The sequence below is a fragment of the Aeromonas sp. 1HA1 genome, from assembly GCF_029237385.1.
Classification (GTDB): domain Bacteria; phylum Pseudomonadota; class Gammaproteobacteria; order Enterobacterales; family Aeromonadaceae; genus Aeromonas; species Aeromonas popoffii.
Genome location: NZ_JAACGC010000040.1, coordinates 1 through 40,672, shown reverse-complemented (window position 1 = coordinate 40,672; position 40,672 = coordinate 1). Strand labels below are relative to the sequence as shown.

Below are 40,672 nucleotides of genomic sequence, written 5' to 3'. Positions count from 1 at the left end.
CGGCCGCACGATGAAGAGCAAAAGTTAGCATGATCGTTACCATGTTCGGGAGTCACATAGGAGATCAGATCCTGGAAATCGGGAAAAGTGCCAATCAGTTCACAATATTTGTGTATAAGAGTCAGAGGGGGCACTTAACAGCCCGCTGAATAATAACAGAGCCAGCCGACACTTCATCAGCGCGAGGCCTTTAATTGTGCCTTGTGCTGTTCCAGCAGATTTTCCGGCGGCGGTGGCACCTGCAGATAGAAGCCCTGGCTTGTCAGCGCCGCCATCACCCGGCTGGTCGAAGCAATCCCCAAGGGCCTGGCTGGGTCCAGCTTGGTCATCAATACCAGCTCAGGGCGACCAAATGTCCTCATCAGCACCTCGGGTACACGGGAAAAATCCTCTCTTCTTTCAACAAAAAGATAGGTCTCGGCTTTTTTGCGACTTTTATAGACTGCACATAACATGGAAATTGATATAATCCGACGGGTTTATTGCCTCTGATGGTGGCAAACTATAACATCAGGAATTGAATAACAATAACGGATTACCGTCTCTGTCTCGGGGAAGATTCATGGTTGAGCGCGATAACGAATTGAAAGGGACCACCTTCACTATTTCTGTGTTGCATATCAGCGATGGCAAGCCTGAGCGGATCCGCCAGTTGCTGGCGGCAAAGGTCGCCCAGGCACCCCTGTTTTTTAATTGTGCTCCCCTCGTCATCAATGTGGAACGGCTTGCGGATATTCCCGACTTCGAACAGCTTAAGGAGCTGGTGGAGTCTGAGGATTGCGTGCTGGTCGGGATCACGGGGACACAAAATGAGGCGATGAAGACGGCCGCCAAGGCGGCGGGGCTGGCGGTGATGGCCTCTGGCAAGAGCCGCAAGGCCGAGCATCCGCCGGAAAAAACACCCATCCCGGCGCCCGTGGTCGAGGTAAACGCCACCCCGGCGCCTCTGGTGCCGAGCAAGGTACACGTGGGCCCGGTGCGATCCGGCCAGCAGCTCTATGCTGCCGGCACCTCGCTGGTGATACTGGGCTCGGTGAGCCCGGGAGCCGAAGTCATCGCCGATGACAGCATTCATATCTATGGCACCCTGCGCGGCAGGGCCATAGCCGGTGCCAAGGGCAACACCCAGGCACGGATCTATTGCCAGCAATTACAGGCCGAGCTGCTATCCATCGCAGGCACGTTTCAACTGAGCGATGCACTGCCGGCAGGCCTGATACAACAGCCGGTACATGTCCGACTGGATAACGAACAACTCCGAATAGACCATATCAAATAGAGTTACAAGGAAGCGAGAATGGCGCGAATCATAGTCGTTACATCGGGTAAAGGTGGCGTTGGCAAGACCACAACCAGCGCAGCCCTGAGCACAGGTTTGGCTCAGCGTGGCCACAAGACGGTGGTCATCGATTTTGACATTGGCCTGAGAAATCTGGATCTCATCATGGGCTGCGAGCGGCGCGTGGTGTATGACTTCGTCAATGTGATCAACGGTGAGGCCAACCTCAATCAGGCCCTCATCAAGGACAAGCGCTGCGAAAATCTGTTCATCCTGCCTGCCTCCCAGACCCGGGACAAGGACGCCCTGACCCGTGAAGGGGTCGAGAAGATCCTGGATCAGCTGGCGGAGATGAAGTTTGATTACATCGTCTGCGACTCGCCAGCCGGGATCGAAGCGGGTGCCTTGATGGCGCTCTACTTTGCCGACGAGGCGATCGTCACCACCAACCCGGAAGTCTCTTCCGTGCGTGACTCGGATCGCATCCTCGGCATCCTGGCCTCCAAGTCCCGTCGTGCCGAGCGCGGCGAAGACCCGATCAAGGAACACCTGCTGCTCACTCGCTACTGCCCGACCCGCGTCAGCCGTGGCGACATGCTGAGCGTGCAGGATGTACAAGAGATCCTGGCTATCAAGCTGCTTGGGGTGATCCCGGAGTCTCAGGCTGTACTGCGCGCCTCCAACTCGGGGGAGCCGGTCATCCTGGACAAGGAGTCCGATGCCGGTCAGGCCTATGAGGATGCCGTTGCCCGTCTGCTGGGCGACACCAAGGATTTTCGTTTTCTGGAAGAAGAAAAGAAGGGCTTCTTTAGCCGACTGTTCGGGAGTTAAACATGTCATTATTGGATTATTTTCGTTCCAACAAGAAACAAAACACCGCACAACTGGCCAAAGAGCGGTTGCAGATCATAGTCGCGCACGAGCGTTCATCCAGAGGGGGGCCGGATTACCTGCCCCAGCTCAAACAGGACCTGCTCGAGGTGATCCGCAAATATGTGCAGATAGACCCTGACAAGATCACGGTCCAGCTGGACAAGAAGAGTGATGAGCTGTCGGTGCTGGAGCTCAACATCACCTTCGCCGATGACAAGAAGGGATGAGCTGACGCCCCATGCGTAACCCCTTCCCTCAATGAAGACCGGATCCTGTACCAGGATCCGGTTTTTTATTGTCACAAATGGGGCCGGCTCGCGGAGCAGATCTCGCCAAGGGAGAAGGGGCCAGCTAGAATAACGCGCCACCGTCCGGCATCGCCGGCGGGGCTTCTTTTTTTATTATCTGGAACAGACCAATGTCTTTGAACGACGAAATGCACAGCATCGAGGAACTGCTCGACACCGCCCTCGAACTTTTCATGGAGCTGGCCTCCGACAACCTGCCGGAGCAGGAGATAGCCCTGTTCAACCAGGCGTTCAACGATCGGGGTCTGCTGGCGGAGACCGATCCGGCCGATGACTGGGAAGCGGACGTGGGTTTTGCGGTGAGCGATGCCGAGTACGCCGAGATCTGGGTCGGGCTTGGCAATGCCGAGCAAGAGTATGAGCATCTGTTTGCCCGCATGCTGCTCTCCCGCCGTGTTGACGAGAAGTTCTGCCACATCGAATGGCTGCCCCAATAATTCCGGATCCCGATGATCCGCGCCACTACATCTGGGAGAACGAGCCCGTGCGACCCGCACTGGGGCGACGCCTGCTGAGCTGGCTCGGCAGGCTGCTGCTGGCAGCGCTGGTCAGCTCCATCGTCTCGGTGGCACTGCTGCGCTTCATCGATCCCCTCATGTGGTCATGGCGCATCGAGCGGGCCCTGTTTCCGCCCGCCAAGGTGGCCGAGGTCAAGCACGACTGGGTGCCGCTCGAGCGCATTTCGCGGGAGCTGCAGCTGGCGGTGATCGCCGCCGAGGATCAGCGCTTCCCAGACCATAACGGCTTCGACATGAATGCCATCAGCTCGGCACTCAAGCACAACCAGCGCAGCGAGCGGGTGCGGGGCGCCAGCACCCTCAGCCAGCAGACGGCCAAGAATCTCTTCATGTGGAGCGATCGCAGCTTCTTGCGCAAGGGGATCGAGGCCTGGTTCACCCTGCTGATGGAGCTGGGCTGGGACAAGTCCCGCATCCTCGAGGTCTATCTCAATATCGTGGAGTTCGGTCCCGGCATCTATGGCGCCGAAGCCGCTGCCAGGCACTATTTTGGCAAACTGGCCGCCCGCCTGACCCGCTATGAAGCCTCCCTGCTGGCCGCCGCCCTGCCCAATCCCTGGCGCTATCGGGTCAAGCCGCCCTCCCCCTATGTGCAGCAGCGTTCGGCCTGGATCCGCCGCCAGATGGGGCAGCTGGGCCAAGTCACCCTCAACAGGGTGCATCAGGCCGACTAAGGCATTCGGGCCCGGTAGGCGCACCTCAAACCTATGGGCTCGACCCCCTCACGCTCCCCGGCCACAGAAGATCAGTCAGAGTTCGGCGGGGAAGTCTCGGCCGGCGGGCCCAAATGACCGCCAACCGTGCCCTGGTGCAGCGGTAGATAGTGCCACCACCAGGCCTCCCGCCGTCGCTTGATCTGCTGTCGCCGCACCCGTCGCTTCATGTTCTCACTCCTGTGAACACGGACCGGGCTCAGCCAGCCCGGGTTAACCACCTCATCAACCATACCTCCTGTCCGCTTCGTTGGATAGGCAACAAGCGGCCATCCGCACTGGTCTGGCCGCCACCGTCAATACTTGCTACAGTAGCGAACCTCGATGTATCTGGAGTGATTTCATGGAACAGCGTACCCCGGATCAGCTGGTCGAATGGGCCTATGATCAGTTTCTTGAGCAGGCCGCAGACATGCTGGCCCCCGAACAAATCGTCGACATCACTCTGGAGTTCGAACAGCGTGGCGCCGTCGAGGCGACTCTGCCCAACGGAGACTGGTCAACCGAACTCGGTGTACCGGTCGACATGGAGCGCTGGGTCGAAGTGTGGGTTGGCTTGCTGGACCATCAGGATGAGTTTGAGGTGATCTATGCCACCTTCCTGCTGCCCCGTTATCTGAACGAGCACCATGTTCATGTGCGCTGGCACCGCCAGCAACAGGCATAAAAAAGGCGCCATGGGCGCCTTTCTTGTTTTTGTTCTTCGCTAAGCCTGCGCCGCTATGGCCGTGGCCAGACAGCGTCGACACCAGCAGGTACTGGCCTGCTGCATCGGCAAGGCAGGCAGCTGGCTGCACCAGCACTGATCTATGGTCTGACCGGCCGAGACGGCGCAAAACGCCGGTTCGCCACAGCCAGGGCACACATGGGTGCTTTTTGACCCATCCAGCTCTGCCATCACCGCCAGCTGGGCGTCGCTCTCCATGGCCGACCAGTGCCCTATCTCGGTCAGGGTACGGCCACAGCCGAGACAGAGCCCATCTCTGGCCTGACACTGGCCGATACAGGGACTCGGCACTTATTCGCCGTCCGGCGACGCTGCGGTCTCTGCCTCGACCAGCGTGATGCAGTTGTCTTCGATGACAATCTTACCCTGCTTGTAGAGACCGCCAATGGCCTTCTTGAAGGTGCCCTTGCTCATGTTGAACATCTTGTAGATGAGCTCGGGTTCACTCTTGTCGCCCACGGCCAGGCTGCCACCCTGCTTCATCAGCCGGGTCAGGATCCGGCCACCAGCGTCGTCCATCCGATCCATTCCCGGCTTTTGCAGAGTCAAGTCCAGTTTGCCATCATCACGAACCTGCTTGACCCAGGCGGTCAGCGGTCGCCCCGTCATCACCCGGCCAAACACCTCGTTCTTGAACAACATGCCGGAGTATTCACCGTTGACGACAGCCTTGATGCCAAGCGGAGTGTGTTCGCCCGGCAGCGCCGTCACCTCGTCGCCAGCCTTGAAGGGAGGCTGATCAGTGCGCAGGAAACGTTCCAGCCGGCTGGTGCCCACCATGCGCCCCTCGTTGTCGAGCATCAGGTGCACCAGATAGACGTGGCCCACCTGCATGGGTTTGTTCTGCTCACGAGTCGGCACAAACAAATCCTTTTTCATGCCCCAGTCGAGGAAGGCCCCGATCTTGTTGGCATTGACCACCTTGAGGCCGACTATGTCGCCCACCATGGCAAAGGGCTTGTCGGTAGTGATCACCGGCTCGCAGTCGGCATCCAGATAGAGAAAGACTTCCACACCGTCATCCTCGGCCACGCCTTCCGGCAGCTGACGCTTGGGCAGCAGCAGCTCGCCATATTCGTCGGCCGCAAGCCAGGCGCCCCTGTCTTCTAGCTCGATTACGGTGAGGGTGTTCATCTTGCCAATCTGTAACATGGTGATCTCTTCTTTCATTATCCGGATGGCCAATATTTCATTGCCCGTATGGGCGCGCATGTTACCTCAAGAGCGGTAACCGGGCCTAGTCCCCTTGCCCTTCTCCCACACGATTTTCGGGGTAGCCAGCTCGGCTTGTGGCGATATCATCGCCAGTCAGCCAGGGCTTGGCTGCAAATAACCCCACTTTTTGGTAGACTGTGCCGCTGTTAAAATCCAGAGGAACTGTCGATGAATCCATCCACTCGTACCCGTCATCTCAATCAATGGATCCAGACCCACAGTGGGCAGGACATGACTTACCCGGCGCTGCATGGTTTTCTGTGTGCCCGCCTGGTGGGACCGGATGCCCCTGACTGGCAAGCCCCGCTGGCGGGACTGCTGGAACAGGATGCCGAGCTGGATGAGAAGAGTGCCGAGGCATTGCACCACCTGATCGCCGAGCTGGAAGCACAGGCTGACGTGGCACAGCTCGCCTTGCCAAGCCAGTGCCGCCTCCCTACCGACAGCCCGGAGCAGGTGTTTGCGCAGAGCCACCCCCTTGGCCAGTGGTGTTACGGTTTCAGCCAGGGGTTTGCCTGCTGGCCCAAGCCGAAGGATCTGAACGATCCTACCACCCAGTACCGCTTCAGTCTGGCCGCCGAACTCAGCCTGTTTCGCGACAAGTCCATGGCCCAGATGCTGCACGTGGCGGCTGGCAGCGAGCTGCCCTTCATGGAATTTTGCAAACGCCAGCGTCAGAACATGAAGACGGCGCTCAATCAGCTGCTGCAGTTGGATGAGTATCAGGCAGTGCCCGACGCTCAGGCTGCCCTCGACAGCAAGCAGGCCGAACAGTGGCAACAGTGGTTCGAACTGGCCGATGCCTGCCGCGATCCCCAGGCTCGCCTTGGCTGGTTTGACAAGGTGATTGTCGATGCCGAGCCCCTGTTCGACGACACCTTCTGGCAACAGATGGCTGGCCACAGCTGGCGTGCCTACGAGGCCCGCCCTCTGCTCGCCGCCAGGGCCGGCCGGGCCGATTGCCTGTTGCGCCTCGGCCAGCTGGAGCAGGCTCGCCAGGAGTATCTGGCGCTGCTCGACCTGTGCATCGCCGATGAGCTGGGCTGCCGTTATACCCTCTCCAGTCTCTATGCCCTGCAAGGGGATTGGAGCGCCCTGCGCGCCTTGCTGGTCCGCTTCGACGAGGCCTCCAGCTGGCTGCTCTACAACAGGGCGTTGATGGCGTTTGTCTGTGATGGCCCCGAGGCGGCGCTGCCACAGCTGGATGCGGCCATCAAGGCCAATGCCCACGTGCCGGCCTGTCTGCTGGGTCAGCGCAAGCTGCCCAAGCAAGAGCCCCAGAGCTGGCAGGCAGGCAGTCGCGATGAGGCGGCGCGCTACACGTTGCAGAGCCGCGAGGCTTGGCTCAAGCACAACGCCTTGATTTGGCTGCGTAAAGGCTGACCAGCCCGAGGCAAAACCAGCCTCGAACAGACCCGGTTGCGGCGGATGACGTGCGCAACCGCACATTTCTCTGGTGCTTGTTCAGACAAATGTCCTTGTGTTACGTATCATCAAGGTCAAAGTATCAAGAGAAACTGCACCCGATGCAGCCGTCACAGCAGGATGTCATATGTCAAAGATCATAGAGCTGCTTGCGCACTACCCCCCCTATCAGCTGGTTCACGCCGCCGAAATGGTGCGCGATACCTTTGAGCAGTTTTACCAGCAGCGCTATCAGCTGACGGTGCCCCAGTGGCGCCTGATGATGGTGCTCGGCCCCAACTACCCCATTAGCCAGAAAGAGCTGGTAGAGGCAAGCGGGATGGACAAGGTGCGGATCTCACGCGAAATCCACCGCCTGGTGGAGAAGGGGATCCTGTTTACCGAAAGCAGCGAACAGGACAAGCGGGTCAGCCTGGTGTCACTCACCCAGGCCGGGCTCACCTTGTTCCAGCAACTCAAGACCGAAGCGGGCAGCTGGCAGCATACCCTCACCGACTATCTGCCCACCGAGGCGCGCCAGACCATTCGCCTGCACCTGCAAAGCGTCAGCGACGCCATCGAACAGCTCCATCTGCTGGATAACGAGCACACGTCATGAACCTGAATAACGTCGCCACCATGGACATCAACATGCTGCTGAGCCTTGTCAACATGCAGCTGCGTGATCGTTTTGATGATCTGGATGATCTCTGCAAGGCACAGGAGATCGACCAGGAAGCCTTGGTCGCCAGGCTTGCCAGCGGCGATTTCCACTACCGGCCGGATCAAAAACAGTTCAGATAGGGATCCGGATCACAACCCGGCCAACGGCACTGGCTCTGGCGGTAAAAGCTGATATGTTGATGGTTGCCCCGTGCATTGACACCCAGCAACATGTATGGATACATCAAGCTGTCATACTCGGTGGTTAGCCTTTCACTCGCGACCGCTAGCCAAGGACGACCCATGATGCTCCTGACCCGACAGACCAGCCTGATCACCCTCTGTAGCCTGCTCATCATCAGCCTGTTTTACCCCCGCCTGCCCGACAGCGCCGAACAGTGGCTCAGCACCCTGTTACTGGGCTCCCTGGTCGCCGTGTGCCTGATGGTGGGCAGTGGCTGCCGCCGCTTCATTCGGGATTGACTCGCGCCCTCTGCCCCTGTTGAACCATGTCTCTTCGCCCGCACCAAACAAAACAACGCAGCCCAAGGGCTGCGTTGTTTTGTTTGACATGGCGGGTGCGCCATGGCCAGTCGTTTGATCAGAGTGCCAGAGTTTCCAGCTGCCCCTTGGCCTGCGCCATGCCTTTGGCTTGTGCATCCGGGCCCATCCCCATCCCCTCGGCGTAGATGAAATCCACCTCTTTGATGCCGATGAAACCGAGCACGGTACGCATGTAAGGGGTCACCAGATCGGTGGCGCTGCCGACGTGCATGCCGCCGCGGGGGCTTATCACCAGGGCGCGGGTGTTCTCTACCAGACCGACCGGACCGGTTTCGGTATAGCGGAAAGTAACGCCAGCGCGAGCCACCAGATCGATCCAGTTTTTCAGCTGGGTCGGGATATTGAAGTTGTACATGGGGGCCGCAATCACCACCAGATCGCTCGCTTTGAGTTCGGCGATCAGCTCGTCGGACTGGGCGATCACCGCCAGCTGGCGCGCATTGAGGTTGTCACCACCGCGCAGGCCGGAGGCCAGCTCGCCATCCAGCACCGGCAGGTTGAGGGCGGCCAGATCCCGCACGGTCACGGTATCGCTCTGATGCTGGGCGAGGAAGCCGTCGATCAGGGCGTTGGATTGGGAATATTGACCCAGGATGCTGGATTTGAGTACGAGGATATTGGCCATGGTGAAACTCCATTTGATTGTCGGTTGAACAGCTTGGCTGTCGATGGAGGTCACTCTAAACATTGTGCTTATTTGCTGATAGCGAAAATAGATGCTCAACTTATTCAAAATTTTTGATGCTAGGCCACTTCCTCGCCAGCCAGCCCCGCGGTCGCGCTTCAACCCTTGGCAGAACAAACGATTGCCGTTATGATCCGCCGCACTTTTTTCCAGCGACCCGGATCCCATGATACCCTCGCGCAGGCATTCTCCTCTGGCCGGTGCAGTCTGGATGATGGTGGCAGGACTCTGCTTCGCCGCCGTCAACAGCCTGAGCCAGTATGTCAGCTTCACACTCGGCCTTGCCTCTACCCAGGTCGCCTTCCATCAATACCTGATCGCCCTGATCTGCCTGTTACCCTGGCTGGTTCGTCACGGCCTGCGCCAATCCCTGATGACCAATCAGTTCCGGCTGCACCTGCTGCGGGTGTTGCTGGCGGTGATCGGCATCCAGCTCTGGCTGTGGGCACTGGCGGTGCCCGTTCCCATCTGGCAGGGGATCGCCCTGCTGATGACCTCACCGCTGTTTGCCACCTTGGGCTCCGCCCTGCTGCTCAAGGAGCAGGTGAGCCGGGCCCGTATTCTGGCCACTCTGGCGGGCTTTGCCGGCGCCATGCTGATCCTCGCCCCCTGGGCTGACGATTTCAGCTGGGCCTCCCTGCTGCCGGTGGCGGCGGCGCTGTTCTGGGCGGGCTACTCCCTGCTGGTACGCTATCAGGCGGCCAACGAATCATCCCACACTATCGTGGTCTACCTGCTTATCTTCAGTACCCCGTTCAACGCCATGCTGGCGCTGCCAGAGTGGCAGTGGCCCACCGAGCCACAATGGCTGCTGCTGGCGGCAGCGGGCATTCTGTCGGCACTCGCGCACATGTCCATCGCTCGCGCCTACAGCGTGGCGGAGGCATCCTTCGTGCAGCCTTTCGATTTTGCCAAGCTGCCGATGAACGTGCTGGCGGGCTGGCTGGTCTTTGGCTGGGCGCCTCCCGGTAGGCTGTGGCTGGGCGCCGCCATCATCATTGGCGCCATTACCTTGCTGACCCATCTGGAGCAGCGCGCTCACAAACCCGTTTCCTGAGGTACGCCATGCGTGCCTCTTTTTTTGCCCGCTATTCCCGCAATCAAGTGTGCAATAGCGGCCATCCACAGTGACCATCGACATCAGGAGAGATCGTATGTTTGGAACCGCAACCCGCCCCGGCGCCACCCGCGCCCTGCTGCTGGGCTCCGGCGAACTCGGCAAGGAGGTCGCCATCGAGTTGCAACGGTTCGGGATCGAAGTGATCGCCGCCGACCGCTACCCCAATGCCCCCGCCATGCAAGTAGCCCATGCCGCCCGGGTGCTGGATATGCTCGATGGCGCCGCCCTGCGCGAGCTGGTCGCCGAGATCAAACCCGACCTCATCATCCCCGAGATCGAGGCCATCGCCACCGATACCCTGGCCGCCCTTGAGCAAGAAGGGGTCAAGGTAGTGCCCAACGCCCGCGCCACCCAGCTCACCATGAACCGGGAAGGGATCCGCCGCCTCGCCGCCGAGACTCTGGGTCTGCCCACCTCCCCCTACCGCTTTGCCCAGAGCAAAGAGGAGTTTGTCGCAGCGGTCGAGGCCATCGGCCTGCCCTGCGTGGTGAAACCTGTGATGAGCTCATCCGGCAAGGGGCAGAGCGTGTTACGCGATCTCGCCAAGCTGGATGAGAGCTGGACTTACGCCCAGGAGGGTGGCCGCGCCGGTCGTGGCAAGGTGATCGTCGAAGGGTTCGTTCCTTTCGAGTATGAAATCACCCTGCTCACGGTACGCGCCGTCGATGGCATTCACTTCTGCGAGCCGATCGGCCACCGTCAGGAAGATGGCGACTATCGCGAATCCTGGCAGCCGCAGGCGATGAGCGAGCTGGCGCTGGCCCGCTCCAAAGAGGTGGCCGCCAAGGTGGTCGAGGCGCTGGGCGGCTATGGCCTGTTCGGAGTCGAGCTCTTTATCAGGGGCGATGAGGTGTGGTTCAGCGAAGTCTCCCCCCGCCCCCACGACACCGGCATGGTGACCCTGATTTCTCAGGATCTCTCCGAATTCGCCCTGCACGTACGCGCCATTCTGGGGCTGCCGGTCGGCACCATCACCCAGTACGGGCCGAGCGCCTCTGCCGTGGTGCTGCGCGACGGGCACAGCCAGAATATCCGCTATCAGGGGATTGGTGAGGCGTTGACGCTGGTACCGGGTGCCCAGCTGCGGCTGTTTGGCAAGCCGGAGATCGCCGGTCGCCGCCGTCTCGGCGTGGCGCTGGCCCGCGCAGAGGATTGCCCGGCTGCGGTGGAAAAAGCCAAAGCCGTGGCCGCCAAGGTCGAGGTGATGTTCTAAGGGCTTTTTTTGCCACCGTAAAACAAACGTTTGCCGATGTGATCGGGCGCAAGGGGCATGGCACTGCCCCTTTTGCATTTGCCGGTCAGGCTTATAATCCCCTCTTCAAATTTGTCAGGAGTACAAGATGCTAGCTGCGGTGATCTTCGATATGGATGGTGTTCTGATCGACTCGGAACCCTTTTGGCAACAGGCCCAGATGGCCGTTTTCTCCGAACTGGGTCACCCCCACACCGTCGAGGATTGTGAATCGACCATAGGCGTGCGCATCGATCAGCTGGTGGCACACTGGTATCGGCTCCGCCCCTGGGTGGGCCCCAGCCAGGAAGAGGTGGTGCAGCGCATCCTGGATCGGGTCAATGCCCTCATTCTGAGCGAAGGTCAGGCCAAGGCGGGTGTGCTGGACGCGCTCGACCTTATCGAGGCACGCGGGCTGAAAGTGGGTCTGGCCACCTCTTCCCCGTTTGCCATGGTAGAAGCGGTTCTCGGCAAGCTCGGCATCCGTGATCGCTTCCTGGCGGTGCACTCCGCCGAGGTGGAGCGATTCGGCAAGCCGCACCCGGATGTCTATATCCACGCGGCCGAGAAGCTCGGCGTCGAACCTGTGCACTGTCTGGCCATTGAAGACAGCTTTACCGGCCTGCTGGCGGCCAAGGCGGCCTCCATGAAAGCACTCATCGTACCGGATCCCGCCCTGGTGGGCGATCCACGTCTGGCCATCGCCAACTACCAGCTAAGCTCGCTGGCCGAACTGGATGCCGACATGCTGGCCAGCTGGGTCGCGTGAACGCGCGCGCGCGCCTGGGGCGCATAGGGCCAGAAAGCCTGAAGCACCCCACCTTGATCTTGGTCATAAACGTGCACTTGCTCGCGGTTAACCCCCTCCTGGCCGACTAGAATCAGGGAAGATAGGCGGCCAGTCGGCCCCAGGAGGTCACTATGATCGAGTACACCAGCAAGCGTATCGTCTGCCCCCACTGTGGCCACCACACCCGAGTCGAGCTGGATGCCAGCCAGGGGGATCAGGAGTTCTACGAAGATTGCATGGCCTGTTGCAACCCCATCCACCTGCGGCTGCACCGGGATGAGGCCCGCGACTGCCTGCAGCTGTTTGTGGATGCCGACGACGAGCAGCTGTTCTGACTGCGAATCACAAAAAACAGTCACGCGGTTTTGACTGCGAGCGAACGCGAACAAGGGATCACAAAGGGCCTACAGGATGCAGGCCCTTTTCTATGGCAAGTCGCCAGAAGCGAGCAAAACCTGGCAGATCACCCCGGCTGGCGCGCTGCCAGCACCCGCTCCACGGTATCGACGATGGCCTGGGTCTGGGGATCGATCTCGATATTGGTGTGCCAGCCCGCTTTGACCCAGCCCAGGTTGGTACGGGCCAGGGTCTCCGGGATCAGGTTGACGCAAAATGTGTTCTCACGCACCTCCCCCACGGTCAGGCTGATGCCGTCGATGCCGATGTAACCCTTGGTCAGCACATATTTCATCAACTCGGGGGCCAGGCGATACCACACCTGACGGTTGTTGGGGGTGTCGATGACGGAGATCACCTCAGCCGTGCCCATGATGTGGCCAGACATAGCATGGCCGCCAATCTCGTCACCAAAGCGGGCCGCCCGCTCCACGTTGACCTTGTCCCCCGTTTGCAACTGACCGAGGTTGGTCAAACGCAAGGTTTCCTGCATCAGATCGAAGCTGACCAGATCCCCTTCCACCCGGGTAACCGTCAGGCAACAGCCGTTATGGGCCACGGAGGCGCCGAGCGCCAATCCCTCGCCCCAAACCCGGCTTGGCATACGGATCACGTGGATGCGAAAGTTGGGCTGCTCTTCAATGGCCACCAGTTCGGCGGTCCCCTGCACTATGCCGGTGAACATGTCTCGTCTCCTGCTACGAAAAAAAGGCAGGTTAACCCCGCGTTGCGGCACTGACAAGCGCACCAGCTGACAAGCCAGCCCTCGATCGCTATAGTGGCGGCGTTTACATTCGGGTTAACGAGGAAAAGAAATGCAGGTATATCAATGTTGTGAGGCCATTCGCATCGCCTATAACCAGATCGGCTCAGGTGATCAGGGCTATGTGCCGCAGGCCATCGCCGCGACCATCAGGGCGCTCAACGCCGTGGCCTCTGACGAGCGGGTACCAGCCGACCTGCGCGAGCAAGCCGCCTATGCCGCCGCCAATCTGCTGATCAGCGATCACGAAGACGCCTGAACCCGCTACAAAGCCATGGCTCAACCGTTTCGCGATGGTTGATTTTCAGGCTAGAATGCCCCCCCGCATGTTGTCTCCCCGCAGTGGGGGGACAAAAGCCCATCCGTTACCCGCTCTTTCTCTTTTTATCTGATCCACTCGGAGGTGTCAGTGCAACGTTACTTGTCCGAGGCGAGGCAGCTCGTTCGTTTAGCCAGCCCCATTCTGGTGGCCCAGGTGGCCCAGATCGCCATGAACTTTGTCGATACCGTGATGGCAGGACAGGTCAGTGCCGTGGATCTGGCGGCTGTGTCGGTTGCCTCCAGCTTCTGGTTGCCGATCATCTTGCTGGTGCAGGGCATCATCATGGCGCTCACCCCCATCGTCTCCCAGCTCAACGGCGCCCGTAAACGGGACGAGATCCGCCCGGCCGTGCACCAGGGTTTCTGGCTGGCCCTGATGGTGACCCCCATCGCCATGGTGGCGCTCTATTTCAGTCCGCTGGCGCTGCACTTCATGGACGTGGATCCGGTCATGGCTGCCAAGACTGCCGGCTACCTGCACGCCATTTTGTGGGGCCTACCCGCCTTCGTGATGTTCCAGGTGCTGCGCAACTTCAGTGAGGGACTCTCCCACACCATGCCAACCATGGTGATCGGCTTTGTCGGGCTGGCGGTCAATATTCCCGCCAATTACATTTTCATTCACGGTCACTTCGGTATGCCCAAGCTCGGCGGCGTCGGCTGCGGTGTGGCCACCGCCATCGTACTGTGGGCCATGCTGCTGGCGATGATCGTCTACGTGAAGCTCTCCCCCCACTTCAAGAAGATCAACTTGTTTGCCCAGCTTGCACGCCCCAACGGCAGCCGGATCTGGCGCCTGTTTCGTCTCGGCTTCCCCATCGCCATGGCCATTTTCTGCGAAGTGACCCTGTTTACCGTGGTGGCCTTGATACTGGCCCCGTTCGGTGCAGAGACGGTGGCTAGCCACCAGATTGCGCTCAACTTCTCCAGCCTGGTGTTTATGCTGCCCCTCTCCATCGGGGTGGGTGTCACCATCCGGGTCGGCCACAGCATAGGGGAAGGCCAACCCCATCACGCCCGGGTGGCCGCCCGAACTGGTCTGATGCTGGGCATGGCCGTCGCCGTCTGCACCGCTGCCCTGACCGTGCTGCTGCGCGAACAGATAGCGACTATCTACACCGACGACCTGCAGGTGATCACGCTGGCCGCTACCCTGCTGTTCTTTGCCGCCATCTATCAGGTTTCCGATTCGGTGCAAGTGGTGGCGGCCGCTGCACTGCGCGGGTACAAGGATACCCAGGCGATCTTCTACGTCACCATCGTCGCCTACTGGGGGCTGGGGCTGCCGACCGGCATGATCCTGGGTCTGACCGACTGGCTGGTACCGCGGATGGGGCCGCAGGGCTTCTGGATCGGCTTTATCGTCGGCCTCACCAGTGCCGCCCTGATGCTGGGGGCGAGATTGCGCTACATCTACGGTCGTTTTGCTACCCCGGAGGCCTGCACTACCTTGTCGCGGGCCCAGTAACAGGGCGTTGGAAGCGACAACTCGCCTGCAAAATCAACAGGCTGCGCAAGAACTGGGCAAACAGTCTCCTTTGTGCGTGCGGCCTGTTGACAGCCTTGGGGGGCATGGGTAGTATGCCGACCACGTCAGCAGTGCTGGCGTAGTGAAGAAACAATAAAGTGGGTTTATAGCTCAGTTGGTTAGAGCACTACCTTGACATGGTAGGGGTCGTTGGTTCGAATCCAATTAAACCCACCACTTTTCTGTGATGCGTCCTTAGCTCAGCTGGGTAGAGCACCACCTTGACATGGTGGGGGTCGGTGGTTCGAATCCACTAGGACGCACCATCACAAAATACCGAGTATGCGTCCTTAGCTCAGCTGGTTAGAGCATCACCTTGACATGGTGGGGGTCGGTGGTTCGAATCCACTAGGACGCACCATATTCCCGTGAGTTGACCTCCTTCAGGTTCAACCTCATGCGAATAGAAAAAGTTGCCTGATGTGGGTTTATAGCTCAGTTGGTTAGAGCACTACCTTGACATGGTAGGGGTCGTTGGTTCGAATCCAATTAAACCCACCACTTCTCGCAAATGAAAAGCCGCATCGCGCACCCTGCGTCCTTAGCTCAGCTGGTTAGAGCATCACCTTGACATGGTGGGGGTCGGTGGTTCGAATCCACTAGGACGCACCAGATTAGAAAAGCCCGCTCATCGAGCGGGCTTTTTGCATTCTGCTTTACTGCCATCGCTTCCCCGCCATCCTGACACAGCCCCGCCCCTGGTTGCGGGTGCGACGTCGCTAGAAGAGATCCAGCTGCTGGCCGCAGATCCGGTCGAATGACTCGCCGATGAAGGGCAGTATGGCGTCGGCGATGGGCCTTAGCTGCTTGTCGATGTAGTGCTCGTAATCGATGGCGCTGCGTCTGTATTCCAGCGGTTCCGGGCCACCCAGCGTCATCAGATAGGCGATGGTGCCCCTGTGCTGATAACGCTGGGGCTGACCGCGGCGCAGGTTCTCCTCGTCGGCCAGCCGCGCCGCCCGCACATGGGGCGGCACATTCTTCTGATACTCTTCGAGCTTCTGGCGCAGCCGCTTGCGGTAGATAAGCAGATCATCGTGCAGGCCAGCCCGGGTCTGATCCACTATAGTGCGCACATAGCCGCTGGGGTCCTCATCGTGAAACACCAGCTCGTAGAGCCGCGTCTGGAATTGCTTGGCCAGCATGGTCCAGTCGGTGCGCACCGATTCCAACCCCTTGAACACCAGGTGCTCCTCCTCCCCTCGCCCCTCTTCCTGTTTTCCAACCAGGCCGGCGTAGCGCTTCTTGCTCCCCTTCTCCAACCCGCGAATGGTGGGCATCAAGAAGCGACGATAGTGGGTCTCGTACTGGATCTCCAAATGGCTCGGCAGGTCGAATTCACGCTTGATCAGCGCACTCCAGTTGTCGTTGATCATTCGGGCCAGCTCATGGCCAATTTCATCCGCCTGCTGCGGGCTTGTCTCCCTCCCCAGGTGGACGAAGGTGGAATCGGTGTCACCGTAGATCACCTCGAATCCCTGCGCCTCTATCCACTCCCGGGTCTGCTGCATGATGCTGTGGCCGCGCAAGGTGATGGAAGAGGCAAGCCTGGGGTCATAGAAACGACAGCCACCCGAGCCCAGCACGCCGTAAAAGGAGTTCATGATGATCTTGATAGCCTGGGAGAGCGCCTTGTTGCTGGCTGCCTTGGCCCTGTCCCGCGCCGCCCACAGGGTGGCGATAAGATCCGGCAGAAAGTGGCGAGTACGGGAAAACAGGGCGCCGCGAAAGCCGGGAATGGCCTCGTCCGGATGCTGCAACCCCTCTATCAACCCCATGGGATCGATGCAGAAGGTGCGGATGATGCTGGGATACAGGCTCTTGAAATCGAGCACCAGCACGTGACGATAGAGACCGGGTTTGGAGTCCATCACATAGCCACCGGGGCTCGCGAGCCCGCCATCGGCAGGCAGATTGGGCGCCACGTAGCCGCCGCGATGGAGCCGCGGCAGGTAGAGGTTGGTGAAGGCCGCCACCGATCCCCCCACCCTGTCCAGCTCAAGCCCGGTGAGAGAGGCCCGCTCGATGGCAAAGGGGATCAGGTGGCAGTAGTCGAAGATCTCCCACACCAGCCTGCAATCTTCCAGGTTGTAGCGGGCGAGCGCCTCCTTGTCGGAGTGGAACAGTTCGGTGATCTTCTCTCCCCGATTGGCCACATCCTCGATATCCTTGCCGCGACCGAGCAGCTCGCTTGCCACTGCATCCAGGCTGTAGCTGGCAAACTGCCAGGTGGCGCTTTTGAGGGTATCGATGCCGTCGAGCACCATGCGGCCCGGGATGATGACGTTGCCGGTCTGGGGATCGTTACGCGATGAGCGCCAGAAGCAGAGTTCGCGCCCCCGCCCGAGCCGCAGCCGCCGCTTGTTGAGCTCGGCGCGGCGCAGCAGCAGACGAAAATCGAAATTGACTACGTTCCAGCCGATCACCAGATCGGGGTCGTGCTGGCTGAACCAGGTTTCCAGCGCGCTCAGCAGGCCATTTTCATCCGCCACCCACTCGATGCGAGTCTCCCACGCCTCGGCACCGGCTTCGGGGGCGCCAATCATGATGACCCGCGCATCCTCATGGCTATAGAGCCCTACCGAGAAGAGGGCCCCGTCCATGGCACACTCCACGTCCAGCGACACCCAGGAGAGGCTCGGCGTCACCGCCTGCGGGGCGCAGCGCGCCTCGTTCACCTCCCAGTAGCCACGCTTGCCCCCCTTCTGCAGGGCATGGCCGCCAAAACGCACCCCGGCGGTGATGAAGCGCTCCATCAGGAAACGCTCCGGCAACCGGATATCCGCCTCGAAGTGCTCCAGCCCGCGAATGAGCAGCAGCTCGATGGCACGGTGAAAGGCGCTCAGGGTCGAAAAATAGCAGCCCACCACGGCACGCCCGTCGAAGGTGTGCATGGGCAAACGGCGAAATCGCCCGCTCACCCCAGCCCCCTTGAACAGCTCGGCCGCCTCCTGCATGTGGCTCTGCGGCAGGAAGAAGACGGGCTCTTGCCCCGGCACCACCAGCCGCACCGGCCCCTGCGCGCTCCAGAGCCACATCACTATCTCGGTGCGCCCCCCTTGCCCGGCACGGCCACGTACGTCCCGGCCATGACGGGTCAGGATGAAACCGTCGCGAGGAGGCGTGGCAGGAGAGGTGACAGTCACAGTGGGCTGGGTCGCAGTCATTCAGGATAAAGAGGTCGGCCTTGGGATGAGACTATTGTACGTTCATACAGTGCCTGGCCGCAATCGCCACGCCAGGCTGCGCGACAGGCGCCAAGCTGGTAAGCTCGACCCTCTGCCCATGCGCCGGGAGCCCAGTGATAACGGCCCGTTCCCTGCGCCTATTTGCCTACTACAAGGAGCCCTGGTGACACTCTATTCCCTGCTGGACCGGCTGACCATTTCCTACCAGCGCATCGACCATGCCCCCGTCTTCACCTGTGAGGAGGCGAGCACACTGCTGCCCGATCTGCCCGCCGCCAGGACCAAGAACCTGTTTTTGCGCGACCCGAAAAGTGAACGGCTGTTTTTGGTGGTGGCGCCGGAGGAGAGTCGGGTCGATCTCAAGGCGCTGGCCATGGCGCTCGGGGTCAAGCGGCTGAGCTTTGGCTCCCCCGAGCGGCTCAATGCGGTGCTCGGCCTCACCCCCGGCGCCGTCACCCTGCTCGCCATGGTGCGCGACACAGAACGGGCGGTGGCGCTGGTGGTGGACCAAACCATCTGGCATGCCGAACAGGTGCAGTGCCACCCGCTGGTCAACACCGCCACCCTCATCATCACGCTGGACGATGTGCGCCGCCTGCTGGCCCACCTGGGCCGGGAGGCCACCATCATGGCACTGCCGGTGCAGCCAACCTGACTCACTCAGATCAGTAGCGCGATCGACATCCTCGTCTCGAGTTCTTGATGAATCGAATCAGCTGCCGCCATCGTTCCGGTTGTGGTCGCTATCGGACTACAACAGCTCAAGCCATTGATAATGAGCGGGATGCATCTTGTCATCCAGCACTGTCATGGCGACCCTCAGGGTCGAGACACAGTGACCGGCAGGACAAAGCCCATAGAGACCCCTTGATGCAAAATCTGTTTTCCTCAGTACAGTTGTCGAGGCTGGTGCTGTTTGTCACGCTGTCGCACGTCGGTGACGCGGCCAAGCCCCGGCAGACGGCAGCGCTACGCGCATGACGGCCACCATAGTGTGCCGGGCCGCGCAACGTGCCGATGCGCCCGCCTATCGCCGTTATGTGGCCGAATGCGGTGAAGCAGGCCTGCCGCTCTATCAGGTGGCGCAGTTTGATCCCGATGGCTGGCTGCAAAGCCTGCTCCATCATGCCGAGGGACACCAGCTGCCCATGGGGTATCCGCCTACCACTACCTACTTTGCGCTTGAGAAAGGGGAGATCCTCGGGGCCCTGCGCCTGCGCCACGGCGACAATCCGGCCACCCGGGCGTGGCTTGGCCACATCGGCTACGAGACCCGCCCCTCCCGCCGTGGTGAAGGGGTCGCCCGTACTCTGCTGCTCTGGTTGCAGCAACATGTATTGACCAGCCCAGTGCTCATCAGCTGTGACGAAACGAATAGAGCCTCCCTCAAGATCATTGAATCTGCCAACGGACAATGGCTGGATCGCCGCTACCATGCCGGAGATAACTGCTGGGTGCGGTTTTACCGGATCTCTCCCTCTGGATGGCAGCCAGCCTGACTCAGTGCGGGCCCAATAAAAAGAGCGCCGCTAAGGCGCTCATGTTGTGACTGATGAGGTGATGATGGCGGGGATCAGTAGCTGTCTTCCTGCTCGGCGTTCATTCGGGCCAGACGGGCATGGGCTTCCTCTTCGGCGCTCTCGATTTCATGCAGCACGGCATCGATGTCGATGGCCTCGGTGCTCTCCTCGAACAGGCCGGTCAGCTCGCTCTCCGGGGTCAGCTTGCCATCTTCGAACAAGGCCCACATCTCCTTGGCGTAGCGGGTATTGAGCAGCTCGGGGGCATACATGCCGTAGTAGTTGCGCATGTTGTTGACGTCCCGCTCCAGCATGGCCTTGGCCTGGTTGTTGGCGGCGGCATCCACCACCTGGGGCAGATCTATGATGACGGGCCCCTGGCCATCCACCAGCACGTTGAATTCGGAAAGATCGCCGTGGATGAGGCCGGCACAGAGCATGCACACCACGTAGCGGATCACCTTGGCGTGATCGGCGATGGCCTGCTCGGACGAGAGCGCCACATCGTTGAGACGGGGGGCCACGTTGCCCTCCTCGTCGGTGATGAGCTCCATCAGGAGCACGCCGTCGAGGCAGACATAGGGCTGTGGCACCCGCACCCCGGCCGCCGCCAGCTTGAACAGGGCATCGACCTCGGTGTTCTGCCACACCTCTTCGTGTTGCTTGCGACCGTACTTGGAGCCCTTCTCCATGGCGCGGGCGCTGCGGCTGTTGCGTACCTTGCGCCCTTCCTGATAGACCACAGCCTGCTTGAAGCTGCGCTTGGACGCCTCTTTATAGACCTTGGCGCAGCGGATCTCGTCACCGCAGCGCACCACATAGACGTCGGCCTCTTTGCCGCTCATCAGCCGGCTGATGACGTCATCGACCAGGCCGTCATCAACCAGAGGTTGGATTCGATTTGGAATTTTCATGGCCGCCCTTTTACCCTATTTGCGCATCAGAAGATAGCCCCTGTGGGGCCTGCGTGCATATCCCTGTTATCTGGCGCCCCGCGGCGCCCTAATTGCCGACTTTTTGCCCACCACATTGCTTGCAGGACAAGCGCTTGTCGCCGCCCTGTGCCCAACACGCCAACCGATGTCTTTCCCTTCAGGGTTCGGGTGGCAGACCGCGGCGGATCCGCTTAATCCCCTCTTCATAGAGACCGTCCGGCCCCTCCTGATGCTCCTGGGTTTCGAAGATCTTGAGAAACCACATGTACTGCTCGGGATAACGGCGCAACTGTCGCTCCACCATGCAATTCATGGCGTTGACGTCGGCGGTCAAATCGTCCGTGGGGTAAGGATCAAACGGGGGGTCAATCTCAAGCCGGTAGCACTCTTCATCCTCGTCGTAGCAGGCGAAGATGGGCACAGCCCTGGCGCCGGTCAGCGCCACCAGCTTGGGCAGTGCTGGCAGGGTCGCCTTGGGGTGGCCGAAGAAGGGGATGAACAAGCTGGCCTCGCGGCCATGATCCTGATCCGGCAGATAGAAGAAACTGGCGCCGCTGCGAATGGCCTTGATGGCCGGCTTGATGCCGACACTGCGCTCATACACCTTGCCCCCCTTGGCCCGTTCGCGGTTGATGTACCAGTCAAATACCTGATCTTTCGGGCTCTTCATCATGGTGCACAGAACAAGCCCCTCGTCGCTCAGGTAGCGGCCAATCATGTCCACCGCCCAGGTGTGGGGCACCACCAGTATCATGGGACGCCCGGCGGCCTGTTCCGCCGCTATATGTTCCCAGCCCCGCACCTTGATGCGGCTTTTAAGATGCGCTGCGCTGCGCAGGGTCAGCTCGCCAAAGCCCATGAAGGTCTTGAGGCCGGTGCGGATCGCTTTGAGCAAGAGGGTGCGGCGTCCGGCCGCATCCAGCTCGGGAAAACAGATCTTGAGATTGGTCTCGGCAATGTAAGCCTGCTTTTTGGAAAGGCGCAGCAACGCCGGGGCCATGGCATTGGCAAACCACCCGCGCACGCCGTGAGGCACCAGTGCCAGCAGGCACAAAAAACCAAGCGCCAGCCAACTGCCCCACCAGCGCGGATGGAGCAGACGGACATGAAATGAGGAGTCAAAAACCGGATCGTGTGAAGACATGGCCACCATCAAGTCATAAAAAATAAACGGTTATTGTAATTATCCTGATATTTTTTTCCACTTTGGGGTGCCAGGGGCTGCGCAAGCCCAGGCGTGGCGCCCACAAAAATGGCCCCGAAGGGCCATGACAAACAGCGCTGACACCCGCTCAGGGACGAGGGGGAAGATCGCCCCGGATCCGCTTAATGCCCTCTTCGTAGAGGCCATCCGGCCCTTCCTGATCCTCACGGGTATCGAAGATCTTGAGGAACCACATGTACTGGCCGGGATGGCGGGTCAGCTGCTGCTGCACCATGTCATTCATGCGACAAGTATCCGCCATCAGATCGGCGCTGGGATAATCCGTAAACGGCGCCTCTATCTCCAGACGGTAGCAGTAGTGCGCCTCGTCATAGCAGGCCAGCAAGGGCACAGCCCGGGCACCGCTGAGCTGCACCAGACGTGGCAGGGCTGGCAGAGTTGCCTTGGGATAGCCGAAGAAGGGAGCGAAGATACTCGCCTCACGGCCATGATCCTGGTCCGGCAGATAGAAGAAGCTGTGTCCACGCTTGATGGTTCTGATCACCGACTTGATACCGGCACTGCGTTCATAGACACGGCAGCCATTCTTGTCCCGCTCCCGATTGATGTGCCAGTCAAAGACCGGATTGCGGGCACTCTTCATCATGGTGCACATGGGCACGCCGCGCTGAGTGAAGTAGTAGCCGGCAGCATCGACTGGCCAGCTATGGGGGACCACCAGGATCATGGGGCGACCGGCGGCCTGCTCCGCCTCGATATGCTCCCAGCCACTCACCTGGATGCGCTTCATCAGGTAGGCGGGACTGCGCACCGTGAACTCACCAAAGCCGAGCAGGGTCTTGAGACCGATGCGAATCGAGGTCATCAGGATGGCATCACGCTCGGCTTGGCTCTTGTTGGCAAAGCAGATATCCAGATTGGTTTTGGCGATGTAGATCTGTTTCTTGGAGACCTTGAGCACCAGCGGCGCCAACCATTCTGCCAGCTTGTCACGCCAACGCGGCGGCACGAAGGCGAGCAGACACAGCGCCCCCAGTGCCAACCAGCTTGGCCAGTAACGCGGTCGCAATAAACGGGTCTGAAAAGAGGTGTCAAACACAGGATCTAGGGAAGACATGAATGAGGTCAAACGAAGAAAATGGGGTTGCATTGTATTCATCCTGACAGGTAATACCAGTGAAATTCATCATGAGCACCTCAGGGTGAGCGCTGGTTCAAAAAATGGATTCCCCAGCGGCAAAAAAGTCTCCTTCGACACTTAACAGCAGACAAAAAAGCGCTCCGACTGGCGAAGCGCTGCCACTAGATCTGGCCAGTGGAGTATGTCATCACCCATGCTCTTCTCGTTGACTGACCCCTTATCCCCTTGCTCTCCCACAGGATCTTGGCCTAGCGGCGGGCTCCATACCGAGCCATGCCGGACACCCTGCCACTCTCACCCAGCGGCAGGAAGAACATCAGATAACGCAAGGCCACGTAGCCGACAATCAGGGTGGCGACGCCCAGTTCGAAGTGGGCAAGCAGATTGATCTGCGCCACATAGTGGGTCGCTTGCGGCCACTGCGCCAGCAGGTGTCCCACCTTGAACAGGGCGGTGGCACCTATCACCAGCGGGAAGGTGAAAGCGGCATACCCCGGCGAGAACGGCAGACGCAGCAGCTTGAAGAAGGCGAGGTAGATGATGCCGGTCATCAGGATGGCGATCCCCAGCAGCACGGCCACCAGCAGCAGGGAAGGATCCTCGGTCACCGTCAGGTAGCCCGCCAGTGACAGGCTGGCAGGGGCTGCCAGAATGGCGATGGTCGGCTTGGCGGCATCCGGCACTTCATGGCTGAAGATAAGGCGGTAGAGCATCAACGGCAACATCAGGCCGTAGCAGAGCAGGCCGAACCAGAGCAGAGCATCGGCCAGCACGGCAAACTGGCCGCCAGGAAAGGCGACGTCAGCCACGATAATGCCCACCGGCGGCACAAACCAGCTCGGCACCATGTGATGGATCTCGAACTGCTTGGCCCTGTGCCAGATGAAGGTCGCCAGGAAGAGAAGGTGCAGTACCACGGCAAACAACCAGAGCCCCTCGCCCATGCCCGGGCTCAACATGCCAACGGCTTTGGAGACCACCATGGTGGCCATGGCATAGGTCGGCACCACGCTGCCCACCACGGGGTGAGCCAGATCCTGCCACAGCAGGCGCGGATGGAGCAGAAACTTGAAGGTGAGGATCACCAGCAGCACGGCGGCGACGGCGGCGCCCAGCAACTGCAGGCGACCATCGAACTGACCGGCATTTTCCCAGCACCAACCTAGACTGGCGATCCCGAGTGCCAGGCCCGCCATGGGGGTCGGGGCTTTGCCCAAGGATTGACGGGTGCTTGCGATCATGTCTGAAACCTCTTGTGAGAGACGATGGGCATAGGATAAAGAGCAGCTATCGTTTACGATATCTAAATGAATCGAACCAATCGTTCAGGCTAACCAAACATGAAGCTGACCCTGCAACAACTCAAGGTATTCGCCACCATCGCCCGCTACGGCAATCTGGGGCTGGCCGCCAACGAGCTCTGCCTGAGCAAGGGCGCCGTCTCCCAGTCGTTGCAGGAGTTGGAGCGCCAGCTCGCCACCCCCTTGTTCGATCGCATCCATCCCAGATTGCAGCTCAACAACGAGGGGCGCTTGCTGCAACCGGCCGCCGAAGAGCTGCTGACCCGGATGCAGGATATCGAAACCCTGTTCAGCCCGGATGCCGAGCCGAGCGGCCAGCTGCGCCTCGGCGCCAGCCAGACCATAGGCAACTACCTGCTGCCCACCCTGCTGGCCAGCAGCCAGCAGGAGCTGGGCCTGCCCCCCAGGGTCACCATCACCAACACCCATCAGCTCTGCCATCTGCTGGCCAACTTCGAGCTGGATCTGGCCTTGATAGAGGGGCAGAACCACCACCCGGATCTCGTCAGCGAACCCTGGCTCAATGACGAGATGCTGATCGTGGCCCACCCCGACCACCCCCTCGCCCGGCGCAACCGCCTGTCGCTCACCCAGCTGAGCGGTGAGACCTGGGTACTGCGCGAACCCCGGTCCGGCAGTCGCGAACAGTTCGAGCAGCAGATCCTGCCCGAGCTGCCCCGCTGGCAGGCGGGGCTGGAGCTCAATACCCTGGAGGCGGTTATGCTGGCGGTTGAAAAAGGGCTGGGGATCTCTTTCATCTCCCGCCTGGCGGTATCGGACAGGTTGCAGGCCGGTCGGCTGGTCGCCTTCTCCCTTGCCCGGCGGTTTCCCCGCCAGCTCTCCCTCATCTGGCATCGGCAAAAATACCACTCGGCCACCCTGCGCCGCTTCCTGCAGTTTTGCCGCGCACAAGAGGGTGCCCTGCCTCAACCTCAGGCGGTCACCGCAGGGGCACCAACGAGCAGATAGGGTGCTTGACGCCCCTCGTGCGCCAGCCTGTCTCTCGCCACTTCCCGCTCAAGCCGACAAGCGATCAGATAAAAAGAGAGGGCGCTCCGGCGCCCTCTCTGCATAGCCATGATCACGAGCCGACTTGCAAGCCGCGCTCGACCCACCCCAGCACGTCTCTGGTCAGGGCCTGCGGCACCCAGGGGGAGTCGTTCAATCCCAACCTGACACAGGCGGCGAAATGATCCGCCTCATGCTGCATGCCACCGCCTGCCACCGGCTGTGCTATGTCTCCCGGCCAGGCAGGCAAGGGATCGCCCGTGAGCCAGCGTACCTGTTGTAGGTTCCACCACTTGCCGACCAGTTGCAGGGCCCAGCCCTCACCGCCCAGATACGCCGCCTTGTCGAGATCCTGGACGATGGAGGCATCCAGCTCGGCCGCAAGGGGGCCGGTAAAGGCAAAATGCACTGACTCATCCACCTCGCCCGTTTGGCGTACCAGACGCACCTCTGGCTCCCCCGCCGGGAGATCCCGCTGCAGGCAGATCGCGGCGTAGAGCCAGAGCGGATAGACACCCACATCCCAGGCGGCGCCCCCGGCCAGTGCGGGATCAAACAGCTTGCCGTCTCGCGCCTGTACCGAGCCGAAGGCCGCCCGCAGCCGGTTGGGTGCCGGCAAGGCACTGAGCCGCTGGAGCAACGTGCGCATGGCGGGGAAGCACATCACCTTCATCGCCTCCATCAGCAGCAGGCCACGGGCCTGGGCGAGCTGCACCAGCGCATCCCAATCAGCGACGTGAGTCACTGCTGGTTTTTCCACCAGCACGTGCTTGCCCGCCAGCAACATCTGCCTGATCAGGGCGGCATGCTCGGGATGGATCACCGCCACGTAGACAGCCTCCACCTCCGCACTTGCCGCCAGCGCCTGATAGCCATCATAGGCAAGGGGTAGCCCCTGCTCCTCGGCAAAGGCCCGGGCCCGCGTCTGATCACGGGCGGCGATCGCCACCACTTGCCCCAGGCGGGCATGTTCATTCACGTCATGGCAGAAGCGACGAGCAATGGCCCCTGCTCCGGCAATGCCCCAGCGCAGTGGCGCCCCGCTCAGTCCCTCTGTTTGCATCCGTTCTGTCTCCTGCACGGGTTATGCCTTGGCCAGACTGCGCAGCCAGCGGATCTCGTCGCCCCAGATCGTCTCGTCGATGGTCTCCAGGATCAGCGGAATGCCGTCGAAGCGGTCGTCATTCATGATGTGGTGGAATACCGCCTCCCCGAGATTGCCCTGCTGCAGGCTGTGATGACGATCGACCCGGCTGCCGAAGGTGCACTTGGCGCCGTTGATGTGCATCCCCTTGAGATACTGGAAGCCGACGATGCGATCGAAATCGGCGAACACCTGAGCACAGGACTCAGGGGTACGCAAGTCATAACCGGCGGCGAAGGCGTGGCAGGTATCGAAGCAGATACCGACCCGACTCTTGTCCTCCACCCCGTCGATGAGGGTGGCCAGGTGTTCAAACGACCAGCCGAGGTTGGTGCCCTGCCCGGCGGTATTTTCGATCACCGCTGTTACCCCTTGGCTGCGTTCCAGCGCCCAGTTAATGGATTCGCTCACCAGTGTCAGGCTGGCCGCTTCCGGGATCTGTTTGAGGTGGCTGCCGGGGTGGAAATTGAGGTAGCAAAGCCCGAGCTGCTCGCAGCGCTTTATCTCATCGAGAAACGCATCGCGAGACTTGGCGAGTCCGTCGGGATCGGGATGGCCCAGATTGATGAGGTAGCTGTCGTGGGGCAGGATCTGCTCCGGGCGAAAGCCGGCTTTCTCGCAGGCCAGCTTGAAGGCGCGAATGCTGGCCTCCGACAGCGGCGCGGCCTGCCACTGGCGCTGATTCTTGGTAAACAGGGCGAAGGCGTTTGCGCCGATAGCCTCTGCGCGGGCTATGGTGTTCTCCACCCCGCCGGCGGCACTGACGTGGGCTCCGATATATTTCATGAGATCTCCTCTGCTCTGTGAGAGCGCCATTATGCCGATCTCCCCCGCCAGCGCCAAACCGGGATCCTCGATGGCCGCCATAGACGATCTGAGGCGGCCGCCGTGGTGGCGCAAACCAAGACCCTCGGGGTGAAGGCCCACGCCTTGCCGACAGCGCGGCCGAGGTGCGCCAGTGGCTGCAACGGGAGTGACAACGCGAGCGGTTCGACTTTCTGATCAACAAGGCCGGCATCCACGCCTGCGTCGAGCAAACCATAGCGCTGCAGTTCGATACCCTCTTGAACATTCACGGAAATCCCCCCGCAAATCCGGGGGTGCTCATCAGTAGAATTTTCCCGCACCGTGATTGCAGGAGGTTTGACATGAAAACATCACGCTTTCATGGCATCAACACTGCCACCGTCTCAAGAAGAGGTACGCCGAGGAACGCCTCAAGGCCGAGATCATCGCCGAGGTCATGGCAAACAAGTGGTGACGCCATCTGCCAGCCAGCACAATTGGGGCTTCGAATTATGTTTTCGCTACGAGAACGGCCCGGAGTACACAAGGGAAGCGCTTTTGTGCAGGGCAAAACGGTGGGGGATGACGCTGAGTGATATGCAGCCGGGACAACCCGCAGCAGAGTGCTTATATCGAGCAATTTAACCGCACGGTGCGCTACGGCTGGCTGGGCCAGCATCTGTTTGAGTCACTCAATGAGTGACAGGCGTTTGCAATGAACTGGCTGTGGGTTGATAACCATGAGCAACCAACTATCCGCTGGGCGGCGACACGCCCAAGCAGCATTTAGCAAAGGCTGCATGACCTCAACTGTTGAATGCTCCTAAAAATGGGGGGATTACCGGCTGAGCAATGATGTCTCAGCTCTCTATTACCAGTGCACAGATGCAAAATGTGGCCACAACTGAGTGGCCACCTTGGGCTTAACTGACTGGCATTCAGGCAGATACCTCCCTTTGTTCTATCAGGTCGGCGGCAGGTTCGTGAACGGGTGACTCATGCTGAAACTCATCCCTGCGATCTCACACCAAGGACTTTTTCGCACCTCCCTAACCAGAACGGACATTCTCGTCTCAGGCGCCCTACGCTGCGCTCCAATATCGCGGGGTGAATTCGGCCGGTTCAGCCGAGTGGTATCACACCGGAAAGATCTCGCGGCAAGCCGGGCGCCCCCAGAAACCTACGCCCATTCTACCAGGGCTTGCTGGCTGGCACTGACGATCGGGGCCCGCCGCTGCAGCTCGGCAGAGAATTGAGCGCCAAACTGTTCCAGATACTGACGTTGCAGCAGGCATTCATGGGGCGCGTTCACCTCGTACTCTATCAACTTGCCGGAGATATAGGGCCGCCACAGCGACGGCTGCTGATCCTCGGGACGCAGGATGTCGGTGGTGGCACGGATGAAGATCAAGTCGCCGTCGTAGCGTTGATAGCAGCAGCGAGCGAGCAGCTCCAGCATCAGCTTTGAGTCATTCACCAACCGGGTTAGGAACTCCTCGCCAACCTGGCTGCCGCCCAGCACCTCCTCCATGGCACTCTTTAACCCTTTGATGCCGGCGCGCGGCGCGCCGACGATGGCGCGAGTCATCCGGGTGATGATGGTGGCGTCGTCCAGTTTCAACGAGGCCGGCCCGCCTTGCAGCGGATAGCTGTCGAACATGCACAGGAAGCTGACCTCGTGGCCGTCGGCCTGCAGCATGGCGGCCAGGCGCAGCGCCAGATTGCCGCCCACCGACCAGCCGGCCAGCTGGTACGGCCCACGCGGCTGCACCGCCTGGATACGCTGTCGGTATTCCTGTGCCAACTCGTCCAGCGATCCGATGACGCGGTCCGGATCGCGCAGTATCGGTGACTGGATGGCGTACAGCGGCTGATCCTCCGGCAGGAAGGGCAACAGGCCGGCATAGGGCCAGGCGATGCCGCCGCCCGGATGGATGCAGAACAGCGGTGGTCGGCCACCCTGGACGCGCAGCGGCAGCATGGCGTCGAAGGGGTCGCTGAAAGCGGCTGGCCGCTCCAGGCGCTGAACCAGCTGGCGCGGGGTCGGGGCGGCCAGGAAGTCGGCGATACCCAAGGAGACGCCGAAGGTTTCCCTGATGTTGTTAATCAGCTGCAGACCTAGCAGCGAATGCCCGCCCAGCGCGAAGAAATTCTGATTGGCGTAGACCTCGCCGCATTCCAGCACAGTCGCGAACAGCCGGCACATGATCTCTTCTTCCGGAGTGCGCGGCGGCGTTTGCTCGCCGTCGTCCTGCAGCGTCGGCGTGGGCAGTTCGCCAGTGGCCAGTTTGCCGTTGGGCGTGAGCGGGAAGACCGGGACCACCATGATGACACTGGGGATCATGTGATGGGGCAATTGACGGCTCAACGCCTGTTTAAGCCCCTCGCTGTCCAGCTCCAGCTGCTGGTTGGCCACATAGCCGACGATGGCCGGGCCTTGAGGCAGATCGCGCAGCAAGGCGACGGCGTCCTCTACACCGCTACAACCCAGCAGGGCGTTTTTGATCTCGTCCAACTCGATCCGCAGCCCGCGCAGCTTAATCTGGTTGTCCTGGCGGCCTTGATAATGGATGCGGCCGGCATGGTCGAAAAATACGCGGTCGCCGGCCCGGTACATGGTGTTGCTGGGGTCCAGGATATCGGGGACGAAGCCTTTGGCCGTCAGCTCCGGACTGTTGCGGTAACCGCGGGCCACGCCGGGTCCGCCGATGAACAAGTCTCCCCAGGTGCCAGGCGGCAACAGCCGTTGCCGTGGATCCACCACGTAGAGCCGGGTGTTGGCGGTGGCGGCACCGATGGAGAGGTCGCCATCGCCATAGTCGGCGTTGATCGAGGTAGCGAAGGAGGTTTCGGTCGGGCCGTAGACATTGAGCAGGCGGCAGTGGGAGAAGCGCGCCAGCAGCGCCGGCGTGCAAGGTTCGCCGCCCAGCATCAGGACGGTGTCCTGCGGGAAGTCTTCGGTCTGGTGGTAGGCCAGCAGGCTGGGCGTCATCACCAGCAATTTGATGTTTTCCCGTTTCACCAGAGCGGCCAACGACTTGCCGGGCGCGCTGGATACTTTATCACAGATGACCAGCGTGGCGCCGGCCAGCAGCGTCATCATGATTTCCAGAACCGACATGTCAAAACCGGCTGCGATGAATTGCAGCACGCGTTGGCCGGCTTGCAGCTCAGCCGCCCGGATGGCGGTGTCCGCGATGGGCACCAGGTTTCGGTGAGTCACTTCCACGCCCTTGGGTTTGCCGGTGGAGCCCGAGGTGTAGATCAGATAGCTGAGAGCCGCAGGGGCCACGCGGGGGAGCGGGAGAGCGGCAGGCGGCAGTGCATCCAGCGCCGCAGCGTCCAGGAAAAGCAGTTTCTCCGGTGCGAGCGCGGTGTTGACGGCGTTGCCGGCGGTGACGATGACCGCGGCCGGCGCGGCATCGGCCAGGATGTATTCGATGCGGGCCTCCGGCAGTTCAGGATCAACCGGCACATAACCGGCGCCGAGCTTGAACAGCGCCACCGCCGCCACCGCCCATTCGACGCTGCGCGAGACGATGACGGCAACGTCGTCGCCGGGCCGCACGCCACGCGCCAGCAGCAAGCTGGCCAGGCGGTCGGCGCGGTCATCCAGCTCGGCGTAGCTGAGTTCGCGCTCGCCTTGGCGCAGGGCCGGCAGGTGACCATGGCTCCTCACGGAAGCAGTGAAGGCATCGGCGAAGACAGGTGAAGCGTCTGCCTGTGCCAACAACGGGTAATAGCGTTCGCGCTCGCCGGGCAGCAGCAACGGATAATCCTCGGCGAGGGTGTCCGGACCAGCGGCGAAATGCTCCAGCAACTGGGTCATCCGCGCGTAATGCAATTCCAGCGCCTCAAGCGGGTAGAGATCGGCGTTGGCGTTGAAGCCTATCTCCAATCGGCCGTCAACGTTGCGGTCGAAGATGTCTATACCGAGATGATCGGCAGGGCCGTTGGCGACGTTCTGAACCGTGGCTTCACAGCCATCGAAGCCCATGTCCTGCTCATAGGCAACGATATTGAGCAGGGTGTTGAACAGTGGTTTTTGGCCGCGTTCCGCGTACAGGTCGCGGATCATGGCTTCCGAACGATAGCCTTGGTGCAGCAGATGACGCCGCAACTGGCGTTGGATGTCCGCCGCGACCGACAATACCGTGGATTGTGGCGTAAACGAAATGCGCAGTGGCAATATGTTGGCCACCATGGCTGGGATCTCGCGCAGGGCCTTTAGCTGGCGGGCTGCTACCGGCATGCCCACCGCCAGATCGCTCTGGCCAGTCATCCTGTAAAGATAGGTAGCGCAGGCCGCAAGCAACACGCTGGACAGGCGAAGTCGATGCAAAGTGGCGGCTTCGCGCAACCCTTCCACCGCTGCGCCGGAAAAGGTCTTGCGCAGCCGGTTCAGCTTGCGTAGGGGCATGTCGCCGGGCACCAGCTGAGTGGGAGCGGGCAGCTCCAGACAGTATTGGCGCCAGTAAGACTGGTCCTTGAGATAGGACTCGCTCTGGCGATACGCCTGTTCTGCTTCGAAGACCCGGCTCAGCGGCTGCGCTGGCAGAGACTCGATTGCCTCGCCACGCGCCAAGCGGACATAGCAGTCGGTGATGTGCTTGAACAAGATGGCGTGGCCGAAGCCGTCCACCACCAAGTGGGACCCCAGCTCTACCATGCAGTGGCGGCGGTCAGCCAGCTTGACGACCAGAAATCGAATCAGCGGTTGATGGGCAAGATCCATATCGCTGGCCAGCAACGCCTCTAACATGGCCGAGTAGGCCTGCTCCGGATCCGGTGTGGTGGACAGGTCGTGCCAGGAAAAATAGGTGTCGTGCAGTGTCGAGTTGAGGCGTTGTCGGTATTGCCCGGTAGCCTGGTCCTTTTCGAACGCGGCGCGCACAGTTTCGGCCTGCTGGCACACGGTTCTGATGGCCTGTTCCAGCAACGATGTCTGCAAATTTCCGTTGAATTCTATCACATCACACAGGTGATAATGGAGGTTGCGGCCTTCCTGACCAATAGCGAGACAGACTTCCTGCTGGGCCGCGCTCAGCGGGCAGCTTAATTCTTCATTTAACATATTTAACAAAATCCTGATGGCGATTTTTTGGTTTGCAGGAGGTGGCCTCTGACAAACAGATGAGTTATAAGAGCAATAACCTAAGAGGCTTCCCCACTGGGGGATAAAAATAGTCCCACGTGAGCCCCATCTATGGCAATTTATTTTTTAATTGGTTGCTTAAGGAGGGTGCGAATGAGTGGATCGTGTCTTTATCATGAGTCACGGGACTGGAAGCAGGCGATGAGCCCATTTGTCCCTGATGGAATTGGCTGGCGCCTCTATCAACGCGACGTACCCGTGCGCCCAGTTTCACCTCGGGTTTTGCCAGCCAGGGTCTGACCCACCTCGTTATCACGTCATGATTTCCTGCGTAACTGATGGTTCTTCTCAACTCTGCTTGCTGTGAGCTTGTGACTCTCCCCCGCTTGCTCAGGGCCCCTCACTACCGGAGGTCGGCCCTTTTCATACCGCTATTCCAAAATCGGCTTCAAATTCTCGATCATGGGCGAGCGCGACCACAGCCACATTGTGGTGAGATCTCGCTGTGTCAGCCCATCACGCCTGCCCGCCAACTACCTGCGTGCTGAGCCTTGCGAACCGCCCTGCGTAGCGCAGCTCATGCCCCGTGAACGAGTAGAATGCGCAGATAACTGTCGTCACGCTTACCGATGCCCAATCAGGTTTGCTTGCCACCACTAGCATGTTGCCGTGGCGCCAGTGGCCACCAGCGCGCTCGGCAGTTGATGAGCCCATGGCGGGTCAATCTGCTGCAATTTGCTGCTACCCTCAGAGGCAAACCATTGAGGCGCCAGCAATATCGGGGCAATCAACGCGAAAGCGGCTTGCAAGCGACTCGACATCATCAAACCGGGAGCCAGATACCATGACCATACTGCCTGTTTACGCGGCCCTGCTCGCCCTGCTGTTTGTGTTGCTGAGCATACGCACCATTCGTACTCGCCACCGTCAGGGGGTAGCGTTGGGGCATGGCGATGATCCTGCCATGCTGCGGCCATGCGGGTGCACGCCAACTTTGCCGAGTATGTCCCCCTCGCCCTGCTGCTGATCTATTTTGTCGAATCCAGCCACCACACCCCCTGGCTTATCCATCTGCTGGGGGCCGCCCTGCTGTGCGGCCGCCTCAGCCATGCGTTTGGCATGAGCCGCACGCCAGAGAACTTCCGCTACCGGGTGGTAGGCATGGGGCTGACATTTACGGTGATCTTGGTGAGCGCGGCCCATATCCTGATCACGGCGCTGATCCCCTAACCGTTTGCCGGCCGGCTAAAAGCTGACTCGCGGACAAAAAAAAGCCCTGCCAGATTGGCAGGGCTTTTTAGATCAACCGATCAGCTGGGGAGAGAGGCTCCCGAGCCGCTTACTGGTTGTGGGTAGAGCGACGGGGGCGACGGGCCTGAGCCGGTTTACCCGCGCCATCAGCCGGACGCTGACCGCCCTGCGGCTTTGGCTTGCCACCGTTACCGGTGCGGGCACCGCCGGCGTTGCCGCCATTGGCGGAGCGACCGGCGCCCTGACGCTGGCCCTGACCCTGCGGACGCGGCGCAACACGGCGCTGCTCGCTCGGATCACGGGGCTCTTTGCGCAGCGGCGCGCCGATACCACGGGCGATGTTGTCCCGCGTTTCGCGGGAGGCTTCGAAACCGGCCACCTGCTCGCACGGGATGTTCTGCTTGGTCAGACGCTCGATGGCCTTGATAAGCTTGCCTTCGTCGGCTGCGACCAGGGAAATGGCGTGACCGGCAGCACCGGCACGACCGGTACGGCCGATGCGGTGAACGTAATCTTCCGCCACGTTGGGCAGCTCGAAGTTGACCACTTGCGGCAACTTGTCGATATCCAGACCACGGGCAGCGATGTCGGTCGCCACCAGCACCTTGACGTTGCCATCCTTGAAACCGGCCAGGGCACGGGTACGGGCACCCTGGCTCTTGTTGCCGTGGATGGCGGCGGCGCTGACGCCGTTCTTGTCGAGGGTCTCGGCAACACGGTTGGCCATGTGCTTGGTACGGGTGAACACCAGTACCTGCTGCCAGTCATTGCTGGTGACCAGATGGCTCAGCAGACCGATCTTGTTGGCCTTGTCGCACGGGTGCACCAGCTGCTCGATACGCTCGGCAGTGCTGTTGCGCGGCGCCACTTCGATCACCGCCGGGTTGTTGAGCAGGCCAGTGGCCAGCTCGCGGATCTCTTCGGCAAAGGTCGCGGAGAACAGCAGGTTCTGACGCTGCTTGGGCATCAGGGCCAGGATCTTGCGGATGTCGCGGATAAAGCCCATGTCGAGCATGCGGTCCGCTTCGTCCAGCACCAGGATCTCGACTTCGTCGAACTTGACGGCGTTCTGGTTGTAGAGGTCCATCAGGCGGCCAGGACAGGCAACCAGCACGTCCAGACCACGGCGAGTCGCCATCATCTGCGGGTTGATGCTGACGCCGCCGAAGACCACGTGGCTGCGCATCGGCAGATGCTTGCCGTAGTTGCGCACGCTCTCGCCCACCTGGGCGGCCAGCTCGCGAGTCGGGGTCAATACCAGGGCGCGGATCCGGTTGGGAGAAACTTTACGCTTGCTCTCCATCAGACGCTGCAGCATCGGCAGGGTAAAGCCTGCAGTCTTGCCGGTCCCTGTTTGGGCCGCCGCCATCAGGTCGCGGCCAGCCAGAACGGCGGGGATCGCTTGCAGCTGAATGGGAGACGGGGTGTCGTAGCCTTGCTCGGCAACGGCACGCAACAAGGGTTCGGCCAGACCGAGGGAAGAAAAACTCATAATTACCTGCTAGGGATAGTGGCGCCGGGGATTTGTGGTGGGGCTCCTCTGCTGAGCCGATGCCATCTCACAAGATCTGGGCCTATTGAGAAAACAACGATTTCCCCGGGGAGCAGAGCAAAGGGGAAAGAATAGAGGCGCAGTCTAACGGAGTTGCTCGGGATAAACGAGAAAAATGTGATGCTCCTCCCAGCACGAACAGAAAAGTCCCCCACTCCCCTGCGAATAATCCTGTTGATAACAGACGCACATACCACACTATTAACTGATGACACAATAACCACCCTCGCACGCATGGGGGGCAGAAGCACGGAATAGAAGAACAGAGTAACGAGGTTTAGCTATGACCACGCGATATTGTCCCCTCGGCAGTTCCCGCAGCAGATGGCAGACAGGGATCGGCATGCTGCTTCTGCTGCTAGCCCCTGCGCTGCAAGCCAGTCAGACCATGACCGTGGCCTGGAGCCACTGGCCTCCTTTTAGCCACATCGACAACCGGGGCGAGCTGGATGGGCTGGACATCACGCTGACCCGCCAGATCCTGCAACAAGCAGGTGTTACCCCCAGGTTTCGCGAGCTTCCCTGGGCACGGGCGGTGCATCTGGTGGAACACGATCAGCTGGACGTGGCGATGGCGGCATTGCCGCTGCCGGCTCGTCAGAAGTATGCCCGCTTCTCGGCGCCCTATCGCCAGAGCGCCTATGTACTACTGAGTCATAACCCCATCCCCGGTCAACAGGATCGCTGGGAGAAGCTCGATACCCTGCCGACCCTCTGTCACGAGAAAGGGCTCAAGATTGGCAAGCTGCGCGGAACTCGCCCCATCCATCAAATGGATGAGTGCCCCGCCCTCAAGGTGGCAACCGAGTACAATACCGATGATCGGCTGATCGATCTGCTGCTGGCCCATCGGCTCGATGGCATCATCATGGAGTGGCAATATGCCGGTTATCGGCTCTCCCAACTGGGTGCCAAAAGGGTGATCCGCTGTCAGTTACTGCTGCACCACCAACCGGTCAGTCTGATGTTTGCCAAGGAGAGTATCAGCGATGAGCAGCTGACCCGGGTCAATCAGGCCATCACTGCCCTGCCTAAAACCCATGGCCAGTTTTCGCCCCCCACCTGCCGCCTAGATGCGGATCCCCAGGCGGCCGATCTGCTGACCCGGCACCAACCATAGCTCTGCAACTGCCAACAGGCACTGCACAGACATGACAAAGGCGACCCAAGGTCGCCTTTGTCATTCGTGACCGCTCATCAGCCGATGATGCGACAGGGTGCTATACCGCTCAACGCAGTTGCGGGGTATGGGTCAACACACCCTGATTCTGGGCGCGGTGGCGCAGCAGGTGATCCATCAACACCAGCGCCAGCATGGCTTCGGCGATGGGGACAGCACGGATGCCGACACAAGGATCGTGTCGACCCTTGGTGATCATCTCGATGGCCTCGCCTTCGGTATTGATGCTCTTGCCCGGCACAGTGATGCTAGAGGTGGGCTTTAAGCCTAAGCTCACCACGATATCCTGACCGGATGAGATGCCGCCCAGAATGCCGCCCGCATGGTTGCTGGCAAAGCCGGCCGGGGTCATCTCGTCACGGTGCTCCGAGCCTTTTTGCTCTACCACTGCGAAGCCGTCGCCAATCTCCACCCCTTTCACCGCATTGATGCCCATCATGGCGTGGGCGATGTCGGCATCGAGGCGATCGAAGACCGGCTCGCCGAGGCCCACCGGTACATTGCGCGCAATGACCTGCACTTTGGCACCAATGCTGTTGCCCTCTTTTTTGAGATCGCGCATGTACTGATCGAGCGCTTCCAGCTTGCCCGCATCGGGGAAGAAGAAGGGGTTCTGCTCAATCTGCGCCGCGTCGAACGCCTCGGCCTTGATGGGGCCGAGCTGGGAGAGGAAACCGGTGAGCTCGATACCATGCATCTGCTTGAGGTACTTCTTGGCGATGGCGCCCGCCGCCACCCGCATGGCGGTCTCACGGGCGGAGGAGCGACCACCGCCCCGATAATCCCGCTGACCATATTTCTGGTGGTAGGTGTAATCGGCATGGCCCGGGCGGAACACATCCTTGATGTCGGAGTAGTCCTTGGAGCGCTGATCGGTATTCTCGATGAGCAGCCCGATGGAGGTCCCCGTGGTCTTCCCCTCGAACACCCCGGAGAGGATCTTCACCTCATCCGGTTCACGGCGTGGGGTGGTGTAACGGGAGGTGCCGGGCTTGCGCCGATCCAGATCTCCCTGCAGATCCGCTTCGCTTATCTCGAGCCCGGGCGGGCAGCCATCGACGACGGCGCCCAGCGCCAAGCCGTGGCTCTCGCCAAAGGTGGTGACCCGAAAGAGATGGCCAAAACTGTTCCCTGCCATGGGTGCTCCTTGCTGCTTAGCTCTTGTAAATCGCGAAATGGTCCTGGTATTGCTCCAGCTCGGCCTTGGTCATCACGAACACGCCGTGACCACCGTTCTCGAACTCGACCCAGGTAAAAGGCACTTCCGGGAACTGGGCTTCCAGGTGGATCATGCTGTTGCCCACCTCGACCACCAGCACGCCGTCATCCTTGAGAAAGTCAGCGGCATTGGCCAACAGGCGCTTGGTGAGCTTGAGACCATCGGAGCCGGAAGCCAGCGCCAGTTCGGGCTCGTGGCGGAATTCATCCGGCAGATCCGACATGTCTTCGGAGTCCACATAGGGCGGGTTGGAGACGATGAGATCGTACTTGTCACCCGCCGGCAGATCGCGCATCAGATCGGAGCGGATCGGAATGACCTGCTGCTCCAGACCGTGATCGGTGATGTTGCGCTCAGCCACGTTCAGCGCATCCACGCTGATGTCGATGGCATCCACTTCCGCATCCGGGAATTCATGGGCCATGATGATGGCGATGCAACCGGAACCTGTGCACAAATCCATGATCCGGGTCGGCTCATGCTTAAGGAAAGGGGCGAAGCGGTTGGCCACCATCTCGGCAATCGGTGAACGGGGGATCAGTACTCGTTCGTCCACGTAGAACTCCCAACCGGCATACCAGGCCTTGTTGGTCAGGTAGGCGGCCGGCACGCGCTCCTGCACACGGCGAATGACGAGCTCGGCGATGCGATGACGCTCGCTGGTGGTGAGGCGGGAGTGGCGCATGCCCGGATCCGCGTCCGGTGGCAGATGTAGCGTGGGCAGTACCAGCAGCACAGCCTCATCCCAGGCGTTGTCGGTACCATGTCCGTAGAAAATCCCGGCGTCGTTGAAACGACTCATGGCCCAGCGCAACATGTCCTGGATGGTGTGCATCTCGGCAACCACCTCATCGATAAATATCTTGTCCAAATCCACCTCCAAGTCGAGTAATATCCGGCCCGAGCACCCACTTACAGTAGCGGGCAAGACGCATACCTAATAAATGAGCATCTGATGAAAAAAACGCCCTCACCGACGATCGAGGAAAGCCTGCTGTTTCGCGATGCGGTCAAAGGTACCCGGAAAATTAAGCAAGATACCATAAGGGCCGACCTGCGCCCGGTCAAGCAGAAACGCGAACTGCGCGAAAGCCGCGAAAAGCTTGGGGTTGGCCACTTTTTCAGCGACGAGTACCAGCCTCATCTGGACGAGGATGGCCCGACCCGTTACGTGCGTGACGATGTGTCAAAATTCGAGCTCAAAAAGCTCAAACGCGGCATCTATCCGCCTGAGATTTATCTGGATCTGCATGGCATGAACCAGCAGCAAGCAAAACAGGAGCTGGCCGCCCTGCTCACCCTCTGCCAGAAAGAGAACATCCATGTCGCCTCCGTGATGCACGGCATCGGCAAACATATTCTCAAGCAGCGCATTCCCAGCTGGTTGGCCCAGCACCCCAATGTGCGAGCCTTCCATCAAGCCCCCCGTGAATGGGGCGGTGACAGCGCCATTCTGGTATTACTCGATATCGAAGAGTAGTTGGCCACGCATGCGCCCCACACTCGATATCAATATGTTATTGACAGTGGAGGTCGCATGTTTACTCAGGGTTCCCATGCAGACATACCGTCACCCCTCGGTGCCGATGCCATAGGTGCCGCCAGCAACAACTTGAACCGGGCATACCAGACTCGCCGTTTCTTGGCACTGTGTTCTCTGACTTTCCACTCGCCTTCACCAAACATCGTCAGGCCTGTCGAGTCGATGGTGATACGACCCTTTGAGGGCTGCCGATTAGCCACCTGCACAGTGCAAGCATGCTGCTGACCAACCAGGGTCGGGGGCACACAGTGGCCACTCGAACAGGGAGTTGAGTTGCCCCTGAGCTACTCGCAAAGTCAGATTGAAAATGCCTTTGAGCATCAGGAAGGTGCCGATGGTCTGGCCGGTGTATGGCTGGCTGCAGCCCCGTGGCACGTGATGGGCGTGGTGGAACCAGTTGTTCATGACATCCGCATCAACCCAGCACACGTTGGACGAGAGACTTGTTGTATTGAGACCTGTGGGTGATGGGGTGATGCGCCTTACCCATGAATGATGACGTAAAGGGTATGGTGGTGATCAGATCACCGCCCCCCCAGTTAGTTCCATTCAAGACATATGGATTTGGGCAACAATGTCCCCCTGAACCTAGAATTGCCTACTATAGTAGGTCCAGAAAATCCCACATTGCACAATAATTCTGTTGCATCTGTGGCATGTATATTTGTTCATGAACTCCATCATGCAGTCCGATGGTACGGTCAGGTGATAGCCCCTAATGGAGGGCATTGAGATTATGAAAAAGAAGATACCTCAACAGAAGGCGATATCTACACTACTGATATTAGGTTCGAGTTCGCTGGTTTTATTTACTCATGCCGGGTTTTCGGCACCTCTTGTTCTCGATGACCTGGGTAACGTAATTAATACTTCAACGAGTCTGGGGCAGATAACGGTTGGAGTGAACAACCCGGCCTCATTGACAATTGAAAATGGCGCAGTGGTAGATACCAACCTGGTTGGCACATCAGCAGTGCGCATTGGCGGGAGCCAGGCTGGCTCATTAACCGTCACTGGAAATGGGTCAAGTCTCAATACCAACTCGTTGATTACGAGTAATGCCGCGGGTATCGGAACTTTGATTATCGAAAACGGCGGTAACGTGACCATAGCTAACAGTAGTGCGACAAAACCACTCACGATTGGAGATGGTGCCACGAGCTCTGGTGTGGTTATTGTACGTGGCCCCGGCTCCTCACTGGTTAATAACTCTGCATCAATTACTGGTATTGCACCGGGGATAAGTGTAGGCCATCTTGGCTACGGTGAGTTATCTGTCACGGACGGTGCCACCGTCAAGATTGCGTCACAATTACGTATCGGGGGAGGGCAAGGCAATACTTCATTATCGAGAAACAGTAACGGCAGTGTTTATCTCTCCGGGCCTGGGTCTACTATTGAGGCAGCCACTGTCTCAGTGCTGTCTCTTGATCAGATCTTGATCCCCGAAGCCATCATCTCTTTGGCGGCAATAAAGCCGTCCAGTTTACTTTGCAGTGTTTGCCAGCCTTCCCAGAGTGAGCTCCAGCCTGCAATCCCTGTTCGC

38 protein-coding genes, 5 tRNA genes and 3 pseudogenes are annotated in these 40,672 nt (G+C 60.2%); 29 read left to right on the top strand and 17 right to left on the bottom strand.

Annotated elements, in window-relative coordinates; genetic code table 11:
• Positions 1-176 precede the first annotated feature (176 nt).
• The gene (locus GWQ22_RS13370) at positions 177-455 is read right to left on the bottom strand and encodes a YcgL domain-containing protein (RefSeq protein WP_042037332.1); all 279 of its coding nucleotides are present in this window, start codon (positions 453-455) and stop codon (positions 177-179) included.
• 107 nt (positions 456-562) lie between these two features.
• On the opposite strand from GWQ22_RS13370, the gene minC reads away from it, so the two are divergent.
• The 6 genes from minC to GWQ22_RS13340 all read left to right on the top strand — a co-directional run bounded on the left by minC (position 563) and on the right by GWQ22_RS13340 (position 4,358).
• On the top strand, positions 563-1,279 hold the full coding sequence (gene minC, locus GWQ22_RS13365) for a septum site-determining protein MinC (RefSeq protein WP_275930597.1): 717 nt from the start codon (positions 563-565) through the stop codon (positions 1,277-1,279).
• Between the two features lie 18 nt (positions 1,280-1,297).
• Positions 1,298-2,110 (top strand): septum site-determining protein MinD, encoded by an 813-nt coding sequence (gene minD, locus GWQ22_RS13360; RefSeq protein ID WP_042037334.1) that lies wholly within the window; start codon positions 1,298-1,300, stop codon positions 2,108-2,110.
• 2 nt (positions 2,111-2,112) lie between these two features.
• Positions 2,113-2,379 carry a cell division topological specificity factor MinE gene (minE, locus tag GWQ22_RS13355; protein ID WP_042037335.1) on the top strand — a complete coding sequence of 89 codons (267 nt, stop codon included), beginning with the start codon at positions 2,113-2,115 and terminating at the stop codon, positions 2,377-2,379.
• Between the two features lie 191 nt (positions 2,380-2,570).
• Positions 2,571-2,897: an HI1450 family dsDNA-mimic protein gene (locus tag GWQ22_RS13350; protein ID WP_275930596.1), complete on the top strand. Its 327-nt coding sequence runs from the start codon at positions 2,571-2,573 to the stop codon at positions 2,895-2,897.
• Between the two features lie 47 nt (positions 2,898-2,944).
• The gene (gene mtgA / locus GWQ22_RS13345) at positions 2,945-3,652 is read left to right on the top strand and encodes a monofunctional biosynthetic peptidoglycan transglycosylase (RefSeq protein ID WP_275930598.1); all 708 of its coding nucleotides are present in this window, start codon (positions 2,945-2,947) and stop codon (positions 3,650-3,652) included.
• 382 nt (positions 3,653-4,034) lie between these two features.
• On the top strand, positions 4,035-4,358 hold the full coding sequence (locus GWQ22_RS13340) for an HI1450 family dsDNA-mimic protein (RefSeq protein ID WP_043138804.1): 324 nt from the start codon (positions 4,035-4,037) through the stop codon (positions 4,356-4,358).
• Positions 4,359-4,397: 39 nt separating this feature from the next.
• Here GWQ22_RS13340 and GWQ22_RS13335 read toward each other — a convergent pair whose 3' ends face one another.
• Both GWQ22_RS13335 and GWQ22_RS13330 read right to left on the bottom strand, forming a co-directional pair.
• Complete coding sequence (locus GWQ22_RS13335; protein WP_275930595.1) at positions 4,398-4,709, bottom strand: DUF1289 domain-containing protein; 312 nt, start codon at positions 4,707-4,709, stop codon at positions 4,398-4,400.
• Positions 4,710-5,588, bottom strand: a complete 879-nt coding sequence (locus GWQ22_RS13330) for a S1-like domain-containing RNA-binding protein (RefSeq protein WP_042037340.1) — start codon at positions 5,586-5,588, stop codon at positions 4,710-4,712.
• A 213-nt stretch (positions 5,589-5,801) separates the two neighbouring features.
• On the opposite strand from GWQ22_RS13330, the gene GWQ22_RS13325 reads away from it, so the two are divergent.
• The 4 genes from GWQ22_RS13325 (at position 5,802) to GWQ22_RS13310 (ending at position 8,183) form a co-directional block, all read left to right on the top strand.
• A complete protein-coding gene (locus GWQ22_RS13325; protein ID WP_275930594.1) occupies positions 5,802-7,016 on the top strand; it encodes a UPF0149 family protein in 1,215 nt (404 codons plus the stop codon).
• Between the two features lie 169 nt (positions 7,017-7,185).
• Entirely contained in the window at positions 7,186-7,656 is a 471-nt protein-coding gene (locus tag GWQ22_RS13320; RefSeq protein WP_042037342.1) for a MarR family transcriptional regulator, read from the top strand.
• On the top strand, positions 7,653-7,841 hold the full coding sequence (locus GWQ22_RS13315; RefSeq protein WP_275930593.1) for a DUF4250 domain-containing protein: 189 nt from the start codon (positions 7,653-7,655) through the stop codon (positions 7,839-7,841). Before GWQ22_RS13320 ends, GWQ22_RS13315 begins: the two co-directional genes overlap by 4 nt.
• Before the next feature lie 162 nt (positions 7,842-8,003).
• Entirely contained in the window at positions 8,004-8,183 is a 180-nt protein-coding gene (locus GWQ22_RS13310; RefSeq protein ID WP_042037344.1) for a hypothetical protein, read from the top strand.
• A gap of 118 nt (positions 8,184-8,301) precedes the next feature.
• Here GWQ22_RS13310 and GWQ22_RS13305 read toward each other — a convergent pair whose 3' ends face one another.
• Complete coding sequence (locus tag GWQ22_RS13305; RefSeq protein WP_181364742.1) at positions 8,302-8,889, bottom strand: FMN-dependent NADH-azoreductase; 588 nt, start codon at positions 8,887-8,889, stop codon at positions 8,302-8,304.
• A gap of 226 nt (positions 8,890-9,115) precedes the next feature.
• Between GWQ22_RS13305 and GWQ22_RS13300 the strand changes: the two genes are divergently transcribed.
• The 4 genes from GWQ22_RS13300 (at position 9,116) to GWQ22_RS13285 (ending at position 12,425) form a co-directional block, all read left to right on the top strand.
• Positions 9,116-10,006, top strand: coding sequence for a DMT family transporter (locus GWQ22_RS13300; protein ID WP_042037346.1), 891 nt, complete (start codon positions 9,116-9,118; stop codon positions 10,004-10,006).
• A gap of 97 nt (positions 10,007-10,103) precedes the next feature.
• Positions 10,104-11,282, top strand: coding sequence for a formate-dependent phosphoribosylglycinamide formyltransferase (purT, locus tag GWQ22_RS13295; protein WP_275930592.1), 1,179 nt, complete (start codon positions 10,104-10,106; stop codon positions 11,280-11,282).
• Between the two features lie 127 nt (positions 11,283-11,409).
• Positions 11,410-12,069, top strand: coding sequence for a hexitol phosphatase HxpB (gene hxpB, locus GWQ22_RS13290; protein ID WP_275930591.1), 660 nt, complete (start codon positions 11,410-11,412; stop codon positions 12,067-12,069).
• Between the two features lie 152 nt (positions 12,070-12,221).
• Complete coding sequence (locus tag GWQ22_RS13285) at positions 12,222-12,425, top strand: CPXCG motif-containing cysteine-rich protein (RefSeq protein ID WP_005336871.1); 204 nt, start codon at positions 12,222-12,224, stop codon at positions 12,423-12,425.
• 128 nt (positions 12,426-12,553) lie between these two features.
• On the opposite strand, the gene GWQ22_RS13280 is transcribed toward GWQ22_RS13285, so the two are convergent.
• Entirely contained in the window at positions 12,554-13,171 is a 618-nt protein-coding gene (locus tag GWQ22_RS13280; RefSeq protein ID WP_042037350.1) for a riboflavin synthase, read from the bottom strand.
• 130 nt (positions 13,172-13,301) lie between these two features.
• On the opposite strand from GWQ22_RS13280, the gene GWQ22_RS13275 reads away from it, so the two are divergent.
• The 7 genes from GWQ22_RS13275 to GWQ22_RS13245 all read left to right on the top strand — a co-directional run bounded on the left by GWQ22_RS13275 (position 13,302) and on the right by GWQ22_RS13245 (position 15,710).
• A complete protein-coding gene (locus GWQ22_RS13275; protein ID WP_042037351.1) occupies positions 13,302-13,508 on the top strand; it encodes a YaeP family protein in 207 nt (68 codons plus the stop codon).
• A 150-nt stretch (positions 13,509-13,658) separates the two neighbouring features.
• Entirely contained in the window at positions 13,659-15,038 is a 1,380-nt protein-coding gene (locus GWQ22_RS13270; protein ID WP_275930590.1) for an MATE family efflux transporter, read from the top strand.
• A 160-nt stretch (positions 15,039-15,198) separates the two neighbouring features.
• Positions 15,199-15,275, top strand: a tRNA-Val gene (locus tag GWQ22_RS13265).
• 12 nt (positions 15,276-15,287) lie between these two features.
• Positions 15,288-15,364 (top strand) — tRNA-Val (locus tag GWQ22_RS13260).
• Between the two features lie 18 nt (positions 15,365-15,382).
• Positions 15,383-15,459: transfer RNA gene (locus GWQ22_RS13255), tRNA-Val, on the top strand.
• Between the two features lie 63 nt (positions 15,460-15,522).
• A tRNA-Val gene (locus GWQ22_RS13250) sits at positions 15,523-15,599 on the top strand.
• Positions 15,600-15,633: 34 nt separating this feature from the next.
• Positions 15,634-15,710 (top strand) — tRNA-Val (locus GWQ22_RS13245).
• A 107-nt stretch (positions 15,711-15,817) separates the two neighbouring features.
• Here the strand turns inward: GWQ22_RS13245 and GWQ22_RS13240 are convergent.
• On the bottom strand, positions 15,818-18,265 hold the full coding sequence (locus GWQ22_RS13240) for a DNA polymerase II (RefSeq protein WP_275930589.1): 2,448 nt from the start codon (positions 18,263-18,265) through the stop codon (positions 15,818-15,820).
• Between the two features lie 184 nt (positions 18,266-18,449).
• On the opposite strand from GWQ22_RS13240, the gene GWQ22_RS13235 reads away from it, so the two are divergent.
• Both GWQ22_RS13235 and GWQ22_RS13230 read left to right on the top strand, forming a co-directional pair.
• The gene (locus GWQ22_RS13235) at positions 18,450-18,941 is read left to right on the top strand and encodes a prolyl-tRNA synthetase associated domain-containing protein (protein ID WP_275930588.1); all 492 of its coding nucleotides are present in this window, start codon (positions 18,450-18,452) and stop codon (positions 18,939-18,941) included.
• Between the two features lie 322 nt (positions 18,942-19,263).
• Positions 19,264-19,785: a GNAT family N-acetyltransferase gene (locus GWQ22_RS13230; protein ID WP_275930587.1), complete on the top strand. Its 522-nt coding sequence runs from the start codon at positions 19,264-19,266 to the stop codon at positions 19,783-19,785.
• A gap of 74 nt (positions 19,786-19,859) precedes the next feature.
• On the opposite strand, the gene GWQ22_RS13225 is transcribed toward GWQ22_RS13230, so the two are convergent.
• The 4 genes from GWQ22_RS13225 to GWQ22_RS13210 all read right to left on the bottom strand — a co-directional run bounded on the left by GWQ22_RS13225 (position 19,860) and on the right by GWQ22_RS13210 (position 24,288).
• Positions 19,860-20,720 (bottom strand): PA4780 family RIO1-like protein kinase, encoded by an 861-nt coding sequence (locus GWQ22_RS13225; protein WP_275930586.1) that lies wholly within the window; start codon positions 20,718-20,720, stop codon positions 19,860-19,862.
• 178 nt (positions 20,721-20,898) lie between these two features.
• Positions 20,899-21,894, bottom strand: coding sequence for a lauroyl-Kdo(2)-lipid IV(A) myristoyltransferase (locus tag GWQ22_RS13220; RefSeq protein ID WP_212513478.1), 996 nt, complete (start codon positions 21,892-21,894; stop codon positions 20,899-20,901).
• 139 nt (positions 21,895-22,033) lie between these two features.
• Positions 22,034-23,023, bottom strand: a complete 990-nt coding sequence (lpxM, locus tag GWQ22_RS13215) for a lauroyl-Kdo(2)-lipid IV(A) myristoyltransferase (protein WP_275930585.1) — start codon at positions 23,021-23,023, stop codon at positions 22,034-22,036.
• Positions 23,024-23,295: 272 nt separating this feature from the next.
• Positions 23,296-24,288, bottom strand: coding sequence for a TDT family transporter (locus GWQ22_RS13210; protein ID WP_275930584.1), 993 nt, complete (start codon positions 24,286-24,288; stop codon positions 23,296-23,298).
• Positions 24,289-24,387: 99 nt separating this feature from the next.
• Here GWQ22_RS13210 and GWQ22_RS13205 point away from each other — a divergent pair, with 99 nt between their 5' ends.
• Positions 24,388-25,317 (top strand): LysR substrate-binding domain-containing protein, encoded by a 930-nt coding sequence (locus GWQ22_RS13205; protein WP_275930583.1) that lies wholly within the window; start codon positions 24,388-24,390, stop codon positions 25,315-25,317.
• 112 nt (positions 25,318-25,429) lie between these two features.
• On the opposite strand, the gene GWQ22_RS13200 is transcribed toward GWQ22_RS13205, so the two are convergent.
• The gene (locus GWQ22_RS13200) at positions 25,430-26,419 is read right to left on the bottom strand and encodes a Gfo/Idh/MocA family oxidoreductase (protein ID WP_275930582.1); all 990 of its coding nucleotides are present in this window, start codon (positions 26,417-26,419) and stop codon (positions 25,430-25,432) included.
• A 21-nt stretch (positions 26,420-26,440) separates the two neighbouring features.
• The gene (gene nfo / locus GWQ22_RS13195; protein ID WP_275930581.1) at positions 26,441-27,286 is read right to left on the bottom strand and encodes a deoxyribonuclease IV; all 846 of its coding nucleotides are present in this window, start codon (positions 27,284-27,286) and stop codon (positions 26,441-26,443) included.
• Between the two features lie 519 nt (positions 27,287-27,805).
• Between nfo and GWQ22_RS13190 the strand changes: the two are divergent.
• Positions 27,806-28,090 (top strand): annotated as a pseudogene (locus tag GWQ22_RS13190) (integrase core domain-containing protein); the annotation flags it as partial.
• 376 nt (positions 28,091-28,466) lie between these two features.
• Here GWQ22_RS13190 and GWQ22_RS13185 read toward each other — a convergent pair.
• Positions 28,467-32,360 (bottom strand): amino acid adenylation domain-containing protein, encoded by a 3,894-nt coding sequence (locus GWQ22_RS13185; RefSeq protein WP_275930580.1) that lies wholly within the window; start codon positions 32,358-32,360, stop codon positions 28,467-28,469.
• Positions 32,361-33,356: 996 nt separating this feature from the next.
• Here GWQ22_RS13185 and GWQ22_RS13180 point away from each other — a divergent pair.
• Complete coding sequence (locus GWQ22_RS13180) at positions 33,357-33,611, top strand: MAPEG family protein (RefSeq protein WP_275930579.1); 255 nt, start codon at positions 33,357-33,359, stop codon at positions 33,609-33,611.
• Positions 33,612-33,720: 109 nt separating this feature from the next.
• On the opposite strand, the gene GWQ22_RS13175 is transcribed toward GWQ22_RS13180, so the two are convergent.
• Positions 33,721-35,124, bottom strand: a complete 1,404-nt coding sequence (locus GWQ22_RS13175; RefSeq protein WP_275930578.1) for a DEAD/DEAH box helicase — start codon at positions 35,122-35,124, stop codon at positions 33,721-33,723.
• A 343-nt stretch (positions 35,125-35,467) separates the two neighbouring features.
• On the opposite strand from GWQ22_RS13175, the gene GWQ22_RS13170 reads away from it, so the two are divergent.
• Positions 35,468-36,304, top strand: a complete 837-nt coding sequence (locus tag GWQ22_RS13170) for a transporter substrate-binding domain-containing protein (protein ID WP_275930577.1) — start codon at positions 35,468-35,470, stop codon at positions 36,302-36,304.
• Positions 36,305-36,413: 109 nt separating this feature from the next.
• On the opposite strand, the gene aroC is transcribed toward GWQ22_RS13170, so the two are convergent.
• Together aroC and prmB are read right to left on the bottom strand one after the other, a co-directional pair.
• The gene (aroC, locus tag GWQ22_RS13165) at positions 36,414-37,502 is read right to left on the bottom strand and encodes a chorismate synthase (RefSeq protein WP_275930576.1); all 1,089 of its coding nucleotides are present in this window, start codon (positions 37,500-37,502) and stop codon (positions 36,414-36,416) included.
• A 16-nt stretch (positions 37,503-37,518) separates the two neighbouring features.
• Positions 37,519-38,454 (bottom strand): 50S ribosomal protein L3 N(5)-glutamine methyltransferase, encoded by a 936-nt coding sequence (prmB, locus tag GWQ22_RS13160; protein WP_108536442.1) that lies wholly within the window; start codon positions 38,452-38,454, stop codon positions 37,519-37,521.
• A gap of 84 nt (positions 38,455-38,538) precedes the next feature.
• On the opposite strand from prmB, the gene smrB reads away from it, so the two are divergent.
• The gene (gene smrB, locus GWQ22_RS13155) at positions 38,539-39,063 is read left to right on the top strand and encodes an endonuclease SmrB (protein ID WP_108536440.1); all 525 of its coding nucleotides are present in this window, start codon (positions 38,539-38,541) and stop codon (positions 39,061-39,063) included.
• 146 nt (positions 39,064-39,209) lie between these two features.
• Here smrB and GWQ22_RS13150 read toward each other — a convergent pair.
• Positions 39,210-39,616 (bottom strand): annotated as a pseudogene (locus tag GWQ22_RS13150) (transposase); the annotation flags it as partial.
• A gap of 228 nt (positions 39,617-39,844) precedes the next feature.
• On the opposite strand from GWQ22_RS13150, the pseudogene GWQ22_RS13145 reads away from it, so the two are divergent.
• A pseudogene (locus GWQ22_RS13145) lies at positions 39,845-40,414 on the top strand (hypothetical protein); the annotation flags it as partial.
• Positions 40,415-40,672: the final 258 nt, after the last annotated feature.

Coding starts and splice junctions, on each gene's coding strand:
- GWQ22_RS13370 (WP_042037332.1), bottom strand. CDS start 455: ATGTTATGTGCAGTCTATAAAAGTCGCAAAAAAGCCGAGACCTATCTT.
- minC (WP_275930597.1), top strand. CDS start 563: ATGGTTGAGCGCGATAACGAATTGAAAGGGACCACCTTCACTATTTCT.
- minD (WP_042037334.1), top strand. CDS start 1,298: ATGGCGCGAATCATAGTCGTTACATCGGGTAAAGGTGGCGTTGGCAAG.
- minE (WP_042037335.1), top strand. CDS start 2,113: ATGTCATTATTGGATTATTTTCGTTCCAACAAGAAACAAAACACCGCA.
- GWQ22_RS13350 (WP_275930596.1), top strand. CDS start 2,571: ATGTCTTTGAACGACGAAATGCACAGCATCGAGGAACTGCTCGACACC.
- GWQ22_RS13340 (WP_043138804.1), top strand. CDS start 4,035: ATGGAACAGCGTACCCCGGATCAGCTGGTCGAATGGGCCTATGATCAG.
- GWQ22_RS13330 (WP_042037340.1), bottom strand. CDS start 5,588: ATGAAAGAAGAGATCACCATGTTACAGATTGGCAAGATGAACACCCTC.
- GWQ22_RS13325 (WP_275930594.1), top strand. CDS start 5,802: ATGAATCCATCCACTCGTACCCGTCATCTCAATCAATGGATCCAGACC.
- GWQ22_RS13320 (WP_042037342.1), top strand. CDS start 7,186: ATGTCAAAGATCATAGAGCTGCTTGCGCACTACCCCCCCTATCAGCTG.
- GWQ22_RS13315 (WP_275930593.1), top strand. CDS start 7,653: ATGAACCTGAATAACGTCGCCACCATGGACATCAACATGCTGCTGAGC.
- GWQ22_RS13310 (WP_042037344.1), top strand. CDS start 8,004: ATGATGCTCCTGACCCGACAGACCAGCCTGATCACCCTCTGTAGCCTG.
- GWQ22_RS13305 (WP_181364742.1), bottom strand. CDS start 8,889: ATGGCCAATATCCTCGTACTCAAATCCAGCATCCTGGGTCAATATTCC.
- GWQ22_RS13300 (WP_042037346.1), top strand. CDS start 9,116: ATGATACCCTCGCGCAGGCATTCTCCTCTGGCCGGTGCAGTCTGGATG.
- purT (WP_275930592.1), top strand. CDS start 10,104: ATGTTTGGAACCGCAACCCGCCCCGGCGCCACCCGCGCCCTGCTGCTG.
- hxpB (WP_275930591.1), top strand. CDS start 11,410: ATGCTAGCTGCGGTGATCTTCGATATGGATGGTGTTCTGATCGACTCG.
- GWQ22_RS13285 (WP_005336871.1), top strand. CDS start 12,222: ATGATCGAGTACACCAGCAAGCGTATCGTCTGCCCCCACTGTGGCCAC.
- GWQ22_RS13280 (WP_042037350.1), bottom strand. CDS start 13,171: ATGTTCACCGGCATAGTGCAGGGGACCGCCGAACTGGTGGCCATTGAA.
- GWQ22_RS13275 (WP_042037351.1), top strand. CDS start 13,302: ATGCAGGTATATCAATGTTGTGAGGCCATTCGCATCGCCTATAACCAG.
- GWQ22_RS13240 (WP_275930589.1), bottom strand. CDS start 18,265: ATGACTGCGACCCAGCCCACTGTGACTGTCACCTCTCCTGCCACGCCT.
- GWQ22_RS13230 (WP_275930587.1), top strand. CDS start 19,264: ATGACGGCCACCATAGTGTGCCGGGCCGCGCAACGTGCCGATGCGCCC.
- GWQ22_RS13225 (WP_275930586.1), bottom strand. CDS start 20,720: ATGAAAATTCCAAATCGAATCCAACCTCTGGTTGATGACGGCCTGGTC.
- GWQ22_RS13220 (WP_212513478.1), bottom strand. CDS start 21,894: ATGGTGGCCATGTCTTCACACGATCCGGTTTTTGACTCCTCATTTCAT.
- lpxM (WP_275930585.1), bottom strand. CDS start 23,023: ATGTCTTCCCTAGATCCTGTGTTTGACACCTCTTTTCAGACCCGTTTA.
- GWQ22_RS13210 (WP_275930584.1), bottom strand. CDS start 24,288: ATGATCGCAAGCACCCGTCAATCCTTGGGCAAAGCCCCGACCCCCATG.
- GWQ22_RS13205 (WP_275930583.1), top strand. CDS start 24,388: ATGAAGCTGACCCTGCAACAACTCAAGGTATTCGCCACCATCGCCCGC.
- GWQ22_RS13200 (WP_275930582.1), bottom strand. CDS start 26,419: ATGCAAACAGAGGGACTGAGCGGGGCGCCACTGCGCTGGGGCATTGCC.
- nfo (WP_275930581.1), bottom strand. CDS start 27,286: ATGAAATATATCGGAGCCCACGTCAGTGCCGCCGGCGGGGTGGAGAAC.
- GWQ22_RS13185 (WP_275930580.1), bottom strand. CDS start 32,360: ATGTTAAATGAAGAATTAAGCTGCCCGCTGAGCGCGGCCCAGCAGGAA.
- GWQ22_RS13180 (WP_275930579.1), top strand. CDS start 33,357: ATGCGGGTGCACGCCAACTTTGCCGAGTATGTCCCCCTCGCCCTGCTG.
- GWQ22_RS13175 (WP_275930578.1), bottom strand. CDS start 35,124: ATGAGTTTTTCTTCCCTCGGTCTGGCCGAACCCTTGTTGCGTGCCGTT.
- GWQ22_RS13170 (WP_275930577.1), top strand. CDS start 35,468: ATGACCACGCGATATTGTCCCCTCGGCAGTTCCCGCAGCAGATGGCAG.
- aroC (WP_275930576.1), bottom strand. CDS start 37,502: ATGGCAGGGAACAGTTTTGGCCATCTCTTTCGGGTCACCACCTTTGGC.
- smrB (WP_108536440.1), top strand. CDS start 38,539: ATGAAAAAAACGCCCTCACCGACGATCGAGGAAAGCCTGCTGTTTCGC.